This is a genomic window from Burkholderia sp. IT-111MI5 (assembly GCF_949752865.1).
In the GTDB taxonomy this organism is placed as follows: Bacteria; Pseudomonadota; Gammaproteobacteria; order Burkholderiales; family Burkholderiaceae; genus Burkholderia; species Burkholderia pyrrocinia_C.
The window spans coordinates 1-54,868 of record NZ_CATKIF010000001.1 but is presented as its reverse complement, the minus strand read 5'-3'; the positions used below and the strand labels follow the sequence as shown (position 1 = coordinate 54,868).

General features: G+C 66.9%; 55 protein-coding genes and 4 tRNA genes (1 of these 59 cut by a window edge). 19 read left to right on the top strand and 40 right to left on the bottom strand.

Annotated features, from left to right (window positions below; all coding sequences use genetic code 11):
- Window positions 1-700, bottom strand: the 5' portion of a protein-coding gene (locus ACM6JT_RS00295; RefSeq protein ID WP_006476459.1) for a glycosyltransferase family 4 protein. 365 nt of this gene lie to the left of the window's left edge; only the first 700 of its 1,065 coding nucleotides appear in the window; its start codon is at window positions 698-700; its stop codon lies off the left edge, out of view.
- A gap of 564 nt (window positions 701-1,264) precedes the next feature.
- Between ACM6JT_RS00295 and ACM6JT_RS00290 the strand changes: the two genes are divergently transcribed.
- A complete protein-coding gene (locus ACM6JT_RS00290) occupies window positions 1,265-3,097 on the top strand; it encodes an ABC transporter ATP-binding protein (protein ID WP_034183127.1) in 1,833 nt (610 codons plus the stop codon).
- A gap of 123 nt (window positions 3,098-3,220) precedes the next feature.
- Here the strand turns inward: ACM6JT_RS00290 and otsA are convergent, their stop codons facing one another.
- Together otsA and otsB are read right to left on the bottom strand one after the other, a co-directional pair.
- The gene (gene otsA, locus ACM6JT_RS00285; protein ID WP_034183126.1) at window positions 3,221-4,600 is read right to left on the bottom strand and encodes an alpha,alpha-trehalose-phosphate synthase (UDP-forming); all 1,380 of its coding nucleotides are present in this window, start codon (window positions 4,598-4,600) and stop codon (window positions 3,221-3,223) included.
- Entirely contained in the window at window positions 4,597-5,349 is a 753-nt protein-coding gene (gene otsB, locus ACM6JT_RS00280; protein ID WP_034183125.1) for a trehalose-phosphatase, read from the bottom strand. Before otsB ends, otsA begins: the two co-directional genes overlap by 4 nt.
- Window positions 5,350-5,631: 282 nt before the next feature.
- Between otsB and ACM6JT_RS00275 the strand changes: the two genes are divergently transcribed.
- The 3 genes from ACM6JT_RS00275 to ACM6JT_RS00265 are packed head-to-tail and all read left to right on the top strand — an operon-like array spanning window position 5,632 to window position 7,606.
- A complete protein-coding gene (locus ACM6JT_RS00275) occupies window positions 5,632-6,267 on the top strand; it encodes an SCO family protein (RefSeq protein WP_175748845.1) in 636 nt (211 codons plus the stop codon).
- Between the two features lie 12 nt (window positions 6,268-6,279).
- The gene (locus ACM6JT_RS00270; protein WP_414855765.1) at window positions 6,280-6,726 is read left to right on the top strand and encodes a copper chaperone PCu(A)C; all 447 of its coding nucleotides are present in this window, start codon (window positions 6,280-6,282) and stop codon (window positions 6,724-6,726) included.
- Between the two features lie 10 nt (window positions 6,727-6,736).
- Window positions 6,737-7,606, top strand: coding sequence for a cytochrome c oxidase assembly protein (locus tag ACM6JT_RS00265; RefSeq protein ID WP_034183123.1), 870 nt, complete (start codon window positions 6,737-6,739; stop codon window positions 7,604-7,606).
- A gap of 22 nt (window positions 7,607-7,628) precedes the next feature.
- Here the strand turns inward: ACM6JT_RS00265 and ACM6JT_RS00260 are convergent, their stop codons facing one another.
- Both ACM6JT_RS00260 and ACM6JT_RS00255 read right to left on the bottom strand, forming a co-directional pair.
- Window positions 7,629-8,120: a GNAT family N-acetyltransferase gene (locus ACM6JT_RS00260; RefSeq protein WP_414855764.1), complete on the bottom strand. Its 492-nt coding sequence runs from the start codon at window positions 8,118-8,120 to the stop codon at window positions 7,629-7,631.
- A 125-nt stretch (window positions 8,121-8,245) separates the two neighbouring features.
- Window positions 8,246-9,112 carry a pirin family protein gene (locus ACM6JT_RS00255; RefSeq protein ID WP_105390733.1) on the bottom strand — a complete coding sequence of 289 codons (867 nt, stop codon included), beginning with the start codon at window positions 9,110-9,112 and terminating at the stop codon, window positions 8,246-8,248.
- A 109-nt stretch (window positions 9,113-9,221) separates the two neighbouring features.
- On the opposite strand from ACM6JT_RS00255, the gene ACM6JT_RS00250 reads away from it, so the two are divergent.
- Together ACM6JT_RS00250 and ACM6JT_RS00245 are read left to right on the top strand one after the other, a co-directional pair.
- On the top strand, window positions 9,222-10,139 hold the full coding sequence (locus tag ACM6JT_RS00250; protein WP_105390732.1) for a LysR family transcriptional regulator: 918 nt from the start codon (window positions 9,222-9,224) through the stop codon (window positions 10,137-10,139).
- A 103-nt stretch (window positions 10,140-10,242) separates the two neighbouring features.
- The gene (locus tag ACM6JT_RS00245; protein ID WP_011544958.1) at window positions 10,243-10,746 is read left to right on the top strand and encodes a GAF domain-containing protein; all 504 of its coding nucleotides are present in this window, start codon (window positions 10,243-10,245) and stop codon (window positions 10,744-10,746) included.
- A gap of 136 nt (window positions 10,747-10,882) precedes the next feature.
- Here the strand turns inward: ACM6JT_RS00245 and map are convergent, their stop codons facing one another.
- Together map and ACM6JT_RS00235 are read right to left on the bottom strand one after the other, a co-directional pair.
- Window positions 10,883-11,689 carry a type I methionyl aminopeptidase gene (gene map, locus ACM6JT_RS00240; protein WP_105390731.1) on the bottom strand — a complete coding sequence of 269 codons (807 nt, stop codon included), beginning with the start codon at window positions 11,687-11,689 and terminating at the stop codon, window positions 10,883-10,885.
- Window positions 11,689-11,925 carry a ParD-like family protein gene (locus ACM6JT_RS00235; protein ID WP_034183118.1) on the bottom strand — a complete coding sequence of 79 codons (237 nt, stop codon included), beginning with the start codon at window positions 11,923-11,925 and terminating at the stop codon, window positions 11,689-11,691. The genes map and ACM6JT_RS00235 overlap by 1 nt, the downstream gene beginning before the upstream one ends.
- A gap of 150 nt (window positions 11,926-12,075) precedes the next feature.
- Here ACM6JT_RS00235 and ACM6JT_RS00230 point away from each other — a divergent pair, with 150 nt between their 5' ends.
- Together ACM6JT_RS00230 and ACM6JT_RS00225 are read left to right on the top strand one after the other, a co-directional pair.
- Window positions 12,076-12,702: a helix-turn-helix domain-containing protein gene (locus tag ACM6JT_RS00230; RefSeq protein ID WP_414855763.1), complete on the top strand. Its 627-nt coding sequence runs from the start codon at window positions 12,076-12,078 to the stop codon at window positions 12,700-12,702.
- Window positions 12,703-12,748: 46 nt separating this feature from the next.
- On the top strand, window positions 12,749-13,297 hold the full coding sequence (locus ACM6JT_RS00225; RefSeq protein WP_414855762.1) for a GNAT family N-acetyltransferase: 549 nt from the start codon (window positions 12,749-12,751) through the stop codon (window positions 13,295-13,297).
- Between the two features lie 94 nt (window positions 13,298-13,391).
- On the opposite strand, the gene ACM6JT_RS00220 is transcribed toward ACM6JT_RS00225, so the two are convergent.
- The 7 genes from ACM6JT_RS00220 to uvrC all read right to left on the bottom strand — a co-directional run bounded on the left by ACM6JT_RS00220 (window position 13,392) and on the right by uvrC (window position 18,559).
- On the bottom strand, window positions 13,392-14,870 hold the full coding sequence (locus ACM6JT_RS00220) for a sensor domain-containing diguanylate cyclase (RefSeq protein ID WP_034183115.1): 1,479 nt from the start codon (window positions 14,868-14,870) through the stop codon (window positions 13,392-13,394).
- A 312-nt stretch (window positions 14,871-15,182) separates the two neighbouring features.
- Window positions 15,183-15,256: transfer RNA gene (locus ACM6JT_RS00215), tRNA-Cys, on the bottom strand.
- 100 nt (window positions 15,257-15,356) lie between these two features.
- Window positions 15,357-15,432 (bottom strand) — tRNA-Gly (locus tag ACM6JT_RS00210).
- Window positions 15,433-15,483: 51 nt separating this feature from the next.
- A tRNA-Gly gene (locus tag ACM6JT_RS00205) sits at window positions 15,484-15,559 on the bottom strand.
- 52 nt (window positions 15,560-15,611) lie between these two features.
- Window positions 15,612-15,687, bottom strand: a tRNA-Gly gene (locus ACM6JT_RS00200).
- 142 nt (window positions 15,688-15,829) lie between these two features.
- Window positions 15,830-16,417, bottom strand: a complete 588-nt coding sequence (gene pgsA, locus ACM6JT_RS00195) for a CDP-diacylglycerol--glycerol-3-phosphate 3-phosphatidyltransferase (protein WP_034183114.1) — start codon at window positions 16,415-16,417, stop codon at window positions 15,830-15,832.
- A 99-nt stretch (window positions 16,418-16,516) separates the two neighbouring features.
- The gene (gene uvrC, locus ACM6JT_RS00190; protein WP_414855761.1) at window positions 16,517-18,559 is read right to left on the bottom strand and encodes an excinuclease ABC subunit UvrC; all 2,043 of its coding nucleotides are present in this window, start codon (window positions 18,557-18,559) and stop codon (window positions 16,517-16,519) included.
- A 76-nt stretch (window positions 18,560-18,635) separates the two neighbouring features.
- On the opposite strand from uvrC, the gene earP reads away from it, so the two are divergent.
- The 3 genes from earP (at window position 18,636) to ACM6JT_RS00175 (ending at window position 22,169) form a co-directional block, all read left to right on the top strand.
- Window positions 18,636-19,829, top strand: coding sequence for an elongation factor P maturation arginine rhamnosyltransferase EarP (gene earP / locus ACM6JT_RS00185; protein WP_414855760.1), 1,194 nt, complete (start codon window positions 18,636-18,638; stop codon window positions 19,827-19,829).
- Window positions 19,830-19,957: 128 nt separating this feature from the next.
- Window positions 19,958-20,515: an elongation factor P gene (gene efp / locus ACM6JT_RS00180; RefSeq protein WP_034183111.1), complete on the top strand. Its 558-nt coding sequence runs from the start codon at window positions 19,958-19,960 to the stop codon at window positions 20,513-20,515.
- 268 nt (window positions 20,516-20,783) lie between these two features.
- Window positions 20,784-22,169 carry a sigma-54-dependent transcriptional regulator gene (locus ACM6JT_RS00175; RefSeq protein ID WP_034183110.1) on the top strand — a complete coding sequence of 462 codons (1,386 nt, stop codon included), beginning with the start codon at window positions 20,784-20,786 and terminating at the stop codon, window positions 22,167-22,169.
- Between the two features lie 192 nt (window positions 22,170-22,361).
- Here ACM6JT_RS00175 and nagZ read toward each other — a convergent pair whose 3' ends face one another.
- From nagZ to ACM6JT_RS00065, 22 genes are all read right to left on the bottom strand, one after another.
- Entirely contained in the window at window positions 22,362-23,390 is a 1,029-nt protein-coding gene (gene nagZ, locus ACM6JT_RS00170; RefSeq protein ID WP_105390726.1) for a beta-N-acetylhexosaminidase, read from the bottom strand.
- 16 nt (window positions 23,391-23,406) lie between these two features.
- A complete protein-coding gene (gene acpS, locus ACM6JT_RS00165; RefSeq protein WP_021159685.1) occupies window positions 23,407-23,835 on the bottom strand; it encodes a holo-ACP synthase in 429 nt (142 codons plus the stop codon).
- A gap of 72 nt (window positions 23,836-23,907) precedes the next feature.
- On the bottom strand, window positions 23,908-24,684 hold the full coding sequence (gene pdxJ / locus ACM6JT_RS00160) for a pyridoxine 5'-phosphate synthase (RefSeq protein WP_105390725.1): 777 nt from the start codon (window positions 24,682-24,684) through the stop codon (window positions 23,908-23,910).
- Window positions 24,681-25,517, bottom strand: coding sequence for a DNA repair protein RecO (recO, locus tag ACM6JT_RS00155; RefSeq protein WP_034183107.1), 837 nt, complete (start codon window positions 25,515-25,517; stop codon window positions 24,681-24,683). Before recO ends, pdxJ begins: the two co-directional genes overlap by 4 nt.
- On the bottom strand, window positions 25,504-26,403 hold the full coding sequence (gene era / locus ACM6JT_RS00150) for a GTPase Era (protein ID WP_034183106.1): 900 nt from the start codon (window positions 26,401-26,403) through the stop codon (window positions 25,504-25,506). Before era ends, recO begins: the two co-directional genes overlap by 14 nt.
- A gap of 60 nt (window positions 26,404-26,463) precedes the next feature.
- Complete coding sequence (rnc, locus tag ACM6JT_RS00145) at window positions 26,464-27,690, bottom strand: ribonuclease III (RefSeq protein ID WP_105390723.1); 1,227 nt, start codon at window positions 27,688-27,690, stop codon at window positions 26,464-26,466.
- 153 nt (window positions 27,691-27,843) lie between these two features.
- A complete protein-coding gene (lepB, locus tag ACM6JT_RS00140) occupies window positions 27,844-28,737 on the bottom strand; it encodes a signal peptidase I (RefSeq protein ID WP_034183104.1) in 894 nt (297 codons plus the stop codon).
- Window positions 28,738-28,753: 16 nt separating this feature from the next.
- Window positions 28,754-30,547, bottom strand: coding sequence for a translation elongation factor 4 (gene lepA, locus ACM6JT_RS00135; protein WP_034183103.1), 1,794 nt, complete (start codon window positions 30,545-30,547; stop codon window positions 28,754-28,756).
- Window positions 30,548-30,746: 199 nt separating this feature from the next.
- Window positions 30,747-30,983, bottom strand: a complete 237-nt coding sequence (locus tag ACM6JT_RS00130; RefSeq protein ID WP_034183102.1) for a glutaredoxin family protein — start codon at window positions 30,981-30,983, stop codon at window positions 30,747-30,749.
- Window positions 30,984-30,990: 7 nt separating this feature from the next.
- The gene (locus ACM6JT_RS00125) at window positions 30,991-32,493 is read right to left on the bottom strand and encodes a DegQ family serine endoprotease (RefSeq protein WP_414855759.1); all 1,503 of its coding nucleotides are present in this window, start codon (window positions 32,491-32,493) and stop codon (window positions 30,991-30,993) included.
- 16 nt (window positions 32,494-32,509) lie between these two features.
- Window positions 32,510-33,562: a MucB/RseB C-terminal domain-containing protein gene (locus ACM6JT_RS00120; protein ID WP_072435999.1), complete on the bottom strand. Its 1,053-nt coding sequence runs from the start codon at window positions 33,560-33,562 to the stop codon at window positions 32,510-32,512.
- Between the two features lie 5 nt (window positions 33,563-33,567).
- Complete coding sequence (locus ACM6JT_RS00115) at window positions 33,568-34,185, bottom strand: sigma-E factor negative regulatory protein (RefSeq protein WP_034183099.1); 618 nt, start codon at window positions 34,183-34,185, stop codon at window positions 33,568-33,570.
- 86 nt (window positions 34,186-34,271) lie between these two features.
- On the bottom strand, window positions 34,272-34,871 hold the full coding sequence (rpoE, locus tag ACM6JT_RS00110) for an RNA polymerase sigma factor RpoE (protein ID WP_034183098.1): 600 nt from the start codon (window positions 34,869-34,871) through the stop codon (window positions 34,272-34,274).
- A 91-nt stretch (window positions 34,872-34,962) separates the two neighbouring features.
- The gene (locus ACM6JT_RS00105; protein ID WP_105390719.1) at window positions 34,963-35,427 is read right to left on the bottom strand and encodes a hypothetical protein; all 465 of its coding nucleotides are present in this window, start codon (window positions 35,425-35,427) and stop codon (window positions 34,963-34,965) included.
- Window positions 35,428-35,439: 12 nt separating this feature from the next.
- Window positions 35,440-36,672, bottom strand: a complete 1,233-nt coding sequence (gene fabF / locus ACM6JT_RS00100; protein WP_034183096.1) for a beta-ketoacyl-ACP synthase II — start codon at window positions 36,670-36,672, stop codon at window positions 35,440-35,442.
- 164 nt (window positions 36,673-36,836) lie between these two features.
- Complete coding sequence (gene acpP / locus ACM6JT_RS00095) at window positions 36,837-37,076, bottom strand: acyl carrier protein (RefSeq protein WP_004197638.1); 240 nt, start codon at window positions 37,074-37,076, stop codon at window positions 36,837-36,839.
- 144 nt (window positions 37,077-37,220) lie between these two features.
- Window positions 37,221-37,970 carry a 3-oxoacyl-ACP reductase FabG gene (gene fabG, locus ACM6JT_RS00090; protein WP_034183095.1) on the bottom strand — a complete coding sequence of 250 codons (750 nt, stop codon included), beginning with the start codon at window positions 37,968-37,970 and terminating at the stop codon, window positions 37,221-37,223.
- A 36-nt stretch (window positions 37,971-38,006) separates the two neighbouring features.
- Window positions 38,007-38,939 carry an ACP S-malonyltransferase gene (gene fabD, locus ACM6JT_RS00085; RefSeq protein ID WP_105390792.1) on the bottom strand — a complete coding sequence of 311 codons (933 nt, stop codon included), beginning with the start codon at window positions 38,937-38,939 and terminating at the stop codon, window positions 38,007-38,009.
- An 83-nt stretch (window positions 38,940-39,022) separates the two neighbouring features.
- The gene (locus tag ACM6JT_RS00080; RefSeq protein WP_414855758.1) at window positions 39,023-40,012 is read right to left on the bottom strand and encodes a beta-ketoacyl-ACP synthase III; all 990 of its coding nucleotides are present in this window, start codon (window positions 40,010-40,012) and stop codon (window positions 39,023-39,025) included.
- The gene (plsX, locus tag ACM6JT_RS00075; RefSeq protein WP_034183092.1) at window positions 40,013-41,119 is read right to left on the bottom strand and encodes a phosphate acyltransferase PlsX; all 1,107 of its coding nucleotides are present in this window, start codon (window positions 41,117-41,119) and stop codon (window positions 40,013-40,015) included. It abuts the gene before it with no gap.
- A 129-nt stretch (window positions 41,120-41,248) separates the two neighbouring features.
- The gene (gene rpmF / locus ACM6JT_RS00070; protein ID WP_006759765.1) at window positions 41,249-41,428 is read right to left on the bottom strand and encodes a 50S ribosomal protein L32; all 180 of its coding nucleotides are present in this window, start codon (window positions 41,426-41,428) and stop codon (window positions 41,249-41,251) included.
- Window positions 41,429-41,526: 98 nt separating this feature from the next.
- Window positions 41,527-42,162, bottom strand: a complete 636-nt coding sequence (locus ACM6JT_RS00065) for a DUF177 domain-containing protein (protein ID WP_034183091.1) — start codon at window positions 42,160-42,162, stop codon at window positions 41,527-41,529.
- A 212-nt stretch (window positions 42,163-42,374) separates the two neighbouring features.
- Here ACM6JT_RS00065 and ACM6JT_RS00060 point away from each other — a divergent pair, with 212 nt between their 5' ends.
- Complete coding sequence (locus tag ACM6JT_RS00060) at window positions 42,375-43,007, top strand: Maf-like protein (protein WP_034183090.1); 633 nt, start codon at window positions 42,375-42,377, stop codon at window positions 43,005-43,007.
- On the top strand, window positions 43,004-43,726 hold the full coding sequence (locus tag ACM6JT_RS00055) for an SAM-dependent methyltransferase (protein ID WP_414855757.1): 723 nt from the start codon (window positions 43,004-43,006) through the stop codon (window positions 43,724-43,726). The genes ACM6JT_RS00060 and ACM6JT_RS00055 overlap by 4 nt, the downstream gene beginning before the upstream one ends.
- A 58-nt stretch (window positions 43,727-43,784) precedes the next feature.
- Here ACM6JT_RS00055 and ACM6JT_RS00050 read toward each other — a convergent pair whose 3' ends face one another.
- From ACM6JT_RS00050 to ACM6JT_RS00035, 4 genes are read right to left on the bottom strand one after another with little or no spacing between them, the layout of a single operon-like run.
- Complete coding sequence (locus ACM6JT_RS00050) at window positions 43,785-44,777, bottom strand: S49 family peptidase (RefSeq protein WP_034183088.1); 993 nt, start codon at window positions 44,775-44,777, stop codon at window positions 43,785-43,787.
- Between the two features lie 12 nt (window positions 44,778-44,789).
- Complete coding sequence (locus ACM6JT_RS00045; protein WP_034183087.1) at window positions 44,790-45,191, bottom strand: Rieske (2Fe-2S) protein; 402 nt, start codon at window positions 45,189-45,191, stop codon at window positions 44,790-44,792.
- Window positions 45,188-45,847, bottom strand: coding sequence for an HAD-IA family hydrolase (locus ACM6JT_RS00040; RefSeq protein ID WP_034183086.1), 660 nt, complete (start codon window positions 45,845-45,847; stop codon window positions 45,188-45,190). The genes ACM6JT_RS00045 and ACM6JT_RS00040 overlap by 4 nt, the downstream gene beginning before the upstream one ends.
- Before the next feature lie 5 nt (window positions 45,848-45,852).
- Window positions 45,853-46,857, bottom strand: a complete 1,005-nt coding sequence (locus ACM6JT_RS00035; protein WP_034183085.1) for an RluA family pseudouridine synthase — start codon at window positions 46,855-46,857, stop codon at window positions 45,853-45,855.
- Between the two features lie 723 nt (window positions 46,858-47,580).
- Here ACM6JT_RS00035 and ACM6JT_RS00030 point away from each other — a divergent pair.
- The 6 genes from ACM6JT_RS00030 (at window position 47,581) to ACM6JT_RS00005 (ending at window position 54,828) form a co-directional block, all read left to right on the top strand.
- Entirely contained in the window at window positions 47,581-50,730 is a 3,150-nt protein-coding gene (locus ACM6JT_RS00030) for an Rne/Rng family ribonuclease (RefSeq protein WP_414855756.1), read from the top strand.
- A 131-nt stretch (window positions 50,731-50,861) separates the two neighbouring features.
- Window positions 50,862-51,974 carry a GTP 3',8-cyclase MoaA gene (gene moaA / locus ACM6JT_RS00025; RefSeq protein ID WP_414855755.1) on the top strand — a complete coding sequence of 371 codons (1,113 nt, stop codon included), beginning with the start codon at window positions 50,862-50,864 and terminating at the stop codon, window positions 51,972-51,974.
- 28 nt (window positions 51,975-52,002) lie between these two features.
- Window positions 52,003-52,620 carry a molybdenum cofactor guanylyltransferase MobA gene (gene mobA, locus ACM6JT_RS00020; RefSeq protein ID WP_034183083.1) on the top strand — a complete coding sequence of 206 codons (618 nt, stop codon included), beginning with the start codon at window positions 52,003-52,005 and terminating at the stop codon, window positions 52,618-52,620.
- A 112-nt stretch (window positions 52,621-52,732) separates the two neighbouring features.
- Window positions 52,733-54,031 carry a gephyrin-like molybdotransferase Glp gene (gene glp, locus ACM6JT_RS00015; protein WP_414855754.1) on the top strand — a complete coding sequence of 433 codons (1,299 nt, stop codon included), beginning with the start codon at window positions 52,733-52,735 and terminating at the stop codon, window positions 54,029-54,031.
- Window positions 54,032-54,070: 39 nt separating this feature from the next.
- Window positions 54,071-54,346, top strand: coding sequence for a hypothetical protein (locus tag ACM6JT_RS00010; protein ID WP_006476519.1), 276 nt, complete (start codon window positions 54,071-54,073; stop codon window positions 54,344-54,346).
- Window positions 54,343-54,828: a GNAT family N-acetyltransferase gene (locus tag ACM6JT_RS00005; RefSeq protein ID WP_105390714.1), complete on the top strand. Its 486-nt coding sequence runs from the start codon at window positions 54,343-54,345 to the stop codon at window positions 54,826-54,828. Before ACM6JT_RS00010 ends, ACM6JT_RS00005 begins: the two co-directional genes overlap by 4 nt.
- The last annotated feature ends 40 nt before the right edge of the window (window positions 54,829-54,868 follow it).

Here is a 54,868-nt window from a genome sequence, read left to right as displayed (position 1 = left end):
TTTCGCCGATGTACTCGACGTGCGGCAGCGCGAACAGCGGCTTGATCTTCTCTTCGTAGTACGCGCGGTCGGCCTTGTCGAGCTTCGCGGCGATCTTGATCGGCAGGCCGGCCTGCTCGGCGATACGGATCGCCGTGTCGACGCGCTTCTCCGGCGAGATGCGGCCGAGGAACGCCAGATAGCTCGGCTTCACGTTCGGGATCGGCGTCAGCAGGTTTTCCGGCAGGCCGTGATAAACGGTCGACAGCCAGTTCGCCTGCGGCAGCGGGATGCGCTGGTTGTCGGAGATCGACACGACCGGCACGTCGCTGAATGCGTTGAAGATCGGCTGCAGTTCCGGCAGGTCGAGACGGCCGTGCATCGTCGTCAGATGCGGGACCGGCTGGCGCGAGAACAGCGAGAACGGGTAGTAGTCGATGTGGCAGTGCAGGACATCGAACTCTTCCGCGCGGCGGCGCACCTGCTCGAGGAGCAGCATGTGCGGTGCCATCACGTCGCGGATCGTCGGGTCGAGGCGCAGCGCCTGCGGCCAGCACGCTTCGAGCTTCGCGGAGGTTTGCGAATCGCCGCTCGCGAAGAGCGTGACGTCATGCCCCATCTCGACAAGTGCTTCGGTGAGGTAGGACACCACTCGCTCGGTACCGCCGTACAGCTTCGGGGGAACTGCTTCGTGCAACGGAGCGATTTGGGCGATTCGCATGCGTAACTCCTAAAAAATCGGCTAAAAACCAGGTTGGGTCGGCAACCTGCCGGCGGTCCGGGCTGGATGCATTTCGTCCGAAAAATCGGACGAATCAGCCTGCCGGGGGCGTCGAACCCGCGCGGCTCAAGGAGCGTCGGCGACGCGACAGGCATAGAACGTTTGAAACGAAGACCCGTTGACAGGGGTTCGTAAAAAAACCTGGAACCGAACCCGGAGCCGATTATCTAGGGTTAATCCCGATACGGCGCACAACATTTCAAACACTTTACTTTGTTACAAAGGCGCAACACTTTGCAACCCGCGGACTTGGGCGTCCGTTCTAGAGTGGAAGGCCCTTTTGGCGATCCTGGTCACCCGTGACTGCCGGCAGCGTGATTCCGGCACATGTGGCAGGACGGGATGCCGGATTTTATCTCAAAATCGATCGTGAGCCCCTGGCCAAGGCAAGATTCGCGCAGCGCGACGCATGCGTTGTTTACAATGCCGGATTATTCAGTCCGGGCGAACGCCGGCATGCGATCCAGCCGCAACGCTCAACCACCGAATCACCGCACGCATATTTTGGAATCTCTCACCCCTGCCCAGCGCAACGCCCACAACGCGAAGCTGTCGAGCTACGCGCACCGGCCGATCGCGTTCCTGTTCCGCTACATTCGCCTGCATCCCGTCGCCCACCTCATCGTGCTGTGCAGCGTGGTGGCCGCCGTCGGCTGCGCGCTCGGCTCGCAATACGCGATCAAGCACCTGATCGACGTGCTGGCGACCGGGCGCCATCATCCGGGCCCGCTGTGGAGCGCGTTCGCGCTGCTCGTCGGGCTGATCGCGGCCGACAACCTGCTGTGGCGCGTCGGCGGCTGGGTCGCCGCGCACACGTTCGTCGCGGTCACCGGCGACCTGCGGCGCGACCTGTTCCAGTACCTGATCGGCCATTCGCCGACCTATTACTCGGAAAAGCAGCCGGGCACGCTCGCGAGCCGCATCACGGCCACGTCGAACGCGGTCTACACGTCGGAGAACACGATGGCGTGGAACGTGCTGCCGCCGTGCATCGCGGTGATGGGCGCAATCCTGATGATCATCGTCGTCAATCCGATGATGGCCGCCGGCCTGCTCGGCTGCTCGGCCGTGCTGTCCGTCATCCTGTTCAAGCTCGCCGGACGCGGCTCGGCCCGCCACCATGCGTTCGCGGCAAAGGCAGCGGCGGTCGACGGCGAACTCGTCGACGTGATCGGCAACATGGGCCTCGTGCGTGCGTTCGGGATGACCCTGCGCGAGCAGAAGCGCTTCGGCGCGACGGTCAAGGCCGAGATGGACGCGCGCCAGCAGAGCCTGCTCTATCTTGAGAAGCTGCGCCTGCTGCACGCGGTGATCACCGCGATGCTGTCCGCCGGCCTGCTCGGCTGGGCACTGTGGCTGTGGGACCAGGGCCGCGCGACGTCGGGCGACATCGTGCTCGTCAGCTCGCTCGGCTTCACGATCCTGCACGGCACGCGCGATCTCGCGGTTGCGCTCGTCGACGTCACGCAGCACGTCGCACGGCTGTCCGAAGCCGTGAAGACGCTGCTTGAGCCGCACGGGATGCAGGACCGCTCCGATGCGCAGCCGCTGTCGGCCAAGGGCGGCCGCGTCGCCTTCGAGCGCGTGACGTTCGCGTATCCGCACCGCCGTGCGATCCTCGACCACTTCGATCTCCATATCGAACCGGGCCAGCGCGTCGGCCTGATCGGCAAGTCGGGCGCCGGCAAATCGACCGTGCTCGCGCTGCTGCAGCGCTTCTACGACACGCAGGACGGCGTCGTGAAGGTCGACGGCCAGGACGTGAAGGCGATCACGCAGGACAGCCTGCGCCACGCGATCGCGCTCGTGCCGCAGGACATCTCGCTGCTGCACCGGACGATCTACGACAACATCGCGTACGGCCGCCCCGACGCGACCCGCGAGCAAGTGCTCGCCGCCGCGCGCGACGCGCGCTGCGCGGAGTTCATCGAGGCGATGCCGGAAGGTTATGACACGATCGTCGGCGACCGCGGCGTCAAGCTGTCGGGCGGCCAGCGCCAGCGCATCGCGATCGCGCGCGCGATCCTGAAGGATGCGCCGATCCTGCTGCTCGACGAAGCGACGTCGGCGCTCGACAGCGCATCCGAGGAAGCGATCCAGAGCGCGCTCGACCGCCTGATGGTCGGCCGCACGGTGATCGCGATCGCCCACCGCCTGTCGACGCTGCGCAACTTCGACCGGATCATCGTGATGAGCAACGGCAAGGTGATCGACGACGGCAGCCCCGAAGTACTGCGCAACCGCCCCGGCCTGTATCGCGACCTGCTCACGAAGCAGCACGGCCGCCACCACGCGGCACCCGACGGCAGCACGCCGACCGGCGAACGTGTGGCCTGACGCGTCCGCGCGCAGCCGATAAAAAAGCCGCAGTGCTTCACGCACTGCGGCTTTTTTAATTGCACCGGGAACGGCCGGCCGAGATGGCGCGGAATGTGCCGCGCGATGCGCCGGACCTACCGGCTAGCCATGCTGCAGATCGCGCAGGAAGTTGTCGCGCCACACCGACACGTTGTTCTCGCGAAGCTGCGCGATCATGTCCGCGTAACGCGCGCGCCGCTCGGCGAGCGGCATCGTCAGCGCCTGCGACAGCGCATCGGCCATCCCGTCGATATCGATCGGATTGACGATCAGCGCGCCCGTCAGCTCGCGCGCGGCGCCCGCGAAGCGCGACAGCACGAGCACGCCCGGATCGTCCGGATTCTGCGCGGACACATACTCCTTCGCGACGAGGTTCATCCCGTCGCGCAGCGGCGTCACGAAACCCACGCGTGCGAGCCGGTACAGCGCGGCCAGCACCTGGCGGTCGTACTGGCGGTGGATGTAGAGGATCGGCGCCCAGTCGAGCTCCGCGTAACGCCCGTTGATGCGCCCCGACTCCGCTTCGAGCTGCAGGCGGATGTCCTGGTACGCGCGCAGGTCCGCACGCGTCGACGGTGCGATCTGCAGGAACGACACGCGGTTGCGGATCGACGCCTGGTGTTCGAGCAGTTTCTCGAACGCGCGGAACCGCTCGACGAGCCCCTTCGAATAATCGAGCCGGTCGACGCTCATGATCAGTTGCCGCCCGCGCAGCGACGTCGCGAGCGTGCGTACGGCCTTGCCGTGTTCGCCCGCCTGCGCGAGCGTCGCGATCTCGTCCGGATATACGCCGATCGGATAGGCGGCCGCGCGCAGCGTCTGGCCGAACGCGCGCACGCGCACCGTGCGGCCGTCGCGCTCGACCTCGCCGCCCGCCTCGAATTCGATGTAGTCGCAGAACGCGCGCAGATCGGGCTCGGTCTGGAAACCGAGCAGGTCGAACGCGCACAGCGACTCGACGAGCTCGCGGTGCGGCGGCACGTTGACGAGCACCTGCGCGGCAGGAAACGGGATGTGCAGGAAGAAGCCGATGCGGTTCTTCACGCCGGCCTCGCGCAGCGCGCGTGCGAACGGGATCAGGTGATAGTCGTGCACCCAGATCACGTCGTCGTCCTGCAGCAGCGGCACGAGCTGCTGCGCAAGCCACACGTTGACGCGGCGGTAGCCGTCGAATTCGTGGCGGTCGTACTGGATCAGGTCCGCGCGGTAATGGAACGCGGGCCACAGCGTCGCATTCGAGAAGCCGCGGTAATACTGGTCGTAATCGCGGCGCGACAGGCCGACGGTCGCGAACGTCACGGGCCCGCGCTCCTCGATGCGGATCTGCGGCGCGCCGGAGGCGACGACCTCGCCGCTCCAGCCGAACCACATGCCGCCCGTCTCCTTCAGCGCATCGTAGACGCCGATCGCGAGGCCGCCCGCCGCCGGTTCGCCTTCCGAAATCGGGGCGACGCGGTTTGAAACGATGATGAGCCGGCTCATGCGTGCGGCTGCCCCGCGCCAAGCCAGCACGCGATCTGCTCGTGCAGCGCGTCGACCGAATCGAGCCGCATGCGGGCGGACGTCTCGCCCGCGCCGACCTTGATCGACAGGCCGCCGCGCGCGTTGACCACCGCGAAGCCCTTCTCGTCGGTCAGGTCGTCGCCCGCGAACAGCGGCATGCGGCCCGCGAACGGCGGCTCGTCGAGGAACGCGGCCAGCGCGCGCCCCTTGTCGACACCCTTCGGCTTGATCTCGAACACCATCTTGCCGGGCTGCAGCACGTACGCATCCGCATATTCGGCGACGAGGCGCTCGGCCGCTTCGCGCGCAACCGCCTCGCGCTCGGGCGCATTGCGATAGTGCAGCGCGACGGCCGCGCCCTTGATTTCGAGCAGCATGCCCGAATGACGGTCGACGACGGCCGCGAGCTCGCGCTCGATGCGCAGCAGACGTTCGTCGTTGAAGCCGATGCGCTGCGTGTCGCCGTTCGCATCGCGGCGCTCCGCGCCGTGCAGGCCGGCGATCGGCAGGCCGGGCATCTTCAGGAACGTGTCGAGGTTGTCGATGCCGCGCCCGGACACGACCGCGACCGCGCCGTGCGAGCGGCGGCGCAGCTCGTCGAGCAACGTCAGCAGCGACGGCGGAACGTGAATGCTGTCGGGCGTCGGCGCCAGTTCGACGAGCGTGCCGTCGAAGTCGAAGAAGAACGCGGTATCGGTCAGGGACAGGGAAGCCGGAACGGATTGCATCGATTCGATAATGTGAGGGGCGGCCGGCAAACGCCGGGCTGCCGCTGCGCGAATGGAATTGTGCGCATCTTACCGCGCCTGCGCATCGAGTTGGGCGAAACCGGCGCATCGCTGGCAGCGCGCCGCCAGCCGCGTCAACTGCGGCATATTGCCCCGCTCGCCCGCGCCGTACGGGTTTCGAAAGGACGCGGGCGCGCAAATTGCGCTACAGTCGCAACCGCCTGCCGCGCGACGCATGGCGCCGCGCCGGCCGGCCACCATTCCGTCCGATCGAGTTCTAGGATGCCGTCTGCCCGTCCCGTCCCGCGCCAGCGCTTCTCCCGCATCATCCGCACGGCCGCGACCCTCGCCGCCGCCGTCGCGCTCGCCGCGTGCACGCACGACGAGCCGCGCTGGAACCTGACCAACGTCACCGGCCACCTGCCCGACCTGTCGTTCACGCTGACGGGCGGCGACGGCCGTCCCGTCGACGCCGATGCATTCCGCGGCCGCGTCGCGCTCGTCTACTTCGGCTACACGCACTGCCCCGATGTCTGCCCCGAAACGATGGCGCGGCTGATGGAAGTGCTCGCGAAGCTCGGCCCGCAGGCGAACGACGCGCGCATCCTGTTCGTCTCGGTCGATCCCGCGCGCGACACGCCCCAGGCGATGCAGTCGTATGTCGCCGCGTTCGACCCCGCGCATGCGCGCGGCCTGACCGGCACCGACCGCCAGATCGAATCGCTCGCGAAACGCTATCGCGTTGCGTACCAGATGGAAAAACGCGATCCGTCCGGCGGCTACGAAGTCACGCACAGCTCGGCTGTCTACATCTTCGACGCGAGCGGCCGCGCGCGCCTGCTCGCGACCGACCGCGACTCGCCCGACGCCATCGCCGCCGATGTGCGCCGGATCATCGACACCGCCTCCACTACCTGAATGCATTCCGACATGAAGACGAAGACGACCCTCAAGACGTTCGCCCTCCTCGCCGCGCTGTGCGCCGGCGCCCAGGCCTATGCCGCCGGCACGATCACCGCGCAGAACGCGTGGGTGCGGTGGCTGCCGAACAAGCTGCCGGCCGGCGGCTACGTGACGCTCGTGAACACGGGCGACAAGCCGGTCGATCTCGTCGATGTCGCCAGCCCCGACTACGGGATGACGATGCTGCACCAGACCGTCTCGAACGGCTCGACGCAGAAGATGGAAATGGTCGACAAGCTGACGATCCCCGCGCGCGGCAAGGTCGACATCGCGCCGGGCGGCTATCACTTCATGCTCGAGGAGCCGAAGCACGCGATCAAGCCGGGCGACACCGTGCACCTGCGCCTGAAATTCTCCGACGGCGAAACGGTCGACACGCCGTTCGCCGTGAAGTCGCCGGCCCAGGCGAAGTGATGCGCGCGCGATGAACCTCCTGTACTGGCTCGATCCGTGGGAACCGTCGCCGACCGTCGTCATCGCGGTGCTGACGGCCGCCGTGCTGTTCGCGCGCGGCGTGAAGAAGGCGAAGGTGTCGCCGCTGCGGCAGTTCTCGTTCTGGTTCGGGCTGACGGCACTCTACATCGCGCTGCATACGCGGCTCGACTATTTCTTCGAGCACGAGTTCTTCCTGCACCGCGCGCAGCACCTCGTGCTGCACCACCTCGGGCCGTTCTTCATCGCGCTGTCCTATCCGGGCGCGGCGATTCGCGCGGGCATCCCGTTTCGCTGGCGGCAGCGTTTCGTGCGCCCCGCGCTCGCGTGGGCGCCCGTGCGCGCGACGCTCGACGTGGTGTTCCATCCCGTCGTCGCGGTCGTGCTGTTCGTCGGGCTGATCTATTTCTGGCTGCTGTCGCCGATCCACTTCATCGCGATGCTCGACTGGCGTCTCTATCGCGTGATGAACTGGAGCATGGTGATCGACGGGCTGCTGTTCTGGTGGCTCGTCGTCGATCCGCGCCCCGCGCCGCCCGCGCGGCTGTCGCCCGGCCGCCGGATCCTGATCGTCGTCGCGGCGATCCCGCCGCAGATCGCGCTCGGCGCGCTGATCTTCTTCACGCCGCACGAGCTGTATCCGATCTACTCGATCTGCGGCCGCGCGTTCACGTGGCTGAGCCCGCTGCGCGACCAGCAGATCGGCGGCCTGCTGCTGTGGATTCCCGGCTCGATGATGAGCGTGATCGGCGCGCTGATCGCGCTGCGGCACTGGCTGCGGCTGTCCGCGCGCGGGCGCCTGATCGGGGAACGGGCCGTGCAGCGCACGGACCAGCCGTCGGTGGCACGCACCGCGCACTGACTGCCGCGCGGCGCGTCGCGCATCACGCGCGCGTGCTGCTCATCCACACGTGCGGGATGCCGTCCTCGTCGTGCACGTCCGAACTCGGCGTGAAGCCGAATGCGCCGTAAAAGCGCTGCAAGTGGGCCTGCGCATGCAGGCTCACGGGCGTATCCGGCCACTGCGCGCGGATATGCTCGAGCGCGCGCGACAGCAGCCCGTTGCCGAGGCCCGCGCCGCGAAACGCGGCGGTCGTCAGCACGCGGCCGATGCGCACGTCGGTGTTCTGCGCATCGGGCAGCAGCACGCGCAGATAGCCGGCCAGGCGGCCGGCCGAATCGTACGCAGCGAGGTGCCACGCGGCCTGGTCCGCGTCGTCGATGTCGCGATACACGCAGTTCTGCTCGACGACGAACACCGCGCTGCGCGCTTCGAGGATCGAATAGATTTCGCGCGCCGTCAGCGCGTCGAAGGATTTCCAGCGCCAGTCGAGATCGGCGGCGCTCGGGGATGCGGCGGGTGCGGATGCGTTCATGTGCGGTCCTGATTCGGGCGCGCCGGCCGGCGCGCGGCAACCGCTGATTATGCCTCGAAGCACGCGCGACGCGCGGCCGTCCGCCCGCGCGAAAAAAAAGCCCCGCATCGCGCGGGGCCTGTCCGTCATGCCGGCATCTTGCCGAAGCGGCCGCTGTTGAAATCCTCGATCGCGGTACGGATCTCCGCTTGCGAGTTCATCACGAACGGCCCGTAACCGACGACGGGCTCGTCGATCGGCTCGCCGCTCAGGATCAGCAGCTTCGCGTCGCCGTTCGCTTCGATCTCGACGTCGCGGCCTTCGCGGCCCAGTTGCACGAACTGCGCCTCGCGGGCGACCGTCTCGCCGTTCACCTGCACCGTACCGCTCAGCACGACCACCGCGAGCGTGTGCCCTTCAGCGACCGGGAACCGCGCATGGCCGCCTGCCACGAGCCGCACGTCCCATACGTCGATCGGCGTGTGCGTACGGGCCGGGCCGCGCCGCCCGTCGAGTTCGCCCGCGATGATCCGCGCCCGCCCCGCGCCGTCCGGCAATTCGACCACGGGAATGTCCGCGTTCAGCAGCGTCTGATAGCCGGGCGCGCCCATCTTGTCCGCGGCGGGCAGGTTCACCCACAGCTGCACCATCTCGAGCGGGCCGCCACGCTTCGTGAACGCCTCCGAGTGGAATTCCTCGTGCAGGATCCCGCTCGCGGCCGTCATCCACTGCACGTCGCCCGGGCCGATCACGCCGCCCGCGCCGGTCGAGTCGCGGTGCGCGACTTCACCGTCATAGACGATCGTCACCGTTTCGAACCCGCGATGCGGATGCTCGCCGACACCGCGCGGCGCCGAAGCCGGCTCGAACGTCGCGGGGCCCGCGTGATCGAGCAGCAGGAACGGGCTCAGGTGCGCGCCGTGAGACTGGTAGCTGAACATCGAACGCACCGGGAAACCGTCGCCGACCCAATGGCCGCGCGGCGCACTATACACACCCTGGATCTTCTTCATTGCCCTCTCCAAATTGCGGCGAAACACGTGTTTCGCATCCTGAGCATGAATATAGAGGTGGAACGATCGATCCGGTAGACTGCCAAAATCGCACTCAGCGTTCCATTTCATGAACGATAAAGAACGGGATCTGAACGATCTCTACTACTTCGTGCAGGTCGTCGAGCATGGCGGCTTCGCGTCGGCCGGGCGCGCGCTGGACCTGCCGAAATCGAAGCTGAGCCGTCGCGTCGCGCTGCTCGAGGCGCGGCTCGGGATGCGGCTGATCCAGCGCTCGACGCGCCGCTTCACGGTCACCGACGTCGGCCAGACCTATTACGCGCATTGCCGCGCGATGCTCGTCGAGGCCGATGCGGCCGACGAGGCGATCGCGCTGCTGCACGAGGAGCCGCGCGGCATCGTGCGCGTCAGTTGCCCGATCGTGCTGCTCGATTCGCTGGTCGGCGCGATGATCGCCGCGTTCATGGCCGCGTGCCCGCGCGTCGAGATCCACCTGGAAGCGACCAACCGGCGCGTCGACGTGGTCGGTGAAGGGATCGACGTCGCGATCCGCGTGCGCCCGCCGCCGCTCGAGGACAGCGATCTCGCGCTGCGCGTGCTGACCGAGCGCGGCCAGTGCCTCGTCGCGAGCCCCGCGCTGCTGCGCGAACATGGCGTGCCGGCGGTTCCCGCCGATCTCGCGCGCCTGCCGAGCCTCGATCACGGTGTGCCGCAGTCCGCGCACGTGTGGCGGCTGCGCGGGCCCGACGGCGCTCAGGCCGAAATCCATCACCAGCCGCGCTTCGTGACGGGCGGCATGCTCGCGCTGCGCGCGGCGGCGGTCGCGGGCGTCGGCGTCGTGCAATTGCCGACGATGATGGTGCGCGACGAGATCGCGCGCGGCGAACTGGCGACCGTGCTGCCGGACTGGGCGCCGCGCCGCGAGATCGTGCACGCGGTGTTCGCGTCGCGCCGCGGGCTGCTGCCCGCGGTGCGGGCGCTGCTCGATTTTCTGGCGGAGCGGTTTGCCGGGCTCGAGCCCGATTGAGCGCGCCGCATCACACGCAACCGCGCGCTGCAGACCGTACGCGCGTGCCGTAGACTGCGGGACGCGCATCGCGCATTTTCACAACCCCTATCGCCTTCCCGCCATGTTCACGCTGTCCAACGACCCCACCGCCTCCAAGGCCGATCAATACGCGACGCTCGTCGAGCAGGCGCGCGCGCTCGTCGAGTCCGAACGCGACCTGACCGCGAACGCGGCGAATTTCTCCGCGCTCGTCTACCACTCGCTCGACCGCCTCAACTGGGCCGGCTTCTACTTCTTCGACGGGACCGAACTCGTGGTCGGGCCGTTCCAGGGCAAACCGGCGTGCGTGCGGATCGCGCTCGGCAAGGGCGTGTGCGGCACGGCCGCGCAGACGCGCGAGACGCAAGTCGTGCGCGACGTGCATGACTTCCCCGGCCATATCGCGTGCGATGCGGCATCGGAATCGGAAATCGTCGTGCCGCTGGTGGCCGACGACGGCACGCTGATCGGCGTGTGGGACGTCGACAGTCCGGTCGCCGCGCGCTTCGACGACGAGGACCGCAAAGGGATGGAAGCGCTGTGCCGCGTGTTCGTCGAACACGCGTGGCAGAAGGCGCGCGGTTAAGCAGCGGACTCGCGTCACGCAGCGGATAACCGCAGTCGCGCGCGAATCGCGCCGCGTGACCTCGAACGAAACGGGCCCCGCAACGGGGCCCGTTCATTTGCGCCGCCGCGCCGCCGGACGCGGCGCACGGCACGCGTCAGGCAGCGTGCGTGCCGGAAAGCGCCGCCAATGCCTGCGGCTTCGCATCGTCGGTCAGCACCTCGAAGCCCGTTTCCGTCACCACGACCATGTGCTCCCACTGCGCGGACAGCGAATGGTCCTTCGTGACGACCGTCCAGCCGTCCGGCAGCACGCGCGTGTCGCGCTTGCCCGCGTTGAGCATCGGCTCGATCGTGAAGATCATCCCCGGCCGCAGCGGCACGCCGGTGCCCGGACGGCCGTAGTGAAGCACCTGCGGCTCGTCGTGATAGACGTCGCCGATGCCGTGCCCGCAGTACTCGCGGACCACGCTGAACCCTTCCCGATGCGCGACCTGCTGGATCGCATAACCGACATCGCCCAGCGTCGCGCCCGGACGCACCGCGCGGATACCCGCGTGCATCGCTTCGTAGGTTGCCGCGACGAGACGCCGCGCGAGTTCGCCCGGCTCGCCGACGAAATACATGCGGCTCGTATCGCCGTACCAGCCGTCCTTGATCACCGCGATGTCGAGGTTCACGATGTCGCCGTCGCGCATCGGGCGTGACGATGGAATGCCGTGACAGACCACATGGTTGACCGACGCGCACAGGGTCTTCGGATAGCCGTGGTAGCCGATGTTCGCCGGTATCGCGCCGAGCACGTCGACGATGTATTCGCGGCAGCGCGCGTCCAGTTCATCGGTGGAGACGCCAGGCTTCACATGCTCGGCGATCATCGCCAGCACCTGCGACGCGAGCTTCGCGGCCTCGCGCGACTTGGCGATTTCTGCGGTGCCGCGGATCGGGATTTCGCGCTTCGCCATTACGCCACCTGCTCGATGCCGTGCGCGACCGGCTCTGCCGGCGCCACATCGCCGCCCCGTGCTTCGGCCTCGATCAGCATCCGGCAGATGTCGCCGTACGACAGCGCCGGATTGAGTTCCGCCAGCATCCCGACACGCAGCCAGTGTTCGGCCTGTGCGTTGATCGACCGGCTCAACGCCGTACTCGTCGAGCGCAGCCGTTCGTGCATGTGCTCGGAAATCTTGATGATGCCCATATATCCCCAATTAAACGAAACGTAGTCGATTCGTATATTACGCTGCGCGTGACTGCCGGGCAAGGCGTTCGAAGGCCGTCGCGCCATCGGTCGGCCGCTGCCAATGCGCCGTTGACACTGAATTCCAGTTTGCTGGAGAATAAATCCATCATGCAAGAATCCGTGACGACCGCTGCCGACGATACCGGCATCAACGAGCGCATCGCCCGGCGCGTGCGCGACCTGCGTACTGCTCGAGGCTACACGCTCGATGCGCTGGCCGCGCGCTCCGGCGTCAGCCGTTCGATGATCTCGCTCATCGAACGCGCGTCGGCCAGCCCGACGGCCGTCGTGCTCGACAAGCTCGCGGCAGGTCTAGGCGTGTCGCTGGCAGGGCTGTTCGGCGGCGACCGGGACGACACGCCCGCGCAGCCGCTGGCACGGCGCGCGCAGCAGGCCGAATGGCGCGATCCGGCGTCCGGCTATGTGCGGCGCAACCTGTCCCCGCCCGGCTGGCCGTCGCCGATCCAGCTCGTCGAGGTCGATTTCCCGCCCGGCGCGCGTGTCGCGTACGACAGCGGCGGACGCGACAGCGCGCTGCATCAGCAGATATGGATCATCAGCGGCCGCGTCGACGTCACGTTCGGCGGCGAGCTTCACGAACTTCACGAAGGCGACTGTCTGGCCATGCGGCTCGATCGGCCGCTGATCTTCAGCAACCCGTCGTCGCATGCCGCGCGCTATGTCGTCGTGATCTGCGACGCGTCCACGTCCGCGGCCGGCGCGCGGAGCGCGTGATGCGCGCGCCGTGTGCGCACCCCGTTCAAAACCAACCGGAGCCGTTATGAATTCCCCGAAACAGCGCGACGACGTGCGCCTGATCGATTGCAGCGAGGCCGAGCACGCAGCGGCCATCCTCGAGATCCTGAACGACGCGATCGTGAATTCGACCGCGCTGTACGACTACCGGTCGCGCCCGCCGGAAGCGATGGTCACGTGGTTTGCAACGAAGCGCGCGGGCGGTTTTCCGGTCGTCGGCGCGGTGGACGCGTCGGGCACGCTGCTCGGCTTCGCGAGCTGGGGTACGTTCCGCGCGTTCCCCGCGTACAAGTACACGGTGGAACACAGCGTCTACGTGCACCGCGACCAGCGCGGCCGCGGGCTCGGCGAACTGCTGCTGCGCGAAGTGGTCCGGCGTGCGCGCGAAGCGCAGGTGCACGTGCTGGTCGGCTGTATCGATGCGACCAATGCCGGGAGCATCGCACTGCATACGAAACTGGGATTCGTGCACTCGGGCACGATCACGGAGGCGGGATTCAAGTTCGGCCGCTGGCTCGATGCGGCGTTCTATCAGTTGAAGCTCGAAACGCCGGCGCAGCCGGTGGATGGCTGATCGCCCGCTTGGCCGTTGCATCCGCAACGGCCAAGCGGGGCGTTTGTGTCATCGAAGCCGCCAGACCCTAGGTCACCGAGGAGTCCGGTTTCCGTCAAGCCGCGGGCTGGAAGGTAGCGACCTTGTTCCGACCGGTTGCCTTTGCATAGTAGAGCGCCTCGTCGGCCGCCTTGATCACGGCACTCGGCTCGCCTTCCTGATCCGGCTCCCAACTCGCCAGTCCAATACTGGCGGTGACGCGCCCGTATTCGCTTCCGGCATGCTCGAGTGCCAGTTTGTCGATTGCCGCGCGAATCCGCTCGGCAATCTGGGCGGCCCCCGTCTGCGGGGTATCGGGGAGCAACACCACGAATTCCTCCCCGCCGTAGCGGGCCGCCGTATCCACCGGCCGGCGGATGTTTTCGCCGATGCAGCGTGCGACCGCAGTCAACGCGTCGTCGCCCGCCTGGTGGCCATAGATGTCGTTGTAGGCCTTGAAGCGGTCAACGTCGACGAACAGCAGCGAGAAAATGGAACTGGCCCGCCGTGCGCGACGCCACTCCCGGTCCAGCACTTCGCCAAAGCTGCGGCGATTGTTCAGGCCGGTGAGACCGTCGGTGCGCGCCAGCAGCACAAGCTCGGACTCCGCGCGCATCCGGCGCCGCAGTTGCGCGCCGAGCATGACGGACAGCGCAATAAACGCGGCGCCGAACGTCACCACAAGCGCACCGATCGTCACCGCGCGGTGCCGCCACGCCGCATAGATGTCCTGCTCGGCTTCCGCAACCATGATGATCAGCGGCAGCGTCGGTAGATGCTTGAAGTAGTAGAGACGGCGCACGCCGTCGATCGACGACGTTTCCGAGAACGAGCCCTCCGGGGCGGCTCCGAACCGTCGAAAGGTTGCCGCCTTGCTGATGTCGCGGCCGATGGTACGGACATCATATGGCTGGCGCATGACCATGACGCCATCCTTGCCGATCAGCGACATCGACCCATGCTGCCCCAGCGACAGCCCCGCGAACAGCTGGTGGAAATATTCGAGGTTGACCGCAATCAGCGCAACGCCGGCAAACGAGCCGTCCGGATTCGAGATTCGCCGCGACAGCGCAATGCTGAGCATGCCCCTGCGCAGGCGCGACGCGAACGGATCGCTGACATAGAGCCCCACGTTCGGATTGTCGCGGTGAATGGTGAAGTACTTGCGATCGGCGAAATTGCCCTTGCGCGGAACATGATTGGCCGAATCCAGAATGATGTTGCCGTCGGCATCGAGCACCAGTTGCGAACCGAGAAATTGCGCGGTCATCGAGTTGTCGAACAGCACGCCGTGCCGCAGGGCCGGCGAAGCAGCCATCACGTCGGGCCGCTGCAGACCATGAATCAACGCCTGCAAGGACAGGTCGTAGAGCTCGAAGTTGCGCTCGATGTCGCGCTCGGCCATCAGGCCGAGATTGCGCGAGGTCTCGCTGGCACGCTCCAGTGCGTCGTGGCGGCTCTGGAACAGTTGCAGCACGCACAGGCCCATCAGCGCGCAGGCGATCACGATGCCGACTGCCACAATGGAGTAAGGGGCTGCCGTCCGGGGGTGCATGGGTCTCCTCACTGCATAAGTGTGCGCCCGCGCCGGCGCATGGTTTTCCGCATACTAAATCGGATAGCCACATTTGCAAGCGCAGAGCGAAACTGATCGAAAGGCGAACCTCGCGCGACGGTGTCGGAGCCGCCGGCAAACCCGGGCAGCAAAGTAACTTTCTGTCCGATCCATGACAAGGCGTCACGCGAATCGATTGACGCGATTCGACGGACCACGCCCCGCCGACGGACACCATCTCGGTGCAAAACCCGTCGAAAGCGAGACGGAAAAAGAAAAGCCCCGCCGAAGCGGGGCTTTTCTTTTCCTACCTGGAGGCGCGAGCCGGAGTCGAACCGGCCTAAACGGCTTTGCAGGCCGCTGCATAACCGCTTTGCTATCGCGCCAAAAGCGGACTGTCCGGATGCCGTGAAGGCAGGCGACAGATTTCTATTCGAGGACCGTAAGTCCATCAAATAAAAAGGGAAGCGTGGCTTCCCCATTACTTGGAGCGGGAGACGAGTCTCGAACTCGCGACCTCAACCTTGGCAAGGTTGCGCTCTACCAACTGAGCTACTCCCGCATTGTCCTGCATGTGCAGCGCTTTGCCGACCAACACGCTGCCGAAAAATCCTGGAGCGGGAGACGAGTCTCGAACTCGCGACCTCAACCTTGGCAAGGTTGCGCTCTACCAACTGAGCTACTCCCGCATTTGTCCTGCATGTGCAGCGCTTTGCCGACCAACACGCTGCCAGAAAAATCTGGAGCGGGAGACGAGTCTCGAACTCGCGACCTCAACCTTGGCAAGGTTGCGCTCTACCAACTGAGCTACTCCCGCGTATTGCTGCGCTACTGCTTCCCCGTCGCACTTACTTCGCCGTGCAGCGGAGAAGCGAGATTATGTCGAAGGCACATTCGTGTGTCAAGGGCTTTTCCTGCCCTTTTTCCAAAAACCTGCGCCGACGAGTACGTGGCGCGGGTCACGCGCCGCCGCGCTCGCGAATCTGCGGCCACGCAAGCTTCATGTAGTACAGCATCGACCAGATCGTCAGCACCGCCGCGAGATACATCAGCCACTCGCCCCACACGCGCGTGTCGATCGTCGCGACGCCGAGCGGCAGCGGCCCGTAGAACAGCAGCATCGGGATCGCGACCATCTGGCACGCGGTCTTGAACTTGCCGAGCTGGTTCACCGCGACGCTCTTCGACGCGCCGATCTGCGCCATCCACTCGCGCAGCGCCGAGATCGCGATCTCGCGGCCGACGATCACGAGCGCGATCGCCGCGTCGACCCGCGAAATCTGCACGAGGATCAGCAGCGCGGCCGTCACCATCAGCTTGTCCGCCACCGGATCGAGAAACGCGCCGAACGACGACGTCTGGTTCCACTTGCGCGCGAGAAACCCGTCGAACCAGTCGGTCAGCGCGGCGAGGATGAAGATCGCCGCCGCCGCGAGATTGCGGTGCGCGCCGCCCATCACCGTGTCCGGCAGATAGAACACGCCGACGACGAGCGGAATCAGCACGATCCGTACCCACGTCAGGAAAATCGGGAAATTGAACGGCATGGCATCCGGGACAGTAAAGGATTCGCAATTGTGCCGTGTCGACCGGCCTGCCACAAGAACGCGAAATCGCGGGCAAGGCAGCCGGCCGCACGGGCCGCGTCAGTGAAGCTGCTTGTAGATCTGCTCGGCAAGCGCGTGCGAGATGCCCTCGACGCTCGCGAGTTCCTCGACACTCGCGGCAACGACGCCGCGCAACCCGCCGAACCGCGCGAGCAGCCGCTGCCGGCGCTTCGCGCCGACGCCTTCGAGCTCCTCTAGCCGCGACGTCTGGCGCGCCTTCGCCCGCTTCGCGCGCATGCCCGTGATCGCGAAGCGGTGCGCCTCGTCGCGAATCTGCGCGACGAGCATCAGCGCCGCGCTTTCCTTGCCGAGTTCGAGCGGCGTGCGGCCGTCCGCGAACACGAGCGTCTCGAGGCCGACCTTGCGCCCCTCGCCTTTCGCGACGCCGACCAGCATCGACGTGTCGAGCCCGAGCTCGGTGAACACCTGGCGCGCGATTTCGACCTGACCCTTGCCGCCGTCGATCAGCACGATGTTCGGCAGCAGGCTCGACGCCTCGGCCTGGCGCGTCGACTCGCCGTCGATGCCGGCCGCATCATCCGCGGCGGCCGCCTGCGCGGCCTGCTCGACCATCTTCTCGTAGCGGCGCGTGAGCACCTGCCGCATCGCCGCGTAATCGTCGCCCGGCGTGATGCCCGTGATGTTGTAGCGACGATACTCGCCCGACTGCATCTTGTGATGGTGATAGACGACGCACGACGCCTGCGTCGCCTCGCCCATCGTATGGCTGATGTCGAAGCATTCGATCCGCAGCGTCGCGAGATCGTCGCATTCGTAGCCGAGCGTCTCCGCGAGCGCGCGCGTACGCGCCTGCTGCGAGCCCTGCTCGGACAGCAGCCGCGCGAGCGCGAGCCGCGCGTTCTGCTCGGCCATCGACAGCCACGCGCGCCGCTGCCCCTGCGGCTGCCGCACCAGCGACACCTTGTGGCCGGCCTGCTCGGACAGCAGCTCGAGCAGGTCGCGGCTCGCGGGCGCATGACTCACGACGAGCACCGGCGGTACGCGGTTGCCGAGATAGTGCTGCGAGATGAACGCGTCGAGCACTTCGGCCTCGACCGACGCCACCGCGTCGCCGCGCGCGCTGCCGCCGTCTTCCGCGGGCTGGTCGGGCAGTACGCCGTTGGTCGCGTCGGCCGCGCCGGCAACCTCGGCCACCTCGGCCTCGTCGCCGAGACCGCCCTCGGCGAGCGTCAGCGCGCTTTCGACGTGCGTCGGGAAATACGCCTTGTCGCCGAGATGGCGGCCGCCGCGCACCATCGCAAGGTTCACGCACACGCGCCCGCCCAGCGCGACGACCGCCAGGATGTCGACGTCGCTGTCGCCGCCGACCTCGATCGCCTGCTGGTGCAGCACCGTCGCGAGCGAGCTCATCTGGTTGCGCACCGCAGCCGCCTGCTCGAATTTCAGCTCGGCCGCGAACGCGTGCATCTTCTGCTCGAGCTCGTTCATCACCTCGGACTGCCGGCCGAGCAGGAAACGCGCGGCGTTCGACACGTCGACCGCGTAATCCTCGTCGGAAATCGCACCGACGCACGGCGCCGTGCAGCGTCCGATCTGGTGCAGCAGGCACGGCCGCGTGCGGTTGTTGAAGACCGAATCCTCGCAGGTCCGCAACTGGAACACGCGCTGCAGGATCTGGATGCTCTCGCGCACGGCCCACGCACTCGGGAACGGCCCGAAATACTGGTTCTGCTTGTCGACCGAGCCGCGGTAGTAGGCCATCCGCGGAAAACGGTGCGCGGTGAGCTTCAGGTACGGATACGACTTGTCGTCGCGAAACAGGATGTTGTAGCGCGGCGCGAGCGCCTTGATCAGGTTGTTCTCGAGCAGCAGCGCCTCGGCTTCCGAGCGCGTGACGGTCGTCTCGATGCGCGCGATGCGCGTGACCATCATCGCGATGCGCGGCGACAGTTGCGTCTTCGTGAAATAGCTCGACACGCGCTTCTTCAGGTCGCGCGCCTTGCCGACGTAGAGGACGGTGCCCGCCGTGTCGTAATAGCGATAGACACCCGGCATGTGCGGCAACTGCGCAAGGATCTTCTTCGGTTCGAACGGAGTATCGGAGGCTTCTGGGGCTGTCATGCGTGATCCGGGCGCCTTGTAACGCGGAACGGGTCTATTAGAATCGCCAGTTTAGAGCATTCACCGGCCCGCTTCGATGCCACGCACCACCGCTGCCCCCCAATCCGCCGCGCTGCTCGCGCCGGGCGAACCGATCGCCTGCGACCTCTTCTGCACGGTAATCGACAATTTCGGCGACATCGGCGTGTGCTGGCGCGTCGCGCGCCAGCTCGCACACGAGCACGGCTGGCAGGTTCGCCTGTTCGTCGACGACCTGCGCACGTTCGCGCGCCTGCTGCCGGGGGTCGATCCCGACGCGGGACGGCAGACGGTCGACGGCATCGCGATCGAGCACTGGCATGCGGAAGCCGGCGACGCGCTGGAGATCGCCGATGTCGTGATCGAGGCATTCGCATGCGAGCTGCCCGGCGCGTATCTCGCCGCGATGGCGCGCCGTGCACGTCGCCCGGTGTGGATCAACCTCGAATACCTGAGCGCCGAGGACTGGGTCGCCGATTTCCATTTGCGGCCGTCGCCGCATCCGCGCTACCCGCTGCTGAAGACGTTCTTCTTCCCGGGCCTGTCGGCCGGCACGGGCGGCGTCCTGAAGGAACACGACCTCGATGCGCGCCGCACCGCGTTCGAAACCGACGCGGCCGCGCGCGCCGCGTGGTGGCAGCGCGCGACCGGCGGCGCACCGCCGGCGCCCGGCACGACGGTCGTCAGCCTGTTCGCATACGAGAATCCGGCCGTCGACGCGCTGCTCGCGCAGTGGCGCGACGGCCCGTCGCCGATCGTCGTGCTCGTGCCGGCCGGCCGCGTGTCGCCTGCCGTCGCGCGCTTTTTCGGGGCCGAGTCGTTCGGCGCGGGCGCGCATGCGAGCAGCGGCAACCTGGCCGCTCACGGGCTCGCGTTCGTTCCGCAGGCCGACTACGACCCGCTGCTGTGGGTGGCCGACATCAATTTCGTGCGCGGCGAGGATTCGTTCGTCCGTGCGCAGTGGGCACGCAAGCCGTTCGTGTGGCATATCTACCCGCAGGCCGACGATGTGCATCTGCCGAAGCTCGACGCCGCGCTCGCGCACTTGTCGGCCGGCCTCGCCGCCGCGCCGCGCGCGGCGCTCGAGCGGTTCTGGCATGCATGGAACGGCGTCGGCACGCCCGACTGGGCCGATTTCTGGCAACACCGTGCGGCACTGGACGCCAACGCGGCCCGCTGGGCCGACGCGCTCGCGGCGGTCGGCGATCTCGCCGGAAAGCTGGCGGAATACGCAAAATCTCAGTTAAAATAAGCGGTTATCCGACGGCCGACCACGCAAGCGCTCGCTTTTGGCGCCCACCGGAACGCGTCTGCTTGCGCCGTCAGCCGTTGTGCAACGCTCAGGCACCTATTTATTTGATTTGATCAGGACAGTTTTTTATGAAAACCGCTCAGGAACTCCGCGTAGGCAACGTCGTGCAGATCGGCAGCGACGCATGGGTCATCGCAAAGACGGAATACAACAAGTCGGGCCGTAACGCCGCCGTCGTCAAGATGAAGATGAAGAACCTGCTGTCGAACGCAGGCCAGGAATCGGTCTACAAGGCCGACGACAAGTTCGAAGTCGTCATGCTCGACCGCAAGGAAGTGACGTACTCGTACTTCGCCGATCCGATGTACGTGTTCATGGACGCCGACTACAACCAGTACGAAGTCGAAGCCGAAATGATGGGCGAAGCGCTGAACTACCTCGAAGACGGCATGGCGTGCGAAGTCGTGTTCTACAACGAGAAGGCGATCTCGGTCGAACTGCCGACGATCCTCGTTCGCGAGATCACCTACACCGAGCCGGCCGTCAAGGGCGACACGTCGTCGGGCAAGGTGCTGAAGAACGCGAAGCTCGCAACCGGCTTCGAACTGCAGGTTCCGCTCTTCTGCAATACCGGCGACAAGATCGAAATCGATACGCGCACGAACGAATACCGCAGCCGCGCGTAATCGCCAGCGATTCCCGCGTCGAACAAAGCGCCCTTCGGGGCGCTTTTTGTTTGCCTGTCGCCAACAGCGACCGCAAACCAGTGCCATATCAAGCACAAAATCCACCGGTAAAGATATTCAATTTGTATCATCGGTAACTGTTTTATAGCGCCGGAGAAATAATGCGCGTTACGCGTTCGGCGGGGCATAAAATCAGTTTTTAATCTGACATGCGGCTGCGGCTCCGATGGCCGACAGCCCGCCTCTCTTGACTCGACCCGCGTCCACCATGCCACACGCCCTGATTGTCGAAGACGATCCCAACAGTCTCTCCGGCCTCACCGCGCTGCTCGCCGCAGACGGCTTCTCGGTCGACACGGCCACGTCGCTCGCCGAAGCGCGCACGGCGCTCGGCCGCTCGATTCCCGATGTCGTCCTCGTCGACCTGAACCTGCCGGACGGCAGCGGCTTCGACCTGCTCCAGCACCTGCCGCAGCAACAGCCGAACGGCTCGCTGCCCGTCATCGTGCTGACGGGCAACGCGACGGTCGAAAGCGCAATCGAAGGCCTGCGTCACGGTATTTGGGACTACCTGCTGAAGCCGATCAACATTCCGCGCCTGCGCAGCCTGCTCGCGCGAATCCCCCGCCCGTACGAACTGATCGACGAGGTGCAGTCGCTGCGCGCATCGCTGCGCCATCTCGGCCGCTTCGGCGCACTGGTCGGCCGCAGCGACGCGATGCAGCACGTGTACGACATGATCGAGCACAACGCGCGCACCGAAACGGCCGTGCTGTTCGCGGGCGAAGCCGGCACCGGCAAGAAGCTGGCCGCACGCACGCTGCATGAACTGAGCCGCCGCCGCAAAGGGCCGTTCGTGTCGTTCGACTGCCGGACGATCACGCAGGCCGGCCGGCACGGCGCATCGCTCGACAGCGTGCTGTTCGGCCATGAGCGCGGCGCGTTCGACGGCGCCGAGCGCCGCGAATCGGGCCTGTTCGAACAGGCCGGCGGCGGCACGCTGTTCCTCGACGAGATCACCGCGCTGCCGCTCGTGCTGCAGGAAGCGCTGCTGCAAGCGCTCGATTCGCAGAACTTCATGCGGATCGGCGGCACGAGCGCGATCACGAGCGATTTCCGGTTGATCGCGACCACGCGCCGCCCGGCGCGCGAAGCGGTCGCGAACGGCACGCTGCGCGAGGATCTGTGGCTGCGCCTCGATGCGGCATCGGTCACGATGCCGCCGCTGCGCGAGCGCGACGGCGACGCACTCGCGATCGCGGACGCGCTGATCGACGAACTGAACCGCGAAGCGCGCGCGACCGGCCGCAGCACGACCGACAAGCGCGCGGCGCCGGGCTTCGTGCGCGAATGCGTGTCCTACGAATGGCCTGGCAACGTGCGTGAGTTGCAGGAGCGCGTGCGCTTCGCGTACGACGCATCGGGCGACTTCATCGAGACGCTGCGCGCCGGCGAGACCAGCTTCGCCGCCGGCGCCGCGCTGAACGGCAGCAGCGTGCAGATCAAGGTCGGTACGCCGCTGGCCGACGTCGAGGATCTGCTGATCCGCGCGACGCTCGACGCGGTCGGCGGCACGCGCCACCGCGCGGCGACGCTGCTCGGCATCAGCCCCAAGACGCTGTACAACAAGCTGCAGCGGATGAAGGTGAACTGAGCGCGCGGCGATGCATGCGGGCGCTGGCAGGATCTGACCGTTAGTTGCGTCACGAGGTCGCCGCGCGGGCATGCCCGATTTCCGCCGCAGTCCTGTTCACGCCTGCCGCACCCCATGTAAAAAGCCGCGCTGTTGCGCGGCTTTTTGTTTCAGCGACCGGAATGGCGCGGTACCGCGCCAGCCCCTCCCCGCTTACGCCAGTGCGCTGCTCAACAGCGCCTGCGCCTGCAGATACTCGGGCTGCACGATCAGCTTGTCCCACTTGAGCGCCTTGCCGCGCGCGCGCATCCGCTTGAGACGTCGCACCGACTCGGCCGATGCGTGCGCCTTCAGCCCGTTCAGCACGACCTCGGCTGCGTCCGGCTGGTTGCAGACGAGCACCATGTCGCAACCGGCGGCGAGCGCGGCTTCGGCCGCCTGCGTGAGCGTGCCGCCTTCGCGGGCGGCCTCCATCGACAGGTCGTCGCTGAAGATCGCGCCCGTGAAGCCGAGCCGGCCGCGCAGGATGTCCTGCAGCCACACGCGCGAGAAACCGGCCGGCCGTTGGTCGACCTGCGTGTAGATCACGTGCGCGGGAATCACCGCGGACAGCGACAAGCCGAGCCAGTCGTACGGCGCGACGTCCTGCTTGAGGATCGCGTCGAGCGTGCGATCGTCGGTCGGCAGCGCGACGTGCGAATCGGCCTCCGCGAAGCCGTGCCCCGGAAAATGCTTGCCGCAGTTCGCCATGCCGGCAAGCGACAACCCGTGGTTCAGGCTCTTCGCGAGCAGCGTGACGACGCGCGGGTCGCGATGGAACGCGCGATCGCCGATCACTTTCGAGTGCCCGTAGTCGAGATCGAGCACGGGCGTGAAGCTCATGTCGATCCCGCACGCGCGCAGCTCGGCGGCCAGGATGTAGCCGACGGCGGTCGCGACCTTCGTCGCGAGCAGCACGTCGCGATCCCACAGCTCGCCGAGGCGGCGCATCGCGGGCAGCACCGTGAAGCCGTCGGTGCGGAAACGCTGCACGCGCCCGCCTTCGTGATCGACGGCGATCAGGATGTCTTCGCGCACCGCGCGGATCGAGTCGGTCAGCGCGGTCAGTTGCGCACGATTCTGGAAGTGCCGCGCGAACAGGATCACGCCGCCGGTGTTCGGATGCGCGAGGCGCCGCGCATCGTCGCGCGACAGGGCCGTGCCGACGACGTCGAGCATGACCGGGCCGGGAGTCGTTTTCATCGAATCGGGAATTCCGTCAGGAGGAGGTTCGGGAAACAGGTGCAGGCGCGGCGTCCGTCTCGGCGATCACGAACGACACCGCATAGTCGCGTTCGTCGCTGACCGTCACGCGCGCCGTGATGCCGCGTGCGGCAAGCCAGTCGGCCAGTTCGCCCGACGCGACCACGTACGGCTCGCCGCTCGGGTGGTTGAGGGTCTGCAATGCACGCCACGTCATCGGCCAATGCATGCCGAGCCCGATCGCCTTCGAGAACGCTTCCTTCGCGGAAAAGCGCGTCGCGAGAAATGCGATGCCGCGCGCCTCGGAACGTGCGCGACGCGCATGGAACACGCGCAGCTCGTCGGGGCCAAGCACCTTCTCGGCAAACCGGCCGCCCGTGCGCTCGAGCACGGCCGCGACGCGGCTCACCTGGGCAATGTCGGTACCGATACCGTAGATCGCCATGTCAGTACGCGCCGGAGCGTCCCGGCGGGGCCGGGTTGCAAACGACGCCCGCGGCGCGATGGAATGTCATCTTCAACGCGCGCCGCCATGCAGCGCGGCGACGCGTGCGGCAACCATGATTGCCTTCATCTCGCGCACCGCGTTGTCCCAGCCCGCGAAGATCGCGTGCGCGACGATTGCGTGGCCAATGTTCAGTTCGACGATGCCGTCGATCGCGGCGATCTGCTGCACGTTCGTGTAATGCAGGCCGTGACCCGCGTTGACCTTCAGGCCGAGCTTCGCGCCGGCCTGCACGCCCGCGACGATGCGCTCGTATTCGCGCTGCTGCTCGGCTTCGTCGTGCGCCTCGGCGTAGCGGCCCGTATGCAGTTCGATCACCGGCGCACCCGCTTCGTGCGCGGCGCGGATCTGCGTTTCGTCCGGGTCGATGAACAGCGACACGCGCACGCCCACGTCGGCAAGCTGCTTGCACGCCGCGCGCACGGCCTCGAAGTGGCCGGCGACGTCGAGGCCGCCTTCGGTCGTCAGTTCCTCCCGCTTCTCGGGCACGAGGCACGCGTCGTGCGGACGCACTTCGCACGCGATATCGAGCATCTCGGCCGTCACCGCGCACTCGAGGTTCATGCGCGTCTTCAGCAGCGGACGCAGCTTGCGCACGTCCGCGTCGACGATGTGACGGCGATCCTCGCGCAGGTGCAGCGTGATCGCGTCCGCGCCGGCCTCTTCGGCAGCGAGCGCCGCGCGGATCGGATCGGGATAGGCCGTGCCACGTGCATTGCGCAGCGTCGCGACGTGGTCGATGTTCACGCCGAGGTCGATGGCGGTGGGCGTTGTCAGGAAGAAGCTCATAGGTTTTGCAGGTCGATCAGGATCTGGCGCGTGGCAAGCGGCGTACCGCCGAGATAGGTGTTCAGCAGGAAGCGCATCAGCGTCTTGCTTTGCGCAACCGTCTGGGCTCGATGGTAATCGTCCTGCTCCATGTCGAGCAACGTCTGTCCGGCGATGACCGGCCAGTGCGACGGCACATCGTCGTCCGCATTGCGCACGCCGCGCTCGGGATCGAACACGTACCGGCGCTCGGGTTCGACCGCACGACGCGCGACCGTGCGGTTCAGCGCCATCGCGTAGCCGGTCTCGCGCAGCAGCACACGCTCGAACGAGCGCAGCACCTGCACCGCGGGTTCGCCGTGCGCGAGGCGCGTGAGGGTCAGCACGTAATGATTGAACAACGGCGGCTGCGGATCTTCGCGCGCGCAGAATTTCACGAGCAGCTCGTTCGCATAGAAGCCGCACAGCAGCCCGTCGCCGGCGAGCGGCAGCATCCCGCCGACCCACTCGGCGCCCGTCAGCGTGCGCACCTCGGATTTGCCCGACCAGGACAGCAGCAGCGGCTGGAATGTCTGCAGCACGCCGCGCAGTGCGGAGTGCGGGCGCTTCGCGCCCTTCGCGACGAGCGCGAGCCGACCATGATCGCGCGTCAGCACGTCGACGATCAGGCTCGTTTCCCGGTACGGATAGCTGTGCAGCACGAACGCCGGCTGCTCGGCGACGCGGAAATCGGACGTGCGAGACGTCGCGCGCCGCGCCTTGCGCGGCGGTTCGGGCGGTGCCGGCAGCGGCGCGTCGTTCGCGCCGGCCGTCACCGCGTCTTCAGTCGACGTCAGCGCGTCATTCGTACCCATAGGCGCGCAGCCCCGCCTCGTTGTCGGCCCAGCCGCTCCTCACCTTCACGAAGGTCTCGAGGTACACGGGGCCGTCGAACAGCTTCTCCATGTCCATCCGCGCCTCGGTGCTGATCTGCTTGAGCTTCTCGCCCTTCTTGCCGATCACCATCGCCTTGTGCGAATCGCGCTCGACGAGGATCGTCGCGAAGATGCGCTTCAGGCGCCCTTCCTCCTCGAACTTGTCGATGATGACGGTGCTCGTGTACGGCAGTTCGTCGCCGGTCCAGCGGAACACCTTTTCGCGCAGGATCTCGGCCGCGAGGAAGCGCGAGCTGCGATCGGTGAGTTCATCCTCGCCGTAGATCGGCTCGCCTTCCGGCAGGTACGGCTTGATCGTCTCCAGCAGGCGCTTGATGTCTTCCGGCCGCTGCGCCGACAGCGGCACGAGTTCGGTGAATTCGCGCAGCGCGCTCATCTGCTGCATGAACGGGAACAGCGTCGCCTTGTCGGTCACGCGGTCGATCTTGTTCGCGATCAGCAGCGTCGGCATGCCGGGCGGAATCAGGTCGAGCACCTTCTGGTCGTCGGGCCCGAAGCGGCCCGCTTCGATCACGAACAGGATCACGTCGACCGACGTCAGCGTCGACGTGACCGCGCGGTTCAGCGAACGGTTCAGCGCGGTGCTGTGACGGGTCTGGAAGCCCGGCGTGTCGACGAACACGAACTGCGCGTCGTCGAACGTGTTGATGCCGGTGATGCGATGGCGGGTCGTCTGCGCCTTGCGCGACGTGATGCTGATCTTCTGGCCGACGAGTGCGTTCATCAACGTCGACTTGCCGACGTTCGGGCGGCCCACGATCGCGATCATGCCGCAACGGAAACCGGTAGGAGCGGGAGTGTTCATATCGTTTGGGAGACAGGTTCGGAAACGGCCGCGCGGCGCGCGGCGCGATCGATGGGCAATTCAGTGGTCGGCATCGGCGACGCGCGCCTGCGTGGCAGCAAGGCTCGCACCGCCCGGCGGCGTATCGGAATCGGGCGTCGCGGCATCGCGTGCGCGCACGGTCGCGCGCGAAGCGGGGTCGGAGCCGGCGGAAGGCTTGTCGGCGGACGACGATGCCGGATCGGCTGCGTGGCCGGCCGGTTTGTCGGCTGTGCGCGGCGCGGCTTCCGCGGGTTTTTCCGCAACCTTGTCGGTGCGCTCGGCCGGCTTTTCGGCAACCTTGTCGGTCGCCGGCTTCGTCGCCCGTTCGCCCTTGTCGGCAGCCGACTCGACATGCGCCGCTCGAATCGCGGCCATCGGCGCCGCAGCCGGCTCTACGCCGGCGCCGGTCGCAGCGGTTGCCGCAGGCACCGCACCGGCCGCCTTGGCCTCGCGCGCCGCCGCACGTTCCTTCCGCTCCGGCGAGCGCAGGTCGAGCGCTTCCTGCACGCCCTTCACGCCCGGCACGATTTCGGGTTCGACATGCTTCGACCCGCGCGCGTTTTTCGAGCGCTTCGGCTTCGAGGCCAGCATCGGCGCGGCCGCGATCACCTCGTCGAGCGCCTTCTTCGCCGCTGCCTGCTCGGCCGCGCGCCGGCTCGCACCGGAGCCCGACACCTTCACGTCCAGCTTCGGCACCGTGCATTCGACTTCGAATTGCTGATTGTGCGCCGCACCATGCGTCGCGACGACCGTGTAGGTTGGCAGCGCGATCTTGTGCCCCTGCAGGTATTCCTGCAGCAGCGTCTTCGCGTCCTTGCCGAGCGTGCGCGGATCGATGTGGTCGAGAATCGGGATGTAGAGGCGCTTGATGACCCCTTGGGCGGCTTCGAAGCCGCCATCGAGGAACACGGCCCCGATGATGGCTTCGAACGCGTCCGCGAGGATCGACGGGCGGCGGAAACCGCCGCTGCGCAGTTCGCCCTCGCCCAGCCGCAACCCGTCCGAGATATTCAGGGCCTGAGCAATTTCGTACAGCGACTGCTGTTTGACGAGGTTGGCGCGTACGCGCGACAGGTCGCCTTCGTCCAGCTTGCTGAAACGCTGGAACAAAAGGGCGGCCACCGCGCAATTCAGAACGGAGTCGCCGAGAAACTCGAGCCGTTCGTTGTGCGTGGCACTGTGACTGCGATGGGTCAAAGCCTGGCGCAACAATTCCGCATTGCGAAATTCGTAGCGCAGCCGGCTTTCCAACTGGGATAAGGGCATGTGCAGGAGTATAACGCGGGCGCCGGTCGGGCCGAAACGGCACGGCCGGACACGAAAAGGCGTGACGAGGCGGTGTTACCGCCGGTTCTTAAAGTAGTTCGGCAATACGCGACGCGGCCCGTGCATCGCGTATTGCGCGTGAGTCGAATGCGATCAGTTGAAGGAACCGATGCGCTTCAGGTCGCTGAAGTTCATCCAGATGAAGAACGCGCGACCGACGATGTTCCGGTCCGGCACGAAACCCCAGTAGCGGCTGTCCGCGCTGTTGTCGCGGTTGTCGCCCATCATGAAGTAGTGACCGGGCGGCACCTTGCAGATCACGCCGCGGCTGTTGTACGTGCAGTTGTCGCGATACGGATAGTCGTATGCGCCCATCACGAACGGCGGCACCGCCGGGTTGTTGAGGATCGCGTTCTTCTTGTTGCCGATCGTCTCCTCGAACTGCTTTGCGTAATTCTGGCGCTCGTCGTCGAAGAAATCGGGCAGCGGCGTTTCGGGCACCGGCTGGCCGTTGATCGTGAGCTGCTTGTCCTGGTACGCGACCGTGTCGCCCGGCAGGCCGATCACGCGCTTGATGTAGTCGACCGACTCGTCCTTCGGATAACGGAACACGACGACGTCGCCGCGCGACAGCGGGCTGCCCTGCGTGATCTTCGTGTTCGTGACCGGCAGGCGCAGCCCGTACTCGAACTTGTTGACGAGGATGAAGTCGCCGACGAGCAGCGTCGGCACCATCGAGCCCGACGGAATCTTGAACGGCTCGACGATGAACGAACGCACGACGAACACCGCCAGGATCACCGGGAAGAAGCTCGCGGTGTACTCGAGCCACCACGGCTGGCGCAGCTTCTCGTCGCGCAGCTTCGAACGCGTCTGCACGGCGTTTTCGTCCGCGAAACGCTTGTCGATGCGCGACTGCTGGCGATCGAACTCCTCGATCGCCGAGTCGGCCGCCATGCGTCGCCGCGGCAGGAACACCAGTTTGTCCAGCACCCACGCTACGCCCGTCACGGCGACGAGCACAAAAAGAATCAGCGCAAAATTCATAAAAGGAACAGTCCTGTTATTTGTCTTCGACGCGCAAGATCGCAAGGAACGCTTCCTGCGGGATCTCGACCGAACCCACCTGCTTCATGCGTTTCTTGCCTGCTTTCTGCTTTTCGAGCAGTTTTTTCTTGCGCGTGATGTCGCCGCCATAACACTTCGCCAGCACGTTCTTGCGCAGCGCCTTGATGTTCTCGCGGGCGATGATGTGCGCACCGATCGTGGCCTGGATCGCCACGTCGTACATCTGGCGCGGAATGATCTCACGCATCTTCGCCGCCACTTCGCGGCCGCGATACTGCGATTGCGACCGGTGGACGATCACCGACAGCGCGTCGACCTTGTCGCCGTTGATCAGCATGTCGACCTTCACGACGTCCGCCGACCGGTATTCCTTGAACTCGTAGTCCATCGACGCGTAGCCGCGCGACACCGACTTCAGGCGGTCGAAGAAATCGAGCACGATCTCGGCCATCGGGATTTCGTAGGTGAGCTGCACCTGGCGGCCGTGATACTGCATGTTGATCTGCGAGCCCCGCTTCTGCGTGCACAGCGTGATCACCGAGCCGACGTAGTCCTGCGGCATGTAGAGATTCACCGTGACGATCGGCTCGCGAATCTCCTCGATCTTCGGCGGCTCCGGCATCTTCGCGGGATTCTCGACCATCACGATCGAGCCGTCGCTCATCAGGACCTCGTAGACCACGGTCGGCGCCGTGGTGATGAGGTCCATGTCGAATTCGCGCTCCAGCCGCTCCTGCACGATCTCCATATGCAGGAGACCCAGGAAGCCGCACCGGAACCCGAAGCCGAGCGCCTGCGACACTTCCGGCTCGTACTGCAGCGACGCGTCGTTGAGCTTCAGCTTCTCGAGCGATTCGCGCAGCGCGTCGTACTGGTTCGCTTCCACCGGATAGAGGCCGGCGAACACCTGCGGCTTCACTTCCTTGAAGCCCGGCAGCGCTTCCGCCGCCTGCTTGGCCGCATGCGTGACGGTATCGCCGACCTTCGCGGCCGTCAGTTCCTTGATGCCGGCGATGATGAAGCCCACCTGCCCCGCCGACAGCGAATCGAGATTGCGCGACTTCGGCGTGAACACGCCGATGTGCTCGACCGGATACTGCGCGCCGGTCGCCATCATCTTGATCTTGTCCTTCGGGCGCAGCGTGCCGTTGACGATGCGCACCAGCATCACGACGCCGACGTAGTTGTCGAACCACGAATCGATGATGAGCGCCTGCAGCGGCGCGTCCGGATCGCCCTTCGGCGGCGGCACCTTCGCGATCAGCGCTTCGAGCACGTCCTCGACGCCGAGGCCCGTCTTCGCGCTGCAGCGCGTCGCATCGGTCGCGTCGATGCCGATCACGTCCTCGATCTCCTCGATCGCGTTCTCGGGGTTCGCGGCCGGCAGGTCGATCTTGTTCAGCACCGGCACGACCTCGACGCCGAGCTCGATCGCCGTGTAGCAGTTCGCGACCGTCTGCGCCTCGACGCCCTGGCTCGCGTCGACGACCAGCAGCGCGCCTTCGCACGCGGACAGCGAACGGCTGACTTCGTACGAGAAATCGACGTGACCCGGCGTATCGATCAGGTTCAGGTTGTAGACCTTGCCGTCGCGCGCGCGATAGGACAGCGCGGCCGTCTGCGCCTTGATCGTGATGCCGCGCTCGCGCTCGATATCCATCGAGTCGAGCACCTGCGCTTCCATTTCACGGTCGGCGAGGCCGCCGCAGACCTGGATGATGCGATCCGCGAGCGTCGACTTGCCATGGTCGATGTGCGCGATGATCGAGAAATTGCGAATATGATCCATTCAGTGCCGATCAAGCGAAAAAGGCGCGCTCGACGACTGCGGAGCACGCCTTGTGTAAGTCGGTGAAAAAACGGCTTATTTTAGCCGAAAAGGCCTTCGCCGGGCGGTATTTCGGACGCCGGGCCGCGCGGCGCCCGGCCGGAAGCGCCTGCCGGGCCAAGTCCCGTGCGAAGCGACGCCGGCCGGCGACCGGCCAGGCTCAGCGCCGGGCCATGAGCGCGTCGCGCACCCTCGCGTCGTCGAACCGGTGGCGGCACACTTCCGCGCCGTCCAGCAGCAGCACCGGCACGTCCTCGTCGTAGCGGGCGACGAGCGCCGCATCGGTGTCGATGTCGACATAGTCGACCGCGACGCCGAATTCGGCCGCCACCGGCGCCAGTGCGTCGCGCATGTCGTCGCACAGGTGGCACCAGCCGCGGCCGTAGAGCGTGAACATCGGCGCGTTACTTCTGGCGCGGCCGCACCGGCACGAACTGCGTATTGTCGCCGCGCCGCACCAGCACCGCGACCGCCTTTTGCGGATCGAGCTGCGCGGTCACTTCGGCGAACTGCTTCGCGCTCGTGACGTCGGTATCGCCGACACGCAGCACGATGTCGCCGCGCTGCAGGCCCGCACGGGCAGCAGGGCCGTCGACGCCGTCGATCTGCACGCCGTTCTTCAGCTTCAGCGTCTTCAACTGCTCCGCCGTCAGGTCGCTGACCGTCAGACCGAGCGAATTGGTCTGACGCGGCTTCTGCGGCGCGTTCTTGCGCTGCTCGGCCTTGGCCGTCGACTCGACCGGCGTCTCCGCGATCGTGATCGGCAAATCGCGCGCCTGACCCTTTCGCCACACGCTGACGGTCGCCTTCGTGCCGGGCTTCGTGTCGCCGACCATGCGCGGCAGGTCCGACGCCGCGTCGACCGGACGGCCGTTGAACTTCAGGATAATGTCGCCCGGCTGGATGCCTGCCTTGTCGGCCGGGCCGCCCGGCTCGACGCTGCTGACGAGCGCGCCTTCGGCCTTCGGCAACCCGATCGAGTCGGCCACGTCCTTCGTCACCTCGCCGATCGCCACCGCGATCCGGCCGCGCGTGACCTTGCCCGTCGCCTTCAGCTGATCGGCCACGCGCATCGCCTCGTCGATCGGAATCGCGAACGAGATGCCCATGAAGCCGCCGGTACGGCTGTAGATCTGCGAGTTGATGCCGATCACCTCACCCTGCATGTTGATCAGCGGGCCGCCCGAGTTGCCGGGGTTCACGGCGACGTCGGTCTGGATGAACGGCAGATAGTCGCCCGTGTTGCGGCTCTTCGAGCTGACGATGCCGGCCGTCACCGTGTTGTCGAGACCGAACGGCGAACCGATCGCGACGACCCACTCGCCGACGCGCACCTTGTTCGAGTCGCCGATCGCGACGACAGGCAGGTTCGACGCCTGGATCTTGACGACCGCGACGTCCGTGCGATCGTCGACGCCGATCAGCTTCGCCTTGAATTCGCGCTTGTCGGTCAGCGTCACGTAGATGGTGTCCGCATCGTCGACGACGTGCGCATTGGTCATCACGTAACCGTCGGCCGACACGATGAAGCCCGAGCCGACGCCGCGATTCTGCTCGGTGTCGGGCGGATTGTCCGGTGCCGGCGCATTCTTCGGGTTGCCGTTGCCGCTGCCGCCACCGTTGCCGGGCGCCTGCGGCAGCGGAATGCCGAAGAAGCGCCGGAAGAATTCCGACATGTCGCCGTTGTCGAAGCCCGGCGGGAGCACCCCGCGCGGGCCGCTGCTCGTCGGCACGTTGGCGGTGGTCCTGATGTTCACGACGGCCGGCCCGACCCTTTCTACCAGATCGGCGAAGTCGGGCAGGCTGGCAGCGGGAGCCGGCACCGCGATCGCGGTATGCGGCACGAGCGGCAGGCAGGCAGACAGCGCCGCCGCCGCGAACCATTTGCGCAGCGTGTGTTTCATCATGTCGGAAGCCGTAGCGTTACTTGGAAGCCTTGTATTCTATGGCAGACGCGAACTGCTGCAACGTAGCCGGCGGCACTTCGCCGAGCACGGTGATCCAGTAGTCGCCGCGACGCTTCACGAGGACGTGCGTCGCACCGGTGCTGCCCGCGCCTTCCTTGCGCGTATTCTTTTCGGCCGGCTCGATGAAAACCGAGATCGTCGCGAGACCGTCGGTGAAGACGGCCTGATCGACCGGAATCGGCGGATCGCCCGCATCGCGCGCAGCCATCGGCCGGCGCACTTCGCGGATCTTCTTGAAACCGGCGACGCTCGGCGCGAGCTGCCAGCCCTGCGCCTCCATGTCGACCGTCGCGACCGGCGGGCGCACGACGGTCCAGCCGCTCAGGTTGCGCATGCCGGCCGCGATCGCGGCCTTGTCGCCGCTCGCACCGCCCGTCTGCAATTGCGAGAACGCAATCTGTTCGAGCACGTGATCGTTCGCATCCAGCGTCTGCGAACGCAGCAGCAGCCCCGTGCGCGCGTCGGCCCAAAGCTTGTACGTGAAGCGGTAGGCATCCTTCGGCACCAGCTCGACGACCTGCGCGTCGATCCCGGCCACGCGGTCCTTGCCGAGCAACTTCGCGTCGTAGACGGACATCACGTGTTCGCCGCTCGCGCCGAGCAGCGCGGGGAACGAATCGCGCGTCTGACGGCGCTCGACCACGCACAGCTTGCGCTCCGGCACGAACGTGTACAGCTCGTCGTTATGCCGCAGCAGCTTGCGCGGCTTGCCGTCGAGCGTCTCGATCCGCTCGAACTCGCCGTCGCGGGACGCGACGTGCGCAATGCGCGACGACTGGACATACCCGCCGCGCTGGTAGACGAACGTGCCCTCGTAGCTCTGCTGCTGCGCCGCCTGCTGGACGCGGTCGAGCCAGTCCGCGGCGCCCTTGCGGGTCGCGACGGGATCGTCCGGTTGCTGGGCGCTGGCAGGAAGGGATTGAACGGACAACAGGGCGGCTGCGCAAAGCAGGAGGGCCGGCAGCCGCTTCCATCCGGAGATGGCGTGATTCAACTGCAATGTCCGCATCGGGTTTATTGGCCTGGCGTGGTGGTCACGGCAGCGCGGATCAGCGGCATCGAACCCGTGACGACGGGCTGCTGCGCGAATTGCTGGTGCGCTTCAAGGTACTGGTCGAGACTGGCGTCGCGAATGATGTTGACGTCCTGCAGCCCCGGTTGGGCCGACGCCTGCGCGACCGTCACGCGCTGCAGGTTGCCGCCTTGCGGCGCACCGACCGACGCGACCTGGACGGCGCCCGGCGTGCCGGCCGTCTGCAGCTGCGGAACGACGATCCACGTCAGCGTGGCCGCCGCGGCGGCCACCGCGAACGCGGGCACGACGCGCCGGCGCAGCGACAGCAGCTTGCGCGCGACCGGCGCAGCCGCCGGCGCGAGCAGGTGCGGCTCGCTCTCGAGCGCGGCCGACATGCGCGCGGTGAACGCGACGCTCAGCGCGGGCGACAACGCGAGCTCGTCCGAGCGCAGCGCATCGCCGATCAGGTGGTAATGGGCCCACGCAGCGCGATCCGCGCGGTCGAGCTCAGCCAGAAACTGCCCGTGATCCGGGCCATCGAACATTTCGCCGTCGACCAGCGCGGAAAGGCGCTCGCCGCGCGAGCACGCCTGCGACTGCGTATTGACCGACCCCATGATGCTCCCCATCTTGCACACCCCGTCGTGACTTCACGACTCTATCCGTTACTAGACCCCGACCCGCGTCGTTCCGCCCATCGCGCTTACCAGCGCTTGCCTTCGGGCGTATCGAGCAGCGGACGCAATTTGGCAGCGATTGCCTCGCGAGCACGGAAAATCCGCGACCGGACCGTTCCGATCGGACAGCCCATCATTTCCGCGATCTCTTCGTAGCTCAGGCCCTCGATCTCGCGCAGCGTAATCGCCTGGCGCAATTCTTCGGGCAAGGCGGCCATTGCAGCGTTGACCGTCTCGGCAATCTGCTTGCTCATCAACATCGACTCAGGCGTGTTGATATCCCTTAGTTGGTCTGCGTCGGAGAAAGTTTCCGCTTCCTCCGCATCGGCCTCGGTCGAGGTCGGTGCGCGGCGGCCTTGCGTCGCAAGGTAGTTCTTCGCCGTATTGACGGCAATCCGGTACAACCACGTGTAGAACGCCGATTCGCCGCGAAATTGCGGCAACGCACGGTACGCCTTGATGAACGCGTCCTGGGCTACATCCTCGACCTCGGCGGGATCCCGCACGAGGCGCGAGATCAGCCGAATGATCTTGCGGTGGTATTTGGAGACCAGGAGTTCGAACGCTGCCTTGTCGCCCTTCTGTACGCGCTCGACCAGAACCTGATCAATTTCTTTTTCACTCACCTGACAAATCCATTAACTAGGGATGCAACGTGGAGCGCTATTGTAGCGTTCCCGCACCGGCCGCTGGTTACGGTCGGTAACCGCGCCGCCGTCATGCCCGCCCCGCCGCGCCCGCGGTTCTCGCCAGCACGGACAGCGCGCTGAACGACGCGGCGTCGAGCGCATCGGCCGGAATCAGCAGCGGCCGGGCCCGCCGGGCGCCCTGCCCGACCGACAGCACGAGCAGCAGGCTGCTCCAGTGCGCATGGCCCGTCACACGGCCGCGGGCCAGCAGCCGCCCGGTGCGGCCAAACGCCGCAACCTCCCCGAATGCGTCGATCTGCAACTCGGCCGGCAGCCGGCGGGCGCAGGCCCGCGCGGCGCACACGGCCAGCAGCGCGGCCGTCGCGGCCGACACGCATGCGCCGGCCGCAGCGCCCGCGCGCGGCGTCCAGAACAGGTACGCCGACGCGGCAGCCGACGCGACGAACGCGGCCAGCACGACATACGACACGGCCGAGGCCCGCAACGCAAAGCGCTGCGGACGCCCGGCCGGAGCATCGAATGGACTCGTCAAGCGATTTCAGCGTCAGACGCGCTTGAACACCAGCGTGCCGTTGGTACCGCCGAAGCCGAAGTTGTTCTTCACGGCCACGTCGATCTTCATGTCACGCGCGGTGTTCGCGCAGTAATCGAGATCGCACTCGGGGTCCTGGTTGAAGATGTTGATGGTCGGCGGCGACACGTTGTTGTGCAGCGCCAGCACCGTGAACACCGACTCGAGGCCGCCCGCGCCGCCCAGCAGGTGGCCCGTCATCGACTTCGTCGAGTTCACGACGAGCTTGTACGCATGCTCGCCGAAGGCCGCCTTCACCGCGTCGGACTCGTTCTTGTCGCCCAGCGGCGTCGACGTGCCGTGCGCGTTCAGGTACTGGACCTCGTCCGCGTTCACGCCGGCGTCGCGCAGTGCCGCGACCATGCAGCGGCGCGGGCCGTCCATGTTCGGCGCGGTCATGTGGTACGCGTCGCCGGTCATGCCGAAGCCCGAGACTTCCGCGTAGATCTTCGCGCCACGCGCCTTCGCCGACTCGTACTCTTCCAGCACCATCACGCCTGCGCCCTCGCCCAGCACGAAGCCGTCGCGATCCTTGTCCCACGGACGGGACGCGGTGGCCGGATCATCGTTGCGGGTCGACAGCGCACGCGCGGCCGCGAAACCGCCGATACCGAGCGGCGACACCGTCGATTCGGCACCGCCCGCGACCATCACGTCCGCGTCGCCGGCCTGGATCAGGCGTGCCGCGAGGCCGATGCTGTGCAGGCCGGTCGTGCAGGCCGTCACGGCCGCGAGGTTCGGGCCCTTCAGGCCGAACATGATGCTCAGGTGACCCGAGATCATGTTGATGATCGAACCCGGCACGAAGAACGGCGAAATCCGGCGCGCGCCGCGATCGACGTAGGTCTGGTGCGTATCTTCGATCATCGGCAGGCCGCCGATGCCGGAACCGACCAGCACGCCGATGCGTTCCGCATTGGCGTCGGTCACTTCCAGCCCGCTGTCCTTGACGGCCTGCACGCCGGCGGCGATGCCGTAATGGATGAAGGTATCCATGCTGCGGGCTTCCTTCGCCGGGATGTACTCCTCGGCGCTGAAACCCTTCACCTCGCCCGCGAAATGCACGGCGAGGTTCGACGGATCGAACTTCGTGACGGTGGCGATACCGGACTTGCCGGCGACGAGATTGGCCCAACCGTCGGCAACATTATTGCCAACAGGCGAAATCAGCCCCAGGCCTGTAACAACAACACGACGGCGGCTCACGGTAACCTCTTTTCCATTATTGGATGACAAAAACAAAAGCCACAGTGGCCACAGGAACCAGCCCTGCGAGCCCTGTGGCTGTTAGTCCGTCCGGCGCGAAGCCGGCAGGATGGCGCGTCAATCGCGAAGATCGCGGCGACGTGGCGAACAAGCGCGAAAGGCGCTTACGCCTTGACGTTTGCGCGAGCGTAGTCGATCGCTTGCTGAACGGTCGTGATCTTCTCTGCTTCTTCGTCCGGGATTTCCATGCCGAACTCGTCTTCGAGAGCCATCACCAGTTCGACCGTGTCGAGCGAGTCGGCGCCCAGATCGTTCACGAACGAAGCTTCGTTCTTGATCTCGGCTTCCGCGACGCCCAGTTGTTCAGCGACGATCTTCTTGACACGTTGTTCGATGTTGTCCATTACCCCTCCGAGGGAAAGTTCAGATTTACAAGTGCGCGCATTTTATCAGGTTTGCTGACGCCAAAACGCGCGTTGGCTTGATGGCCGATCAAGCGCCGATCCGCCTGAAAAACGGGATACGGCGCGGATAGTAAACGAAAATCGTTACGACATGTACATGCCGCCGTTCACGTGCAGCGTCGTGCCGGTGATGTAACCGGCCTGCGGCGATGCGAGGAACGCGACGGCATGGGCGATGTCCTCCGGGCTGCCGAGGCGGCCGAGCGGAATCTGGGTCTTGAGCGCGGCCTGCTGTTCTTCCGGCAGCGTCTTCGTCATGTCAGTGTCGATGAAGCCCGGCGCGACGCAGTTCACGGTGATGCCGCGGCTGCCGATTTCGCGCGCGAGCGCACGCGTCATGCCCGCGACGCCGGCCTTCGCGGCAGCATAGTTGACCTGACCCGGGTTGCCGGCCGAGCCGACCACCGACGTGATGTTGATGATACGGCCGCCGCGCGCCTTCATCATCGGGCGCAGCACCGCGCGCGACAGGCGGAACACCGACTTCAGGTTGGTGTCGATCACCGCGTCCCAGTCCTCGTCCTTCATCCGCATCGCGAGCTGGTCCTGCGTGATGCCCGCGTTGTTGACGAGCACGTTCAGCGCGCCGAATTCCTTCACGGTCGCGTCGATCAGCGCCTCGGCGGCCGCCGCGTCGTTGACGTTCAGCACCGCGCCGCGGCCCGTGACGCCCGCTTCCGCGAACGCCGCGGTGATCGCGGCAGCGCCCGATTCGCTCGTTGCGGTGCCGATCACCGTCGCGCCCAGGCGCGCGAGTTCGAGCGCGATCGACCGGCCGATGCCGCGCGACGCGCCGGTCACGATCGCAACCTGTTTATCGAGAGTCTTTTCCATGAATCGAATATCCGTCTCTTGAGAAAAGGCGCCGCGTCAGGCGGTCACCAGCTTGAGCGCTTCGTCGAGCGACGCCGGATCGAACACCGACGCACCCGTCAGGTTGCCGTCGATGCGCTTCGTCAGGCCGGCGAGCACCTTGCCCGGACCGCATTCGATCACGTGCGTGACGCCCGTGCCGGCGATGTGCTGCACGCACTCGACCCAGCGCACCGGGCCTGCCGCCTGGCGCACCAGCGCGTCCTTGATCGCGGCCGGATCGCCGACCACGGCGACGTCGATGTTGTTGACGACCGGAATCTGCGGCGCCTTCACGTCGACGTTCGCGAGATAGTCGCGCAACTGGTCCGATGCCGGCTTGAGCAGCGACGAATGGAACGGTGCCGACACCGGCAGCGGCAGCGCGCGCTTCGCGCCCTTCGCCTTCGCGATCTCGCACGCCTTCTCGACGGCGGCCTTGTTGCCTGCAATCACGACCTGCGCGGGCGCATTGAAGTTCACCGCTTCGACGACGCCCGCATCCGCGGCTTCGGCGCACACCGCGCGCACCGTGTCGTCGTCGAGGCCCAGGATCGCGGCCATGCCGCCCTGACCGACCGGCACGGCCGTCTGCATCGCCTGCGCGCGAAAGCGCACGAGCGGCACCGCGTCCTTGAACGCGAGCGCGCCCGCCGCGACGAGCGCCGTGTATTCACCGAGGCTGTGGCCGGCGACGATCGACGGCGCCGGGCCGCCTGCCTGCTGCCACGCGCGGTAGCACGCGTAAGCGGCGGTCAGCATCACGGGCTGCGTGTTGGTGGTCAGATTCAGCTCTTCGGCCGGGCCTTCGGCGATCAGCTTGCCGAGGTCCTGATTGAGTGCGTCAGACGCCTCCTGGAGCGTCTCGCGCACGACGGCCAGATCGGCGAATGCGTTGAGCATGCCGACTGCCTGCGAGCCCTGCCCCGGAAAAACGAATGCAAATTTCATATCGTCCCCAATTGAATCGATTCGGACGGCGCGCACGAACGGCGCGCCGATGGGATCCGCGCGCAGCAATCGCGCGCCGCGGATCAGAAGCGGAAGACCGACGCGCCCCAGGTGAAGCCGCCGCCGACACCTTCGATCAGCACGTGCTGGCCACGCTGGATGCGGCCGTCGCGTACCGCGGTGTCGAACGCCAGCGGGATCGACGCGGCCGACGTGTTGCCGTGCTGGTCGACCGTCACGACCATGCGTTCCTGCGGCAGGCCGAGCTTGCGGCAGGTGCTGGTCATGATGCGGATGTTGGCCTGGTGCGGAATCAGCCAGTCGATTTGTTCGGGCGCGAGATTCGCCTTTGCAAGCGCCTCGATCGCAACCTTCTCGAGCACGTTGACCGCGAGCTTGAACACAGCCTGCCCGTCCATGTACAGGAACGCGCTACCCTCGATCACGCCGCGATTCACGTTGCCCGGCGTACAGAGGATATGCGAATAGCTGCCGTCCGCGTGCAGCGCGCTGCCGAGCACGCCCGGCTCTTCCGACGCGGACAGGATCACCGCGCCCGCGCCGTCGCCGAACAGCACGCAGGTCGTGCGGTCCTTGAAGTCGAGGATGCGCGAGAACGTCTCCGCGCCGACGATCAACGCCGTGCGGTGCTGGCCGCTGCGGATGAAGCTGTCGGCCGTCGCCATCGCATACGCAAAGCCCGAACACACGGCCTGCACGTCGAATGCCGCGCCGCCGTTCTTGATGCCGAGCTTGTTCTGCAGCAGGCACGCGGTGCTCGGGAACACGAAATCGGGGGTCGAAGTCGCGACGATGATCAGGTCGATCGACTGCGGATCGATACCGGCCATTTCGATCGCACGACGCGACGCCTCGAGCGCGAGATCGCTCGTCGTGACGTCCGGTGCGGCGAAATGGCGCGCATGGATACCCGTGCGCGCAACGATCCATGCATCGCTCGTCTCGATGCCTTCCTTCGCGAGACGATCGGTCAACTGCTGGTTCGTGACGCGGTCGGGCGGCAGATAGCTGCCCGTGCCGAGCACGCGGGAATAGAGAGTCGATTGGGCCATTTATGCTTTAGAGGATTGCGCAGCGGAGGGTTCGGCGTGAGGGCCTGCGGCCGGGCTTGCATGGCCCGCGCCGCCCGCGTCGTGCTCGCCGTCGCCGAGCGACGCCGAATTGTCCGCCATCGCGCGCGCGAGGCGCTCCAGCACGCCGTTTTTGACCGCATCATACCCGCGTTTGATCGCCCACTCAAACGCGTAGGCATCGGCCGAACCGTGGCTCTTGATCACGAGGCTCTTCAGCCCCAGCAGCGCCGCGCCGTTGTACTGGCGGTGGTCGACGCGCTTCTTGAAACGCATCAGGACAGGCAGCGCGAGCAGCGCCATCAACCTCGACATCAGCGAACGGCCGAACTCCTCACGGATGATGTTGGACAGCATCTGCGCGAGCCCCTCGGACGTCTTCAGCGCGACGTTGCCGACGAAGCCGTCGCACACGATCACGTCGACGGTGCCCTTGTAGATGTCGTTGCCTTCCACGTTGCCGCGGAAATTCAGCGTGCTGGCGCGCAGCAACTCGCCTGCGCGCTTGATCGTGTCGTTGCCCTTGATGACTTCTTCGCCGATGTTCAGCAGGCCGATCGTCGGCCGCTCCTTGCCTTCGAGCGCGGCCACCAGCGCGTGCCCCATCTCCGCGAACTGCAGCAGGTGCTGCGGCTCGCAGTCGACGTTCGCGCCGAGGTCCAGCATCATCGTGTAGCCGGTCGGGTTCGGCAGCGCGGACGCGATCGCGGGCCGCTCGATGCCGGGCAGCGTCTTGAGTACGTAACGGGAAACGGCCATCAGCGCGCCGGTATTGCCGGCGGAGATGCAGGCCTGCGCCGCGCCTTCCTTGACGTGGTTGAGCGCGACGCGCATCGAAGAATCCTTCTTCTTGCGCAGCGCCACTTCGACAGGGTCGTCCATCGCCACGACTTCGGTGGCGGGCACGATGGTCAGCGCGGGATCGTCGAGGGCTTTCAGCTTCTTGAGCTGAGCGCGGATCGCGCTTTCGATGCCGACGAGCATCAGGTGCGCATCGGGATGCGCGCGGACGAACTTGACTGCCGCGGGAACGGTCACGGACGGGCCGTGGTCGCCTCCCATGCAATCGATTGTGAGCTTTACGGTCATGGAATGCGACGAATTTCAGGCACAAAAAAGCGGCAGTTGAATGCCGCCTTTTTGTTGCGCCAGGAAAGTGTCAAGCGAACCAGTTGTCACGCGAACGGCGAACGTAGCGCGCAACGCGTGACTTGACGCTTAGTCGTTCTTCGTCTTGACGACTTTCTTGCCGCGATAGTAGCCGTTCGGGCTGACGTGGTGACGCAGGTGCACTTCACCCGTGCTCGGCTCGACTGCCAGCGGCGTTGCCGTCAGGAAATCGTGCGAACGATGCATGCCGCGCTTCGACGGCGACTTCTTGTTTTGCTGGACTGCCATGACTAACTCCTAAATAATTTTCCGGATTCTAACACAGCCCGATCCGGCGCTTAACTACCCTGGCCCAAAGCCCTTACGCCTTCCCGCGCCACAACTGCTTAGTGTTTCTTGGTGCCGTCACCGTCCTTCTTCAGCGCTTGCAGCGCTGCGAACGGATTCGGCCGTTTGCCTTCGTCCGCGGCTTCGTCGGACTCTTCGCCCGCCTCTTCCTCAGGACCGCTCGCACCCGACACGAGGCTTTCGTGAACTGCCGGGCAAACCTCGTGCTTGGGCACGAGCGGCAACGAAAGCAGCAACTCCTCTTCGATCAAGTCGACGAGATCGAACTGGCGTGAGCCCACGATCACATCGGCTTCATCGTCGTCGAGCGGAAATTCTTCAGCTTCTTCTTCGGTCGCGACGACGCGGTACACCATGTCGACGCCGAACGCCTGGTCGTACGGGGTCATGCAGCGCTGGCACGTGAGCCATGCCTGGCCATGCACCGCGAGGCGCAGATACGGCTGCTGCCCATCGGCGCCGTCGTCCTGCAATTCCTTCTGCGTGAACCCTTCCGCCTGCCACGTGAAGACCGTGTCGCGATCTGGCGCGTCCGCCGGCACTTCGTTTAACATGCGCGGCAGTTGCGAGAGGCGCACCGCCCCTGCTGCCTGTCGCCCGCTGCGGGCGAACTCGAACAGATCGACCGCGTGCGGATCAAGCGGCGCCGCAGGTTTGCCAGAAGAAGTGTTCATGTGCGCTCCTGCCTACAGGCTGACTTGCGGGATCCGGCTCTTGGCGCCGCTCACTCACGTACGGGTACGTACTTTACTTCCGAAGACCCGGCAGGCGCCACCACGTAAGCCTGCCGACGAAAAGCGGGAAAGCATACCTGTTTTACCTTTTGCGGTCAATCACTTAAGCTTGCGTCCGCACAACACCCGACGACTCACCGATCCAACCGACCATGCCGGATACCGTTTGCCGCCCGCCGCGGCTGATTCTTGCCTCCAGTTCCCGCTACCGCCGCACGCTCCTCGAGCGCCTCGGCGTGCCGTTCGACGTCGTGTCGCCCGACCTCGACGAAACCCCGCTCGACGGCGAAACTCCGGCCGCGACCGCCCTGCGCCTCGCCGGCGCGAAAGCGCGTGCCGTCGCCGCGACGATCGACGCGCCGGACGGCGTGCTCGTGATCGGGTCGGACCAGGTCGCGACCTTCGACGGGCTCCAGATCGGCAAGCCCGGCACGCACGAGCGCGCGCTCGCGCAGCTCGTGTCGATGCAGGGCCGCGAAGTCGAATTCCACAGCGCACTCTGCCTGTACGACAGCCGCACGGGCGAGGCGCAGGTCGAGGACATCGTCACGCGCGTGCGCTTCCGCTCGCTGCCCGAGGCCGAACTCGACGCGTACCTGCGCGCGGAAACGCCGTACGACGTCGCCGGCAGCGCGAAATCCGAAGGGCTCGGCATCGCGCTGCTCGACGCGATCGACTCGGACGACCCGACCGCGCTCGTCGGCCTGCCGCTGATCGCGCTCACACGGATGCTGCGCGCCGCCGAATATCCGCTGTTTGCAACCACCCGTGGAGACCGCGCATGACGGCCGGCACGCTTTATCTCGTCCCGAACACGCTTGGCGACGGCGACGAATCGATGCTCGCCGCCGTGCTGCCCGCGGCCGTGCAGGCACGCGCCGGCACGCTCGGCTATTACATCGGCGAGAACGCGAAAACGACGCGCGTCTTTCTGAAGAAGATCGGCACGACGCGTCCGATCCAGGAAATCGAGATCCGCGAGCTGAACGTCAATACGCCGGCCGGCGAAATCGACCGGCTGCTCGCGCCCCTGCTGGCCGGCGCGGACGCCGGCCTCGTGTCCGAGGCCGGCTGCCCGGCCGTCGCCGATCCCGGCGCATTGCTGGTACGCCGCGCGCACGAGCGCGGCGTGAAGGTCGTGCCGCTCGTCGGACCGAGTTCGATCCTGCTCGCACTGATGGCGTCGGGCCTGAACGGCCAGAGCTTCGCGTTCAACGGCTACCTGCCGGTCGATGCTGCCGCACGCGCGAAACGCCTGCGCGAACTCGAGCAGCTGTCGCGCAAGGCGCGCCAGACACAGATCTTCATCGAGACGCCGTACCGGAATCACGCGATGCTCGATACGCTGATTGCGACCTGCGCGCCGTCGACGCAGATCTGCGTCGCGGCCGACCTGACCCTCGCGACCGAGACGATCGCGAGCCGCCCCGTGGCGGACTGGAAAAAGGCGCCTGCGCCGAATCTGCACAAGCGTCCTGCGATCTTCCTGCTGCTCGCGAACTGAAGCCGCGGCCGGCCAGCGGGCCATCATGGCCCGCCGGACGCCCCTTGCCCGTCGCCGGTCAGCGCAGGCTGAACGACGCGCCGCCGGCCGTCAGCGCCTTCATCGCGGCGCCGCCGACGGCCGCGCCGAACTTGCGTGCGACGCGGTTCGTCAGGCTTTCCTTCACCGTATAGTCGACGAGATCGGGCGCCTTCAGCACGTCGCGCGCGACCGTGTCGGTCGTGCCGTAGCCGTCGGCGAGCCCGAGTTCGACGCTCTTCTCGCCGGTCCAGAACAGGCCGGAGAACATGTCGGGCGTCTCATGCAGCCGCTTGCCGCGGCCCTCCTTCACGGCCTTGATGAACTGCGCGTGCACCTGGTCGAGCAGCGCCTGCGCATGCGCGTCCATCTTCGGCGTCTCCGGCGAGAACGGATCGTAGAAGCCCTTGTTTTCGCCTGACGTGTGCAGGCGCCGATCGACACCGAGCTTGCCCATCAGCCCGGTGAAACCGAAACCGTCCATCAGCACGCCGATCGACCCGACAATGCTTGCCTTGTCGACGAAGATCTTGTCGGCCGCGGCCGCGATGTAATAGCCGCCCGATGCGCACATGTCGGTCACGACGACGTACAGCGGCTTGTCCGGATGCTTCGCGCGCAGCCGCCGGATCTCGTCGTAGACCATGCCGGCCTGCACGGGGCTGCCGCCCGGGCTGTTGATCCGCAGCACGACGCCGACCGTACCGTCGTCGTCGAACGCGGAGCCGAGCGCCGTGTTGATGTCCTCGGCATTCGCATTGACGCCGGCCGCGATCTCGCCGTCGATCGTCACGAGCGCCGTATGCCGCCCGCTCGACGATAATTTCGAATCGCTCGAGAAATCGATCAGCGCGAACGCGAGCAGCACGAACACGCCCAGGAACGCGAAGCGGAAGAAAATCTTCCAGCGCCGCGCCGCGCGCTGTTCCTTCACGGCCGCGAGCGCGATCCGCTCGAGCGCCGCGCGCTCCCAGTTCGGTTCACGGCTGTCGGGACGGGGGGAGGAATCGGGGGAATTCGGTTGGTCGGCCATGCAGTGTTGTCGTCAGTCGGTCGTGGCGGGAGCGGCAGGACGCAGGTCGGCGTCGGGCACCCAGAATACCGCACGCCCGTCGGGCGTGTCGCGTTCGTCGACCTCGACCGGCCGCAGGCGGCCGCCGCGGCACGGGCCGCCGACGCACTTGCCGGTATCCGGCGCGTAGATCGCGCCGTGCGTCGCGCACATCAGGTACAGGCCCGACGACTCGAAGAACTGCCCTTCGGACCAGTCGAGCTCCATCGGCACGTGTGCGCAGCGATTCAGGTAACCGTATGCGCGACCGTCGTAGCGCACGAAGAACACGACGGCCTGCTCGCCGCGCAGCGTCGCGTCGACGCGCACGCCGGCGCCGCCGTCGGCCAGCGCGTCCGATGCGCACACGCGCACGGCGTCCGGCGCCGCGCTCATGCGTGCTCCCGCAGCCACGCGGCCAGCGCGTCGACGTCCGGCGCGACGAAGCGCGGCGCGAGCGCAGCCAGCGCGTCGGCCGTGTGCGCGCCGTATGCGACACCGACGCCGGCCGCTCCGGCGCTCGCGGCCATCTGCAGGTCATGCGTCGTGTCGCCGATCATCACGGTGCGCGCGAGGTCCTGCCCCAATTCCCGGGACAGCTCGTGCAGCATCGCCGGATGCGGCTTCGAGAACGTCTCGTCCGCGCAGCGCGTCGCGTCGAACACACTCGTCAGCTTCGACTGGTCAAGCACGCGATTCAGCCCGACCCGCCCCTTGCCGGTTGCAACGGCGAGCAGGTAGCCCGTATCGCGCAACTCGGCGAGCAGCTCGCGCACGCCGGCGAACAGTTCGATGCGCTGGTCGTCGAGCAGATAGTGATAACGGTAGCGCTCGGCCAGCCGCGGATAGTCGGACGGGTCGAGGGTCGGAGCGGTAACCTGCAGCGCATCGCGCAGGCCGAGGCCGATCACGTAGCGCGACGCCTCGTCGGATGGCGTGGGCAGGCCGAGATCGCGGCATGCGGCCTGGATGCTGTGCGCGATGTGCGCAGTCGAATCCATCAGCGTGCCGTCCCAGTCGAAGACGATCAGGTCAAATTGCTGTCGAGCCATGCGGTTCAGGCGGTATCGCGCAGTGCGCTGAGTTGGTCGAGGAAGCGCCGGCATTCGTCCGGCAGCGGCGCATCGAACTGCAGCGCCTCGCCGGTCAGCGGATGGTTGAGCCGCAGCCGGTGCGCATGCAGGAACATCCGTTTCAACGACGGCTGCGCGTTCGCGCGCGCCAGCGCCTTGTTCAGTGCGAAATCGCCATACTTGGCGTCGCCGGCGATCGGCAGGCCGAGATGCGCGAGATGCACGCGGATCTGATGGGTCCGACCCGTTTTGAGTTCCGCTTCGACGAGCGCGTAGTCGGGCCAGCGGTCGACGAGGTTGAACACCGTATGCGACGGCAGCCCGTCGTCCTGCACGCGCACGCGGCGCTCCCCTTCCGGGGTCGAATACTTGAACAGCGGTGCCTTCACCGCGCGGCGGCGCCCCCAGTCGGGCTGCCATTCGCCGTGGACGCATGCGAAGTAACGTTTGTCCATCCGGTTCTCGCGGATCTGTTCGTGCAGGCCCACGAGCGCCGTGCGTTTCTTCGCGAGCATCAGGATCCCGGACGTCTCGCGGTCGAGCCGGTGCACGAGTTCGAGGAATTTCGCGCGCGGGTGCGCCTGGCGCATCTGCTCGATCACGCCGAACGCGACGCCGCTGCCGCCGTGCACGGCGACCCCGGCCGGCTTGTCGATGACGAGCATCGCGTCATCCTCGTACAGCACGTCGAACTTCGCGGGCGGCACGATGGGCGTGTCGGCGCGCGCGAGGTCCGCCGCCGCCACGCGCACGGGCGGCACGCGGACGACGTCGCCGAGGGCGAGACGGTACTGCGCATCGATCCGGCCCTTGTTCACGCGCACTTCGCCGCTGCGGAGGATCCGGTAAATATGGCTTTTCGGCACGCCTTTACAGACGCGCAACAGGAAGTTGTCGATCCGCTGACCGGCCGAGTTTTCGTCGATCTCGATCATCGATACCTGGCCGCTTGCGACCGAATTCTGGGATATTTTGCCTAACTCATTCATACTGAATATAATTTTGCCCAGCCTGACGTTGAGGGTGGCCTGACCGGCCGGCCCCGACCGAGTCGGGCAAGGTGCAAGCGGAAACCATTATTTTACTTGCGCCGGGGGTCCGCTGCTCGCCCCTAATCAAAGAGATGCAGCAAGTTGCACGCACGGCGCCGCCCGTCGGCAAGGATCGCGCCCACAGGCGGATTCGGTCGGCAAGGCGCCGCGGTAACGGAAAGTTGGTTGAAAAGAATTTGATCGGCAGCCCGACGGCGCGAAGTGCGTCCGCAGGCTGCCGGTTGCGAAAATTACGGCGTTGCGCCCGATTTGGCCCCGCGAAGCGTGCGGGGCTTGGCGACGTCAAACCAGGGAAGTACACCCCAAGCGGGAAAGTCGGGCTGGATTCGATACTCCCCGCTGCGGCCCAAGCCGCAGCATCTGCCGCCCGTCGGCGCGCGCGACGCATTGCGCGCGCCCGTGGCAATGCCCGGACTCAGGCTTAGCGCGCTTTTGTGCAGCGTGCGGTGTGTGAACGCCGTGCTTTGAAGCCGTATTCGCAGGTGCCCTACGGCCGCCGGCCCCGTCTATCGGGCCCAAGCGCCTCTTCAGGCAATTCTCCCCGCCATCGTTCCCGCTCCAGCGTGCTCGTGACAACACAACAAGGTGCGGCCTGCCGTCGTTCCCGCTCTCGCGACTGACAACCGCGAAGCGCCGGCGCGGAGCCGCCTGGAGTCGTTCATGAAACGCATGCTGTTCAATGCGACGCAGCAGGAGGAGCTGCGCGTCGCCATCGTCGATGGGCAAAAGCTCATCGACATCGACATCGAGACAGCCGGGCGCGAACAGCGCAAAGGCAATATCTACAAGGGTGTCATCACCCGCATCGAGCCGTCGCTCGAAGCGTGCTTCGTCAACTACGGCGAAGACCGCCACGGCTTCCTGCCGTTCAAGGAAGTCGCCCGCCAGTACTTCAAGGAAGGCATCGACATGCGCTCCGCGCGCATCCAGGATGCCCTGCGCGAAGGCCAGGAGCTGATCGTCCAGGTCGAGAAGGAAGAGCGTGGCAACAAGGGCGCCGCCCTCACGACCTTCATCTCGCTCGCCGGCCGCTACCTGGTGCTGATGCCGAACAATCCGCGCGGCGGCGGTGTGTCGCGCCGGATCGAGGGCGACGAGCGCCAGGAACTGCGCGAAACGATGTCGCAGCTGCAGATTCCGGACGGCATGAGCATGATCGCCCGTACCGCGGGCATCGGCCGCAGCGCCGAGGAACTGCAATGGGACCTGAACTACCTGCTGCAGCTGTGGCGCGCGATCGAAGCGGCGTCGCAAAGCGGCAACTCCGGCCAGCCGATGCTGATCTACCTGGAATCGAGCCTCGTGATCCGCGCGATCCGGGACTATTTCCAGCCCGATATCGGCGAAATCCTGATCGACACGACCGAGATCCACGATCAGGCCCGTGCGTTCATGGACATCGTGATGCCGGACAACGTGTCGAAGGTGAAGCGCTACCACGACGACGTGCCGCTGTTCTCCCGCTTCCAGATCGAGCACCAGATCGAAACGGCCTACTCGCGCACGGTGCCGCTGCCGTCCGGCGGCGCGATCGTGATCGACCACACCGAAGCGCTCGTCGCGATCGACGTGAACTCGGCGCGCGCAACCAAGGGCGCGGACATCGAGGAAACGGCGACCCGCACGAACCTCGAAGCGGCCGACGAAGTCGCCCGCCAGCTCCGCCTGCGCGACCTCGGCGGCCTGATCGTGATCGATTTCATCGACATGGAATCGGCGAAGAGCCAGCGCGAAGTCGAGCAGCGCCTGAAAGACGCGCTCAAGCACGACCGTGCACGCGTGCAGATGGGCAAGATCTCCCGCTTCGGCCTGATGGAGCTGTCGCGCCAGCGCCTGCGCCCGGCCCTGTCGGAAGGCAGCCACGTGACCTGCCCGCGCTGTAACGGCACCGGCCACATCCGCGACACCGAATCGTCCGCGCTGCAGGTCCTGCGGATCATTCAGGAAGAAGCGATGAAGGAAAACACCGCGGCGATCCACTGCCAGGTGCCGGTCGAGGTGACCGCCTTCCTGCTCAACGAAAAGCGTCAGGAAATCAACAAGATCGAGTCGCGCTTCAAGGTCGGCATCGTGCTGATCCCGAACAAGCACCTCGATACGCCGCACTACAAGCTCGAGCGCCTGCGCCACGACGACGCGCGCCTCGACGATCCGCGCGCGTCCTGGAAGATGGCCGAGGAAGCTGCCCGCGAACTCGAGTCGGAAACCGGCTACAGCAAGCGCACCGCAGAAGTGAAGCCGAAGCAGGAAGCCGCGGTCAAGGGCATCACGCCCGAGCGCCCGGCCCCGAGCCCGGCGCCGCAGCGCCCGGTCGAGCCCGTTCCGGCCCCCGCACCGGTCGCCGCGGCAAGCGGCGGCTTCATCGGCTGGCTGAAGGGCCTGTTCGGCATGTCGCCGGCTCCGGCGCCCGCACCGGTTGCTCCGGCACCGGCGAAGGAACAGGCGGCCCGCCCGGCTCGCGAGCGTACCGAGAAGACCGAGCAGCGCGGCGGCGATCGCAACCGCAACCGTCGCGGCGGCGCCCAGCAGGCGCAAGGCGGCCGCGACCAGGCAGCAGCAGGCCGTGGTCAGCCGCAACGCCTGGAGCGCGAAGGCAAGGAAGCGCGCGAACCGCGTGAAGGCCGTGAGCCGCGCGAGGGTCGCGAGCCGCGTGAAGGTCGCGAAATCCGCGAAGGTCGTGAGGGCCGCGAAGGTCGCGAGGGCCGTGGCCAGCGCGAAGGTCGCGAACCGCGCGAGCCGCGTGAAAGCCGTGAGCCGCGCGAACCGCGCGAGAACCGCGAACCGCGCGAGCGTGCCGAGCAGCCGGAAGGCGTCGACGCAGCAAGTCGTGGCGAACGCCAGGAACGCGGCGAGCGTCGCGAGCGCGGCGAACGCCGCAAGCCGACCCAGCATGCGGCCACGCTCGAGACCGTCACCCGTGGCGAAAACCATCCGGAACCGGAAACCGACAAGGCCGTTGCAGAAGCCCTGCCGGGCGCCGAGCTGGCAGCCGATGCGGAAGCCGGCGCGCGTGACGGCGAGGAACGTCGCCGCCGCCGTCGCGGCCGCCGCGGCGGTCGTCGCGAGCGCGACGAAGACGGCGCAGTCGTCGATCAGGCCGAGCAAGGCCCGAATGGCGAAGCCGCAGCGCAAACCGTGACGCCGCAAGCACCGGCCGCTGCCGAACCGGCCCACACGGCCGCACCGGCAGTCGTCGCGGCCGTGGCAGGCGCCGTCGTCGTCGAAGCAGCGGTCGAGCAGCATGCTGCGCCGGCCGCTGTCGAAGCTCAGCCGGCACCGGCACACGTCGAAGCAGCTCCGGCCGCTCCGGTCGAGCCCGCGGTCGCCGTCGCGGCAGCAGCAGAACCGGCACCGGTCGCACCGGCCGTCGACACGGAAGCCGGTCCGGCTCCGGTCGCGGTTTCGCCGACCGACGCGTTCGAAGTGCCGGCAGTACCGGCAGCGGCCCCGGCCGCTGTCGAGGCGCCGCAGTCCGCGCCCGTCGAGCAGGCCGCACCGGCCGTGACGACCGAAGCCGCTCCGGCGGCTATCGAGCCGGCACGTGTCGAAGCGGCACCGGTCGAGGCCGTTGCAGCACCGGCACCGGCTCCTGCGCCCGTCCAACCGGCAGCCGCGCCCGCTTCGGCGAGCCTGGATGTCGTGCTGGAGCAGGCCGGTCTCGTCTGGGTGAACACGGACGCAGACAAGTTCGCCGCTGCACAGGAAGCCGCGTCGCGCCTCCCGCGTCCGGCGCGCGTGCCGCGCGAACGCAAGGTGCTGCCGCCGGTCGATACGGCCCCGATGCAGCAGGTCGAAACGACGCACCACTAATCGGCGCATCGCCCGACCAGGAAAAGCCCGCCTCCGGCGGGCTTTTTCACGTCCGCACCGCGGGTTTCCGCCCACCGGCCCGGTCGGCCGCTTGCGGCTAAAATACAAGTCTGGCTCGCACTTCTTTCAACATGTCCCGACGCATCATTCCTCTCGCCGACGTCAGCGGGGTGCCGGACGTCTCCGGCGTCGCGCATGCCCCCGACGGCACGCTGGCCGACACGTTCGCCAGGCCGCTGCGCGACCTGCGCATTTCGGTGACGGACCGCTGCAATTTCCGCTGCGTGTATTGCATGCCGCGCGCGGTCTTCGACAAGGACTACCCGTTCCTGCCGCACAGCGCGCTGCTCACACACGAGGAAATCGAACGCGTGGCGCGACTCTTTGTCGCACACGGCGTCGAGAAGATCCGCATCACGGGCGGCGAGCCGCTGCTGCGCAAGAACCTCGAATTCCTGATCGAGCGCCTCGCGCGCCTGACAACGCATGACGGCCGCCCGCTCGACCTGACGCTGACGACCAACGGCTCGCTGCTCGCACGCAAGGCGCGCGCGCTGAAGGACGCCGGGCTCACGCGCGTGACGGTCAGCCTCGACGCGCTCGACGATACGCTGTTCAAGCGCATGAACGACGCCGAGTTCGCGAGCGCCGACGTGCTCGACGGCATCTTCGCGGCCCAGGCCGCCGGCCTCGCGCCGGTCAAGGTCAACATGGTCGTGAAGCGCGGTACCAACGACGGCGAGATCCTGCCGATGGCCGAGCGTTTCCGCGGCACCGGCGTGATCCTGCGCTTCATCGAATACATGGACGTCGGCACGTCGAACGGCTGGAACATGACCGAGGTACTGCCGTCGGCAGACGTCGTTGCACGGATCGCCGAACATTTCCCGCTCGTGCCGCTCGACGCGCACACGGCGGCCGAAACCGCGCAGCGCTGGGGCTATGCGGACGGCAGCGGCGAGATCGGCGTGATCTCGAGCGTCACGCAAGCCTTCTGCGGGGACTGCACGCGCGCGCGGCTGTCGACCGAAGGCAAGCTGTACCTGTGCCTGTTCGCGTCGACGGGCCACGACCTGCGCGCGCTCGTGCGCGGCGGCGCAAGCGACGCCGAGATCGCGACCGCGATCGCCCGCATCTGGCAGGCGCGCACCGACCGCTATTCGCAACTGCGCGGCAGCGCGTCGGCCGAAGCCTCGCCCGACGGCGCCGGCAAGCGCGTCGAAATGTCGTATATCGGCGGCTGACGCACGCCGCCCTTTCCACCCTCGCACGATGCCCGTTTCCGCCTCTCCCTCGATCGCCGGCCTGCTGCTCGCAGGCGGGCGCGCCACGCGCATGGACGGCGTCGACAAGGGCCTGCAACTGCTCGACGGAACGCCGCTCGCGCTGCACGTGCTGCGCCGGCTGTCGCCACAGGTCGGCGAGACGCTGATCAGTGCGAATCGCCATGCCGATCGTTATGCGGAGCTCGGTGCGCCGTTCGACGCGCGCATCGTCGCGGACGAAACGCCCGATTTCCCCGGCCCGTTAGCGGGCCTGCTCGCCGGCATGCGGGCGGCGCGCGCACCGCTCGTCGCGTGCTCGCCGTGCGATACGCCGTTTCTGCCCGCCGACCTGGTCGCGCGGCTGCATGCGGCGCTCGACGCGCAGCAGGCCGACATCGCGATGGCGGTAACCGTCGACGCGCAGCAGGCGCGCTCGCCGCAGCCGACGTTCGCGCTGCTGCGCACGGCGCTGGCCGACGATCTCGCCGCGCGGCTTGCAGCCGGCGACCGCAAGGTGCGTGCGTGGTACGCACGCCACAAGACGGTCGAAGTCGAGTTTCGCGACGAGCGTGCGTTTTACAATGCCAACTCCTGGCAGGAACTCGCCGCGCTGGCCCGTCGCTGACGGCGCCCGCGCCGTTCCCGCCCGGCGCCCACCGCACGCGAAACACGCGCCCAGGCACCCTCCTCGCGCCACCGGCCACGAACCCGATACGCCTCGCGGCGCAGTCCGACTGATGATCACGCAATCCTCGCCCGCCTCCCGAACCGCACCCGATTCCGATGCCCCGCTGTCGCTTGCCGACGCGCAGGCGCTCGCGTGCCGCTTCGCGGTGCCCGTCGACGCGTGCGACACGGTGACGCTGCGCGACGCGCTCGACCGCGTGCTTGCGGCCGACGTGAACGCACCGTTCGACATTCCCGCGTACGACAACTCGGCGATGGACGGTTATGCGTTCGACGGCAGCACCGGCGCGCCCCCGTCGCCGCAGGGGGACGTCGCGCTGACGGTCGCCGGCACCGCGTTCGCGGGCCATCCGTTCGACGGCGCCGTGGCGGCCGGTTCATGCGTGCGCATCATGACGGGCGCGCCGATGCCGGCCGGATGCGATACGGTGATTCCGCAGGAACGCGTGCACGTCGACGGCGACACGATCCGCTTCGCCGCGCACGACATCGCGCGCGGCGCGAACTGCCGCAAGGCCGGCGAGGATCTCGCGCGCGGCGCCTGCGCGCTCGCCGCGGGCCGCATCCTGCGGCCGTCCGATCTCGGCCTGCTCGCGTCATTCGGCTTCATCGACGTCACGGTGCGCCGGCGTGTGCGCGTCGCCGTGTTCTCGACCGGCGACGAACTGCGCGAGCCCGGCGAACCGCTCGGTCGCGGCGCACTGTATGACAGCAATCGCGGGATGCTGATCGCGATGCTCGAAAGGCTGCACGTCGACGCGATCGATCTCGGGATTGTCCGCGACGACCCGGCCGCGCTCGAAGCCGCACTGCGCGACGCCGTCGCCGCGCAGGCCGACGCGGTGATCACGTCGGGCGGCGTATCCGTCGGCGAAGCCGACTTCACGCGCGACGTGATGGCGCGGCTCGGCGACGTCACGTTCGCCAGCCTCGCGCTGCGGCCCGGCCGGCCGCTCGCGTGCGGCACGCTCGCACGTGCGCCCGGCGACGCCGGTCACGCGCTGTTCTTCGGGCTGCCCGGCAATCCGGTCGCGTCCGCCGTGACGTTCTACGCGATCGTGCGCCCCGCACTGCTGACGCTGGCCGGTGCGCAGACGCCGCCGCCGGCGATGTACACGGCGCTCAGCACGCATGCGCTGAAGACGCGTCCGGGCCGCACCGAATACCTGCGCGGCATCGCGACGCGCGCCGCCGACGGCCGCTGGCACGTCGCGCCGGCCGGTTCGCAGAGTTCCGCGTCGCTGAGCGGCCTCGCGGCCGCCAACTGTTTCATCGTCCTGGGTCACGATACCGCGGCAATCGACGCGGGCACCCCGGTCGACATCCTGCCGCTCGACGGCCTGATCTGAATTCCACTATCGATATATCTCTACGGGGGCAATCCGCACATGAAGAAACAAATTTCGTCGATCGCCGCGGGGCAGACCGCGAAGGCGCTGATCCTCGTCTACCTGACGTTCAGCGTGCCGATCGTGCTGCTCGGCATTCTCGTCGCGTACATCCGTTACGGGATGGTCGAGTTGAGCACGATCCTGAGCGCGCTGCTGCTGAACGCCATCCTCGGCTTCGTGCTGCTGTGGATCGCATGTCACGCATACAACTGGGTCGCATCTCGCTTCGGCGGCATCGAGATCGTGCTGTCCGATCCGCCGGAGGAAGCGTGAGCGACGCGCCGCTGATCCGCGCGGCCGAAGCGCGCGACGTCGGCGCGATCCTCGCGCTGATGCGCGAGCTGGCCGAATTCGAGAAGCTCACGCATCTGTTCGTCGCGACCGAAGCGGATCTCGCCGACGCGCTGTTCGGCGAGCGGCCTGCCGCCGAAGCGCTCGTGGCCGAGCGCAACGGCGCGATCGTCGCGTATGCGCTGTTCTTCCACAACTATTCGACGTTCCTCGGCCGTCGCGGCCTCTATCTCGAGGATCTGTACGTGCAGCCGTCGCAGCGCGGCACCGGCCTCGGCACCGCGATGCTGCGCCACCTCGCGGCACTGGCCGTCGAGCGTCGTTGCGGGCGTTTCGAATGGTCGGTCCTCGACTGGAATCAGCCCGCGATCGATTTCTACGAAAAGATGGGCGCGACCGTGCTGCCCGAATGGCGCATCGTTCGCGTAACGGGCGACGCGCTGGATACGCTCGCAGGCCGCTGAGCGTCGGCCCGCGCGAGCCGCGGCCGAACTACCCTGCTGC

Excerpts from the sequence above, each read along its gene's own strand:
- efp (WP_034183111.1), top strand. The coding sequence starts at position 19,958 with ATGAAAACCGCTCAGGAACTCCGCGTAGGCAACGTCGTGCAGATCGGC.
- ACM6JT_RS00010 (WP_006476519.1), top strand. The coding sequence starts at position 54,071 with ATGAAGAAACAAATTTCGTCGATCGCCGCGGGGCAGACCGCGAAGGCG.
- ACM6JT_RS00045 (WP_034183087.1), bottom strand. The coding sequence starts at position 45,191 with ATGAGCGCGGCGCCGGACGCCGTGCGCGTGTGCGCATCGGACGCGCTG.
- ACM6JT_RS00040 (WP_034183086.1), bottom strand. The coding sequence starts at position 45,847 with ATGGCTCGACAGCAATTTGACCTGATCGTCTTCGACTGGGACGGCACG.
- uvrC (WP_414855761.1), bottom strand. The coding sequence starts at position 18,559 with ATGACAGCCCCAGAAGCCTCCGATACTCCGTTCGAACCGAAGAAGATC.
- ACM6JT_RS00050 (WP_034183088.1), bottom strand. The coding sequence starts at position 44,777 with ATGGCCGACCAACCGAATTCCCCCGATTCCTCCCCCCGTCCCGACAGC.
- acpS (WP_021159685.1), bottom strand. The coding sequence starts at position 23,835 with ATGGCGATCTACGGTATCGGTACCGACATTGCCCAGGTGAGCCGCGTC.
- ACM6JT_RS00230 (WP_414855763.1), top strand. The coding sequence starts at position 12,076 with ATGCAAGAATCCGTGACGACCGCTGCCGACGATACCGGCATCAACGAG.
- ACM6JT_RS00115 (WP_034183099.1), bottom strand. The coding sequence starts at position 34,185 with ATGGGGTCGGTCAATACGCAGTCGCAGGCGTGCTCGCGCGGCGAGCGC.
- otsB (WP_034183125.1), bottom strand. The coding sequence starts at position 5,349 with ATGCAATCCGTTCCGGCTTCCCTGTCCCTGACCGATACCGCGTTCTTC.
- ACM6JT_RS00270 (WP_414855765.1), top strand. The coding sequence starts at position 6,280 with ATGAAGACGAAGACGACCCTCAAGACGTTCGCCCTCCTCGCCGCGCTG.
- lepB (WP_034183104.1), bottom strand. The coding sequence starts at position 28,737 with ATGAATTTTGCGCTGATTCTTTTTGTGCTCGTCGCCGTGACGGGCGTA.
- ACM6JT_RS00055 (WP_414855757.1), top strand. The coding sequence starts at position 43,004 with ATGACGGCCGGCACGCTTTATCTCGTCCCGAACACGCTTGGCGACGGC.
- ACM6JT_RS00275 (WP_175748845.1), top strand. The coding sequence starts at position 5,632 with ATGCCGTCTGCCCGTCCCGTCCCGCGCCAGCGCTTCTCCCGCATCATC.
- moaA (WP_414855755.1), top strand. The coding sequence starts at position 50,862 with ATGTCCCGACGCATCATTCCTCTCGCCGACGTCAGCGGGGTGCCGGAC.
- era (WP_034183106.1), bottom strand. The coding sequence starts at position 26,403 with ATGAACACTCCCGCTCCTACCGGTTTCCGTTGCGGCATGATCGCGATC.
- ACM6JT_RS00220 (WP_034183115.1), bottom strand. The coding sequence starts at position 14,870 with ATGCACCCCCGGACGGCAGCCCCTTACTCCATTGTGGCAGTCGGCATC.
- map (WP_105390731.1), bottom strand. The coding sequence starts at position 11,689 with ATGGCGAAGCGCGAAATCCCGATCCGCGGCACCGCAGAAATCGCCAAG.
- ACM6JT_RS00125 (WP_414855759.1), bottom strand. The coding sequence starts at position 32,493 with ATGATGAAACACACGCTGCGCAAATGGTTCGCGGCGGCGGCGCTGTCT.
- ACM6JT_RS00120 (WP_072435999.1), bottom strand. The coding sequence starts at position 33,562 with ATGCGGACATTGCAGTTGAATCACGCCATCTCCGGATGGAAGCGGCTG.
- otsA (WP_034183126.1), bottom strand. The coding sequence starts at position 4,600 with ATGAGCCGGCTCATCATCGTTTCAAACCGCGTCGCCCCGATTTCGGAA.
- ACM6JT_RS00030 (WP_414855756.1), top strand. The coding sequence starts at position 47,581 with ATGAAACGCATGCTGTTCAATGCGACGCAGCAGGAGGAGCTGCGCGTC.
- acpP (WP_004197638.1), bottom strand. The coding sequence starts at position 37,076 with ATGGACAACATCGAACAACGTGTCAAGAAGATCGTCGCTGAACAACTG.
- ACM6JT_RS00175 (WP_034183110.1), top strand. The coding sequence starts at position 20,784 with ATGCCACACGCCCTGATTGTCGAAGACGATCCCAACAGTCTCTCCGGC.
- pdxJ (WP_105390725.1), bottom strand. The coding sequence starts at position 24,684 with ATGAGCTTCTTCCTGACAACGCCCACCGCCATCGACCTCGGCGTGAAC.
- earP (WP_414855760.1), top strand. The coding sequence starts at position 18,636 with ATGCCACGCACCACCGCTGCCCCCCAATCCGCCGCGCTGCTCGCGCCG.
- rnc (WP_105390723.1), bottom strand. The coding sequence starts at position 27,690 with ATGCCCTTATCCCAGTTGGAAAGCCGGCTGCGCTACGAATTTCGCAAT.
- ACM6JT_RS00035 (WP_034183085.1), bottom strand. The coding sequence starts at position 46,857 with ATGAATGAGTTAGGCAAAATATCCCAGAATTCGGTCGCAAGCGGCCAG.
- ACM6JT_RS00065 (WP_034183091.1), bottom strand. The coding sequence starts at position 42,162 with ATGAACACTTCTTCTGGCAAACCTGCGGCGCCGCTTGATCCGCACGCG.
- mobA (WP_034183083.1), top strand. The coding sequence starts at position 52,003 with ATGCCCGTTTCCGCCTCTCCCTCGATCGCCGGCCTGCTGCTCGCAGGC.
- fabG (WP_034183095.1), bottom strand. The coding sequence starts at position 37,970 with ATGGAAAAGACTCTCGATAAACAGGTTGCGATCGTGACCGGCGCGTCG.
- ACM6JT_RS00080 (WP_414855758.1), bottom strand. The coding sequence starts at position 40,012 with ATGGCCCAATCGACTCTCTATTCCCGCGTGCTCGGCACGGGCAGCTAT.
- ACM6JT_RS00255 (WP_105390733.1), bottom strand. The coding sequence starts at position 9,112 with ATGAAGAAGATCCAGGGTGTGTATAGTGCGCCGCGCGGCCATTGGGTC.
- plsX (WP_034183092.1), bottom strand. The coding sequence starts at position 41,119 with ATGACCGTAAAGCTCACAATCGATTGCATGGGAGGCGACCACGGCCCG.
- ACM6JT_RS00060 (WP_034183090.1), top strand. The coding sequence starts at position 42,375 with ATGCCGGATACCGTTTGCCGCCCGCCGCGGCTGATTCTTGCCTCCAGT.
- ACM6JT_RS00225 (WP_414855762.1), top strand. The coding sequence starts at position 12,749 with ATGAATTCCCCGAAACAGCGCGACGACGTGCGCCTGATCGATTGCAGC.
- fabD (WP_105390792.1), bottom strand. The coding sequence starts at position 38,939 with ATGAAATTTGCATTCGTTTTTCCGGGGCAGGGCTCGCAGGCAGTCGGC.
- pgsA (WP_034183114.1), bottom strand. The coding sequence starts at position 16,417 with ATGCCGTTCAATTTCCCGATTTTCCTGACGTGGGTACGGATCGTGCTG.
- ACM6JT_RS00250 (WP_105390732.1), top strand. The coding sequence starts at position 9,222 with ATGAACGATAAAGAACGGGATCTGAACGATCTCTACTACTTCGTGCAG.
- rpmF (WP_006759765.1), bottom strand. The coding sequence starts at position 41,428 with ATGGCAGTCCAGCAAAACAAGAAGTCGCCGTCGAAGCGCGGCATGCAT.
- glp (WP_414855754.1), top strand. The coding sequence starts at position 52,733 with ATGATCACGCAATCCTCGCCCGCCTCCCGAACCGCACCCGATTCCGAT.
- ACM6JT_RS00265 (WP_034183123.1), top strand. The coding sequence starts at position 6,737 with ATGAACCTCCTGTACTGGCTCGATCCGTGGGAACCGTCGCCGACCGTC.
- ACM6JT_RS00130 (WP_034183102.1), bottom strand. The coding sequence starts at position 30,983 with ATGTTCACGCTCTACGGCCGCGGCTGGTGCCACCTGTGCGACGACATG.
- recO (WP_034183107.1), bottom strand. The coding sequence starts at position 25,517 with ATGGGTACGAATGACGCGCTGACGTCGACTGAAGACGCGGTGACGGCC.
- ACM6JT_RS00245 (WP_011544958.1), top strand. The coding sequence starts at position 10,243 with ATGTTCACGCTGTCCAACGACCCCACCGCCTCCAAGGCCGATCAATAC.
- ACM6JT_RS00260 (WP_414855764.1), bottom strand. The coding sequence starts at position 8,120 with ATGAACGCATCCGCACCCGCCGCATCCCCGAGCGCCGCCGATCTCGAC.
- ACM6JT_RS00235 (WP_034183118.1), bottom strand. The coding sequence starts at position 11,925 with ATGGGCATCATCAAGATTTCCGAGCACATGCACGAACGGCTGCGCTCG.
- lepA (WP_034183103.1), bottom strand. The coding sequence starts at position 30,547 with ATGGATCATATTCGCAATTTCTCGATCATCGCGCACATCGACCATGGC.
- nagZ (WP_105390726.1), bottom strand. The coding sequence starts at position 23,390 with ATGAAAACGACTCCCGGCCCGGTCATGCTCGACGTCGTCGGCACGGCC.